The organism is Streptomyces sp. NPDC026500 (assembly GCF_055567635.1).
Map to the genome: position 1 here is coordinate 285,429 of NZ_JBVHQB010000001.1, position 56,453 is coordinate 341,881.

The 56,453-nt window shown below is 70.3% G+C and carries 49 protein-coding genes and 1 tRNA gene (1 of these 50 only partly in view); 29 read left to right on the top strand and 21 right to left on the bottom strand.

All coding sequences use genetic code 11. The annotated features are described in order from the left end of the window. The first annotated feature begins 67 nt into the window (after positions 1-67). The 6 genes from ACZ4N5_RS01290 (at position 68) to ACZ4N5_RS01315 (ending at position 4,830) form a co-directional block, all read left to right on the top strand. Positions 68-847, top strand: a complete 780-nt coding sequence (locus ACZ4N5_RS01290) for a DUF881 domain-containing protein (protein WP_467755084.1) — start codon at positions 68-70, stop codon at positions 845-847. Between the two features lie 68 nt (positions 848-915). Beyond that, entirely contained in the window at positions 916-1,686 is a 771-nt protein-coding gene (locus tag ACZ4N5_RS01295) for a class E sortase (RefSeq protein ID WP_467755085.1), read from the top strand. 31 nt (positions 1,687-1,717) lie between these two features. Then, positions 1,718-1,879 (top strand): hypothetical protein, encoded by a 162-nt coding sequence (locus tag ACZ4N5_RS01300; protein WP_467755086.1) that lies wholly within the window; start codon positions 1,718-1,720, stop codon positions 1,877-1,879. Then, positions 1,876-2,514, top strand: coding sequence for an aminodeoxychorismate/anthranilate synthase component II (locus ACZ4N5_RS01305; protein WP_467755087.1), 639 nt, complete (start codon positions 1,876-1,878; stop codon positions 2,512-2,514). The genes ACZ4N5_RS01300 and ACZ4N5_RS01305 overlap by 4 nt, the downstream gene beginning before the upstream one ends. A 440-nt stretch (positions 2,515-2,954) precedes the next feature. Beyond that, positions 2,955-3,977, top strand: coding sequence for a class E sortase (locus ACZ4N5_RS01310; RefSeq protein ID WP_467755382.1), 1,023 nt, complete (start codon positions 2,955-2,957; stop codon positions 3,975-3,977). A 91-nt stretch (positions 3,978-4,068) separates the two neighbouring features. After that, on the top strand, positions 4,069-4,830 hold the full coding sequence (locus tag ACZ4N5_RS01315) for a class E sortase (protein ID WP_467755088.1): 762 nt from the start codon (positions 4,069-4,071) through the stop codon (positions 4,828-4,830). Between the two features lie 121 nt (positions 4,831-4,951). On the opposite strand, the gene ACZ4N5_RS01320 is transcribed toward ACZ4N5_RS01315, so the two are convergent. From ACZ4N5_RS01320 to ACZ4N5_RS01350, 7 genes are all read right to left on the bottom strand, one after another. Beyond that, complete coding sequence (locus tag ACZ4N5_RS01320; protein ID WP_467755089.1) at positions 4,952-5,629, bottom strand: restriction endonuclease; 678 nt, start codon at positions 5,627-5,629, stop codon at positions 4,952-4,954. A gap of 660 nt (positions 5,630-6,289) precedes the next feature. Then, complete coding sequence (pknB, locus tag ACZ4N5_RS01325) at positions 6,290-8,275, bottom strand: Stk1 family PASTA domain-containing Ser/Thr kinase (RefSeq protein WP_467755090.1); 1,986 nt, start codon at positions 8,273-8,275, stop codon at positions 6,290-6,292. Positions 8,276-8,445: 170 nt separating this feature from the next. Continuing rightward, complete coding sequence (locus tag ACZ4N5_RS01330) at positions 8,446-9,927, bottom strand: peptidoglycan D,D-transpeptidase FtsI family protein (protein ID WP_467755091.1); 1,482 nt, start codon at positions 9,925-9,927, stop codon at positions 8,446-8,448. Further along, complete coding sequence (locus ACZ4N5_RS01335) at positions 9,924-11,360, bottom strand: FtsW/RodA/SpoVE family cell cycle protein (protein WP_355851612.1); 1,437 nt, start codon at positions 11,358-11,360, stop codon at positions 9,924-9,926. Before ACZ4N5_RS01335 ends, ACZ4N5_RS01330 begins: the two co-directional genes overlap by 4 nt. Positions 11,361-11,386: 26 nt before the next feature. Next, positions 11,387-12,925 (bottom strand): Stp1/IreP family PP2C-type Ser/Thr phosphatase, encoded by a 1,539-nt coding sequence (locus tag ACZ4N5_RS01340; RefSeq protein ID WP_467755092.1) that lies wholly within the window; start codon positions 12,923-12,925, stop codon positions 11,387-11,389. A gap of 120 nt (positions 12,926-13,045) precedes the next feature. Further along, the gene (locus ACZ4N5_RS01345; protein WP_261703701.1) at positions 13,046-13,564 is read right to left on the bottom strand and encodes an FHA domain-containing protein FhaB/FipA; all 519 of its coding nucleotides are present in this window, start codon (positions 13,562-13,564) and stop codon (positions 13,046-13,048) included. Positions 13,565-13,574: 10 nt separating this feature from the next. Next, positions 13,575-14,417 (bottom strand): FhaA domain-containing protein, encoded by an 843-nt coding sequence (locus tag ACZ4N5_RS01350; protein ID WP_261703700.1) that lies wholly within the window; start codon positions 14,415-14,417, stop codon positions 13,575-13,577. 579 nt (positions 14,418-14,996) lie between these two features. On the opposite strand from ACZ4N5_RS01350, the gene ACZ4N5_RS01355 reads away from it, so the two are divergent. Beyond that, positions 14,997-15,083 (top strand) — tRNA-Leu (locus tag ACZ4N5_RS01355). Positions 15,084-15,522: 439 nt separating this feature from the next. Here ACZ4N5_RS01355 and ACZ4N5_RS01360 read toward each other — a convergent pair. Beyond that, on the bottom strand, positions 15,523-16,176 hold the full coding sequence (locus ACZ4N5_RS01360) for an FMN-dependent NADH-azoreductase (RefSeq protein WP_467755093.1): 654 nt from the start codon (positions 16,174-16,176) through the stop codon (positions 15,523-15,525). A gap of 308 nt (positions 16,177-16,484) precedes the next feature. On the opposite strand from ACZ4N5_RS01360, the gene ACZ4N5_RS01365 reads away from it, so the two are divergent. The 4 genes from ACZ4N5_RS01365 (at position 16,485) to ACZ4N5_RS01380 (ending at position 20,219) form a co-directional block, all read left to right on the top strand. Next, complete coding sequence (locus ACZ4N5_RS01365) at positions 16,485-16,853, top strand: winged helix-turn-helix transcriptional regulator (protein ID WP_467755094.1); 369 nt, start codon at positions 16,485-16,487, stop codon at positions 16,851-16,853. A gap of 197 nt (positions 16,854-17,050) precedes the next feature. Continuing rightward, a complete protein-coding gene (locus ACZ4N5_RS01370) occupies positions 17,051-18,616 on the top strand; it encodes a DUF2252 domain-containing protein (RefSeq protein WP_467755095.1) in 1,566 nt (521 codons plus the stop codon). Positions 18,617-18,812: 196 nt separating this feature from the next. Next, entirely contained in the window at positions 18,813-19,835 is a 1,023-nt protein-coding gene (locus ACZ4N5_RS01375; RefSeq protein WP_467755096.1) for a hypothetical protein, read from the top strand. 36 nt (positions 19,836-19,871) lie between these two features. Next, on the top strand, positions 19,872-20,219 hold the full coding sequence (locus ACZ4N5_RS01380; RefSeq protein ID WP_467755097.1) for a rhodanese-like domain-containing protein: 348 nt from the start codon (positions 19,872-19,874) through the stop codon (positions 20,217-20,219). A 14-nt stretch (positions 20,220-20,233) separates the two neighbouring features. Here the strand turns inward: ACZ4N5_RS01380 and ACZ4N5_RS01385 are convergent, their stop codons facing one another. The 6 genes from ACZ4N5_RS01385 to paaA all read right to left on the bottom strand — a co-directional run bounded on the left by ACZ4N5_RS01385 (position 20,234) and on the right by paaA (position 25,207). Continuing rightward, positions 20,234-21,367 carry an acyl-CoA dehydrogenase family protein gene (locus ACZ4N5_RS01385; RefSeq protein WP_467755098.1) on the bottom strand — a complete coding sequence of 378 codons (1,134 nt, stop codon included), beginning with the start codon at positions 21,365-21,367 and terminating at the stop codon, positions 20,234-20,236. Positions 21,368-21,575: 208 nt separating this feature from the next. Further along, positions 21,576-22,640 (bottom strand): 2Fe-2S iron-sulfur cluster-binding protein, encoded by a 1,065-nt coding sequence (locus ACZ4N5_RS01390; protein WP_467755099.1) that lies wholly within the window; start codon positions 22,638-22,640, stop codon positions 21,576-21,578. Beyond that, entirely contained in the window at positions 22,640-23,173 is a 534-nt protein-coding gene (gene paaD, locus ACZ4N5_RS01395; protein ID WP_467755100.1) for a 1,2-phenylacetyl-CoA epoxidase subunit PaaD, read from the bottom strand. Before paaD ends, ACZ4N5_RS01390 begins: the two co-directional genes overlap by 1 nt. Further along, entirely contained in the window at positions 23,167-23,886 is a 720-nt protein-coding gene (gene paaC / locus ACZ4N5_RS01400; protein WP_467755101.1) for a 1,2-phenylacetyl-CoA epoxidase subunit PaaC, read from the bottom strand. The genes paaD and paaC overlap by 7 nt, the downstream gene beginning before the upstream one ends. Then, positions 23,883-24,170: a 1,2-phenylacetyl-CoA epoxidase subunit PaaB gene (gene paaB / locus ACZ4N5_RS01405; RefSeq protein ID WP_164372737.1), complete on the bottom strand. Its 288-nt coding sequence runs from the start codon at positions 24,168-24,170 to the stop codon at positions 23,883-23,885. The genes paaC and paaB overlap by 4 nt, the downstream gene beginning before the upstream one ends. Continuing rightward, positions 24,167-25,207 (bottom strand): 1,2-phenylacetyl-CoA epoxidase subunit PaaA, encoded by a 1,041-nt coding sequence (paaA, locus tag ACZ4N5_RS01410; protein WP_467755102.1) that lies wholly within the window; start codon positions 25,205-25,207, stop codon positions 24,167-24,169. Before paaA ends, paaB begins: the two co-directional genes overlap by 4 nt. A gap of 700 nt (positions 25,208-25,907) precedes the next feature. Here paaA and ACZ4N5_RS01415 point away from each other — a divergent pair. Genes ACZ4N5_RS01415 through ACZ4N5_RS01425 form a run of 3 tightly spaced genes read left to right on the top strand, consistent with a single transcriptional unit; the run spans position 25,908 to position 28,542 of the window. Continuing rightward, the gene (locus tag ACZ4N5_RS01415; RefSeq protein WP_467755103.1) at positions 25,908-26,567 is read left to right on the top strand and encodes a DUF5819 family protein; all 660 of its coding nucleotides are present in this window, start codon (positions 25,908-25,910) and stop codon (positions 26,565-26,567) included. Then, on the top strand, positions 26,564-27,796 hold the full coding sequence (locus tag ACZ4N5_RS01420) for an HTTM domain-containing protein (RefSeq protein ID WP_467755104.1): 1,233 nt from the start codon (positions 26,564-26,566) through the stop codon (positions 27,794-27,796). Before ACZ4N5_RS01415 ends, ACZ4N5_RS01420 begins: the two co-directional genes overlap by 4 nt. After that, positions 27,793-28,542 (top strand): TrmH family RNA methyltransferase, encoded by a 750-nt coding sequence (locus tag ACZ4N5_RS01425; RefSeq protein WP_467755105.1) that lies wholly within the window; start codon positions 27,793-27,795, stop codon positions 28,540-28,542. Before ACZ4N5_RS01420 ends, ACZ4N5_RS01425 begins: the two co-directional genes overlap by 4 nt. A gap of 168 nt (positions 28,543-28,710) precedes the next feature. Here ACZ4N5_RS01425 and paaN read toward each other — a convergent pair whose 3' ends face one another. Continuing rightward, the gene (paaN, locus tag ACZ4N5_RS01430; RefSeq protein ID WP_467755106.1) at positions 28,711-30,426 is read right to left on the bottom strand and encodes a phenylacetic acid degradation protein PaaN; all 1,716 of its coding nucleotides are present in this window, start codon (positions 30,424-30,426) and stop codon (positions 28,711-28,713) included. Positions 30,427-30,574: 148 nt separating this feature from the next. Between paaN and ACZ4N5_RS01435 the strand changes: the two genes are divergently transcribed. Further along, positions 30,575-32,089 carry a 3-hydroxyacyl-CoA dehydrogenase gene (locus ACZ4N5_RS01435; protein WP_467755107.1) on the top strand — a complete coding sequence of 505 codons (1,515 nt, stop codon included), beginning with the start codon at positions 30,575-30,577 and terminating at the stop codon, positions 32,087-32,089. Continuing rightward, on the top strand, positions 32,086-32,676 hold the full coding sequence (locus ACZ4N5_RS01440; RefSeq protein ID WP_467755108.1) for a TetR/AcrR family transcriptional regulator: 591 nt from the start codon (positions 32,086-32,088) through the stop codon (positions 32,674-32,676). Before ACZ4N5_RS01435 ends, ACZ4N5_RS01440 begins: the two co-directional genes overlap by 4 nt. Positions 32,677-32,783: 107 nt before the next feature. Here the strand turns inward: ACZ4N5_RS01440 and ACZ4N5_RS01445 are convergent, their stop codons facing one another. Further along, on the bottom strand, positions 32,784-33,284 hold the full coding sequence (locus ACZ4N5_RS01445; protein WP_261703685.1) for an Lrp/AsnC family transcriptional regulator: 501 nt from the start codon (positions 33,282-33,284) through the stop codon (positions 32,784-32,786). A gap of 174 nt (positions 33,285-33,458) precedes the next feature. Between ACZ4N5_RS01445 and pdhA (ACZ4N5_RS01450) the strand changes: the two genes are divergently transcribed. The 6 genes from pdhA (ACZ4N5_RS01450) (at position 33,459) to ACZ4N5_RS01475 (ending at position 41,521) form a co-directional block, all read left to right on the top strand. After that, positions 33,459-34,628: a pyruvate dehydrogenase (acetyl-transferring) E1 component subunit alpha gene (gene pdhA / locus ACZ4N5_RS01450; protein WP_467755109.1), complete on the top strand. Its 1,170-nt coding sequence runs from the start codon at positions 33,459-33,461 to the stop codon at positions 34,626-34,628. Beyond that, complete coding sequence (locus ACZ4N5_RS01455) at positions 34,625-35,629, top strand: alpha-ketoacid dehydrogenase subunit beta (RefSeq protein WP_355851691.1); 1,005 nt, start codon at positions 34,625-34,627, stop codon at positions 35,627-35,629. Before pdhA (ACZ4N5_RS01450) ends, ACZ4N5_RS01455 begins: the two co-directional genes overlap by 4 nt. Next, the gene (locus tag ACZ4N5_RS01460) at positions 35,629-37,224 is read left to right on the top strand and encodes a dihydrolipoamide acetyltransferase family protein (RefSeq protein ID WP_467755383.1); all 1,596 of its coding nucleotides are present in this window, start codon (positions 35,629-35,631) and stop codon (positions 37,222-37,224) included. The genes ACZ4N5_RS01455 and ACZ4N5_RS01460 overlap by 1 nt, the downstream gene beginning before the upstream one ends. A gap of 79 nt (positions 37,225-37,303) precedes the next feature. Then, positions 37,304-38,413 (top strand): DUF6457 domain-containing protein, encoded by a 1,110-nt coding sequence (locus ACZ4N5_RS01465; RefSeq protein WP_467755110.1) that lies wholly within the window; start codon positions 37,304-37,306, stop codon positions 38,411-38,413. Continuing rightward, the gene (locus ACZ4N5_RS01470; protein WP_467755111.1) at positions 38,410-39,867 is read left to right on the top strand and encodes a molybdopterin molybdotransferase MoeA; all 1,458 of its coding nucleotides are present in this window, start codon (positions 38,410-38,412) and stop codon (positions 39,865-39,867) included. Before ACZ4N5_RS01465 ends, ACZ4N5_RS01470 begins: the two co-directional genes overlap by 4 nt. A 673-nt stretch (positions 39,868-40,540) precedes the next feature. Then, a complete protein-coding gene (locus ACZ4N5_RS01475) occupies positions 40,541-41,521 on the top strand; it encodes an NAD(P)H-quinone oxidoreductase (protein ID WP_467755112.1) in 981 nt (326 codons plus the stop codon). Positions 41,522-41,763: 242 nt separating this feature from the next. Here ACZ4N5_RS01475 and ACZ4N5_RS01480 read toward each other — a convergent pair whose 3' ends face one another. Continuing rightward, entirely contained in the window at positions 41,764-42,483 is a 720-nt protein-coding gene (locus tag ACZ4N5_RS01480) for a hypothetical protein (RefSeq protein WP_467755113.1), read from the bottom strand. A gap of 228 nt (positions 42,484-42,711) precedes the next feature. On the opposite strand from ACZ4N5_RS01480, the gene ACZ4N5_RS01485 reads away from it, so the two are divergent. Beyond that, positions 42,712-43,254: a bacterial proteasome activator family protein gene (locus tag ACZ4N5_RS01485; protein WP_467755384.1), complete on the top strand. Its 543-nt coding sequence runs from the start codon at positions 42,712-42,714 to the stop codon at positions 43,252-43,254. Positions 43,255-43,457: 203 nt separating this feature from the next. Here the strand turns inward: ACZ4N5_RS01485 and ACZ4N5_RS01490 are convergent, their stop codons facing one another. After that, positions 43,458-45,071: a protein kinase domain-containing protein gene (locus ACZ4N5_RS01490; protein WP_467755114.1), complete on the bottom strand. Its 1,614-nt coding sequence runs from the start codon at positions 45,069-45,071 to the stop codon at positions 43,458-43,460. Between the two features lie 305 nt (positions 45,072-45,376). Here ACZ4N5_RS01490 and ACZ4N5_RS01495 point away from each other — a divergent pair, with 305 nt between their 5' ends. Further along, positions 45,377-46,939 carry a protein kinase domain-containing protein gene (locus ACZ4N5_RS01495; RefSeq protein ID WP_467755115.1) on the top strand — a complete coding sequence of 521 codons (1,563 nt, stop codon included), beginning with the start codon at positions 45,377-45,379 and terminating at the stop codon, positions 46,937-46,939. A 211-nt stretch (positions 46,940-47,150) separates the two neighbouring features. Here ACZ4N5_RS01495 and ACZ4N5_RS01500 read toward each other — a convergent pair whose 3' ends face one another. Continuing rightward, positions 47,151-47,813: a response regulator gene (locus ACZ4N5_RS01500; RefSeq protein ID WP_467755116.1), complete on the bottom strand. Its 663-nt coding sequence runs from the start codon at positions 47,811-47,813 to the stop codon at positions 47,151-47,153. 414 nt (positions 47,814-48,227) lie between these two features. On the opposite strand from ACZ4N5_RS01500, the gene pdhA (ACZ4N5_RS01505) reads away from it, so the two are divergent. Genes pdhA (ACZ4N5_RS01505) through ACZ4N5_RS01515 form a run of 3 tightly spaced genes read left to right on the top strand, consistent with a single transcriptional unit; the run spans position 48,228 to position 51,923 of the window. Next, complete coding sequence (pdhA, locus tag ACZ4N5_RS01505; protein ID WP_467755117.1) at positions 48,228-49,457, top strand: pyruvate dehydrogenase (acetyl-transferring) E1 component subunit alpha; 1,230 nt, start codon at positions 48,228-48,230, stop codon at positions 49,455-49,457. 2 nt (positions 49,458-49,459) lie between these two features. Beyond that, positions 49,460-50,440: an alpha-ketoacid dehydrogenase subunit beta gene (locus tag ACZ4N5_RS01510; RefSeq protein ID WP_355846760.1), complete on the top strand. Its 981-nt coding sequence runs from the start codon at positions 49,460-49,462 to the stop codon at positions 50,438-50,440. Between the two features lie 10 nt (positions 50,441-50,450). After that, the gene (locus ACZ4N5_RS01515; RefSeq protein ID WP_467755118.1) at positions 50,451-51,923 is read left to right on the top strand and encodes a dihydrolipoamide acetyltransferase family protein; all 1,473 of its coding nucleotides are present in this window, start codon (positions 50,451-50,453) and stop codon (positions 51,921-51,923) included. A gap of 202 nt (positions 51,924-52,125) precedes the next feature. Here ACZ4N5_RS01515 and ACZ4N5_RS01520 read toward each other — a convergent pair whose 3' ends face one another. Then, positions 52,126-53,022 (bottom strand): D-alanyl-D-alanine carboxypeptidase family protein, encoded by an 897-nt coding sequence (locus ACZ4N5_RS01520; protein ID WP_467755119.1) that lies wholly within the window; start codon positions 53,020-53,022, stop codon positions 52,126-52,128. 202 nt (positions 53,023-53,224) lie between these two features. Between ACZ4N5_RS01520 and ACZ4N5_RS01525 the strand changes: the two genes are divergently transcribed. Together ACZ4N5_RS01525 and ACZ4N5_RS01530 are read left to right on the top strand one after the other, a co-directional pair. Continuing rightward, positions 53,225-53,899, top strand: a complete 675-nt coding sequence (locus ACZ4N5_RS01525) for a GntR family transcriptional regulator (protein WP_467755120.1) — start codon at positions 53,225-53,227, stop codon at positions 53,897-53,899. Beyond that, positions 53,896-55,194: an MFS transporter gene (locus ACZ4N5_RS01530; protein WP_467755121.1), complete on the top strand. Its 1,299-nt coding sequence runs from the start codon at positions 53,896-53,898 to the stop codon at positions 55,192-55,194. The genes ACZ4N5_RS01525 and ACZ4N5_RS01530 overlap by 4 nt, the downstream gene beginning before the upstream one ends. Before the next feature lie 504 nt (positions 55,195-55,698). Here ACZ4N5_RS01530 and ACZ4N5_RS01535 read toward each other — a convergent pair. Beyond that, positions 55,699-56,453 carry the 3' portion of a maleylpyruvate isomerase family mycothiol-dependent enzyme gene (locus ACZ4N5_RS01535; protein WP_467755122.1) on the bottom strand. It continues 70 nt past the right edge of the window, so 755 of the gene's 825 nt are visible here — the last part of the coding sequence; its start codon lies beyond the right edge, outside the window — the gene reads right to left on this strand; it ends in the stop codon at positions 55,699-55,701.

Genomic DNA, 56,453 nt, shown 5'->3' on the forward strand with positions numbered 1-56,453 from the left:
CACTGAGCGCTCCCCCGGGCGTCCGTTAGCGTAGTGCTTCCGCGGCGCCGAAGGAGATAAGGGTACGTTGAGCAATTCTGCCGACTCCCCCGGGACGGATTCCAGTCCTGGCGGTACGCACCGTTTCCGGCCTGTACGTGTCCTCACGGTGGCCGTCTTCGCCCTCGCGGGCCTCATCTTCTTCACGAGCTTCGATACGGCCAAGGGTACGAACATTCGTACGGACGCGTCCATGCTGAAGCTCTCCGACCTGATTCAGGAGCGCAGTCACAAGAACGCGACGCTGGACGAGTCCAACGGCTCCCTGCGTCGCGACGTGGACACCCTCGCCGGCCGTGAGGACGGCAGCAGCGAGGCCGGGGACGCCAAGCTCGCCGCGCTGGAGAAGAACGCGGGCACCCAGAAGCTCAAGGGCGAGGCCGTCACGGTCACGCTCAACGACGCCCCGCCCAACGCGACGGCGAAGCTTCCCGGCTACCCCGAGCCGCAGCCCGACTACCTCGTCATCCACCAGCAGGACCTTCAGGCGGTGGTGAACGCCCTGTGGCAGGGCGGAGCCCGGGGCATCAAGGTGATGGACCAGCGGCTGATCTCCACCAGCGCCGTGCGCTGCGTCGGCAACACCCTGATTCTCCAGGGCCGCGTCTACTCGCCCCCGTACAGGATCACCGCCATCGGCGACCCGCAGAAGCTCCAGAAGTCGCTCGCCGCCTCTCCGGCGATCCAGAACTACATGGTGTACGTCAACGTGTACGGGCTCGGCTGGAAAGTCGAGGAGGCCGGGACGGTGACTCTTCCCGGCTACTCGGGCACAGTGGATCTCCACTACGCGAAGCCCGTGGAGTAGGTGCCGGACCTCGCGGAGCAGTGGGCGCATCCTGTGGAGCGAGCTGCCGCCGGGGGGACCTTGTGTCGGTGCGAGTGGTCGTCAGGACGATCAGTGAGCTGTGCCTCACCGCCGGCACCCTGATCGTGCTCTTCGTGGTCTACGTGTTGTTCTGGACGGGAATCCAGGCCGACAGCGCGATGAACCACCAGATCGATGTACTCCAGAAACAGTGGTCGAAGGGAGCGGTGACCCAGGCACCGCGGACCCCCTCGGACTCTTCGGGTCCGTCCGGCTCCTCGGGCTCCTCCGGTTCCGCGGGCCCTTCGGGTGCCACCGGTGGCGCCGGCGGTACGGCCACCGAGAGCCCGAAGCCGCCCGGCCCCTACAAGTACGGCGGCCCGTTCGCGGTCATGTACATCCCGCGGCTCGGTTTCACGTGGAACAAGCCCGTGCTCGAAGGCACCGCCACGCAGGTCCTGAAGAAGGGGCTCGGCCACTACCGGGGCACGGCCCAGCTCGGCCAGGAGGGCAACTTCTCCGTCGCAGGTCACCGGCGTACGTACGGGGACCCCTTCAAGGACTTTCCCGAGCTGCGCCGGGGCGACGCGGTGGTGCTGACGGACGGGACGACCTGGTTCACGTATCGGATCGACAAAGGCCCCTACAAAACCGTGCCCTCCGACATTGAGGTGATCGACCCTGTGCCACGTAAGTCCGGGTATACGCGTCCGGGGCGCTATCTCACGCTGACCACGTGTGATCCGGAGTGGGGGCACAGTCACCGGTTGATCGTCTGGGCACACCTTGATTCCACACAGCCTGTGGAGGCAGGGAAACCGGTGGCTCTGCGCCGTTAGTCTGTTGGCGTACGGCGACGGAAGGGACGGCATGTACGGCTGGATCTGGCGGCATCTGCCGGGGAGCGTATGGGTGAAGGCGCTGCTCTCACTCGTGCTCGTCCTGGCAGTGGTCTACGTGCTCTTCCAGTACATCTTCCCCTGGGCCGAACCGCTGCTGCCCTTCAATGATGTGACGGTGGACAACCAGTGACTACGCGCATCCTCGTTGTGGACAACTACGACAGCTTCGTCTTCAACCTGGTCCAGTACCTGTACCAGTTGGGCGCGGAGTGCGAGGTGCTGCGCAACGACGAGGTGTCGACCGCGCACGCCCAGGACGGCTTCGACGGTGTGCTCCTGTCCCCGGGGCCCGGCGCTCCCGAGCAGGCCGGTGTCTGTATCGACATGGTCCGGCACTGTGCCGCGACCGGGGTGCCCGTCTTCGGTGTCTGCCTCGGGATGCAGTCGATGCAGGTGGCGTACGGAGGTGTCGTCGACCGCGCGCCCGAGCTGCTGCACGGGAAGACCTCGCTCGTGGAGCACCAGGGCAAGGGCGTCTTCGCCGGTCTGCCGTCGCCCTTCACCGCGACCCGCTACCACTCGCTGGCGGCCGAGCCGGAGACGGTCCCGGCCGAGCTGGAGGTCACGGCCCGTACCCACGACGGGATCATCATGGGTCTCAGACATCGCGAACTGCCGGTCGAGGGTGTGCAGTTCCACCCGGAGTCGGTGCTGACCGAGCACGGCCACCGGATGCTCGCCAACTGGCTGCTCGAGTGCGGCGACAAGGTGGCCGTGGCGAGGTCGGCGGGGCTCGCCCCGGTGGTGGGCAGGGCCACGGCGTGACCGCGCTGCGCCCCGAGCGCGACAGCTCCCCCTACGGCGGCGAGGCCGCGTACGGGGGCGCCGGTGCGTTCGAGGCGGCGGTCGGAGGGCTCGCGGACCCGCTGACGGATCCGCTGCCTGGTCAGAGCCAGGGACAGGGACAGGGACAGGGACAGGGACAGGGACAGGGCGTACAGCAGCAGGGGTACGGCCCCGGCGCGTACGGACCCGACTGGTACGCCGCACAGCAGCAGCAGACGCAGGCCGCGCAGTTGCAGGCCGCTCAACTGCAGGCCGCTCAGTTGCAGGCCGCGCAAGCTGCTCAGCTGCAGGCCGCTCAGGCGCGGGCGGCCCAGGTTCAGGCCGCCCAGGTTCAGGCCGCCCAGGTTCAGACGGCTCGGACACAGGCCGCGACGCAGGCCATGCCTTCAGCGCCGGCGTCGGCACCGTCGTACGCCGATATGTATGAGCGGACGTACTCCCCGCCGTACCAGGAACCCGTGGCCGCCCAGTACCGCGGACCGGTCGCCGCTCCCCGGGCGGAGCCGGTCGCGCCGCGTCTGCCGTTGGACGACGAGACGGTCGCGTTGCGTCTTCCCGACTCGCCCGGAAGGGCGGAGGGAGGCGCGCGTGCGGCCGGCAGCGGGGCGGTCCCCGCCTCCGGGGGCCGTGCGGCCCGCCGTAAGGCCGCCAGGCGCCACGGAAGGTACGGAGAGGCGCAGGAGTCCCACGAGCCCCAGGAGGCGGCTCAGGAGGCCGCTGGGGCCCCTCGGAGCCGGATGGACGCCCGGCGCGCGGCGCGGGCGTCGAAACCCAGCGCGGGCGTCCTCGTGAGCCGGATGGTCGGCGAGGTGTTCATCTCCACCGGCGTGCTGATGCTGCTCTTCGTGACCTACCAGCTGTGGTGGTCGAACGTGCGGGCGCACGAGCAGGCGGGCAGTGCCGCGCAGCACCTGCAGCAGGACTGGGCGAACGGCAAGCGGAATCCGGGGACGTTCTCGCCCGGCCAGGGCTTCGCCATCCTGCACATTCCGAAGCTGGACGTGGTCGCGCCGATCGCGGAGGGCACCAGCAAGACGAACGTGCTCGACCGCGGAATGGTCGGCCACTACGGCGAGGCACCCCTCAAGACGGCGATGCCCGACGCCAAGACGGGCAACTTCGCGCTCGCCGGGCACCGCAACACCCACGGCGAGCCGTTCCGCTACATCAACCGGCTCAAGCCGGGCGACGACATCGTGGTCGAGACGCAGGACGACTTCTACGTCTACAAGATGACGTCGATCCTGCCGGTGACGAGTCCGGGCAACACGAGCGTGCTCGACCCGATCCCCAAGGGTTCGACCTTCACCGGGCCGGGCCGCTACATCACACTGACCACCTGCACACCGGAGTTCACCAGTAAGTACCGGATGATCGTCTGGGGCAAGATGGTCGAGGACCGGCCGCGCAGCAAGGGCAAGCCCGACGCGCTGGTCGGCTGAGGACAGACGCCGAGGCACGCGCGAACGGACGCGTGCGGGTGTCACGTGCACGTGAGACAAGCCGAGACAGACCAGACGGGGCAGATGAACTGTGGCAGCGAGGACCGACCACGCCGGGCGCGCCGGCTCGGAAGCCGGATACGCAGCCGCCGGTGACGCGCCTGGGGGGCGCCGGCGCATCGGATGGTTCGCGATGACGGTCAGCGTCTTCGGTGAACTCCTCATCACCGTGGGGCTGGTGCTCGGCCTGTTCGTCGTCTATTCGCTGTGGTGGACGAACGTCGTGGCCGACCGTCAGGCACACCAGCAGGGCGACAAGGTCCGCGACCACTGGGCGCAGGCCCCGAGCGGTCCGGGCGCCCTGGACACCAAGGACGGCATCGGCTTCCTGCACGTCCCGGCGATGAAGAACGGCGAGGTGCTCGTCGAGAAGGGCACGGCGACGAAGGTCCTCAACGACGGCGTCGCCGGCTATTACACGGACCCCGTCAAGGCGTCCCTGCCGATGACCGGCAAGAACGGCAACTTCACGCTGGCCGCTCACCGCGACGGCCACGGTGCCAAGTTCCACAACATCGACAAGATCGCCAAGGGTGACGCGATCGTCTTCGAGACCAGGGACAAGTGGTACGTCTACAAGGTCTTCGACATCCTTCCGGAGACCTCGAAGTACAACGTCAAGGTGCTCCAGACGGTCCCGAAGGAGTCCGGCAAGGTGAAGCCCGGCCACTACATCACGCTGACGACCTGCACACCGGTGTACACCTCCCGCTACCGCTATGTGGTGTGGGGCGAACTGGAGCGCGTGGACAAGGTCGACAGCGCCCGTACGCCGCCGAAGGAACTGCTCTGACGCGACTGCACCGGTCCAGGCGCGTCCGGGGGAAAATCGCCTGACACGGCGCTAGCATGGCGAAGGCCCGAAGCCGCAACCACTCTTTGCGGCTTCGGGCCTTTTCGCGTTTGTGGTGCGGTTACTCCAGAACCGCCAGTGCCGCTCCTGCGCTCCACTCCTCCAGCAGACCTCGGTGTACGGCCGTGATGCCGCCGTCGGTGGCGATGTTCAGGGCGTCGCGAGTGAAGGGGCACGTCGCTACGAAGAGGGCCACCTCCGAGCTGTGTAGAACCTTTGCCGCGCCGACGAACTTCTGGACGTCGGGGCTGGTGACGGAGAGGTAGGGCGCGAATCTCTTGCACTGGACGACGAGGGTTCGTCCGTCGGCCGTGCGACCGGTGATGTCGACTCCCCGGTCCCCGTTGCGGCCTCGTACGACGACGGCGGAGCAGCCGTCGCGGCGCAGCAGTTCGGCGACGTACTCCTCGAACTCGCGGCCGTTCATGGCGTCGATGGCCGCCATGACTCCGGCAAGAGGTCGGTCTTCCCGAAGACTTTCCAGCCGCTGCAGCCGGGCGTGATGTTGGCGGAGCTTCCGCTCGACGGTCTGGACTCCTGCCCGCAGGGCGATCAGCTCCCTGCGGTGTTCGCCTGATGTCTCGATCAGCGCGTTGAACATCGGGACGACGGTCCCGCAGAGGATGTGGGTGATGCGCTGGTCGATGCGGTCGTCGAGTGAGCGGCTATCCCTGTGGAGAGGGTTGTCCACAGACTGCGTGCGTGCGAGGTACTCCATGTCGAGGAGGTACGTACGCACTTGACGTGCAACTTCGCTGTCGCGGAGCAGCATGGCGACGTTGAGGACGGCCCGGCGCGACCAGAGTGCGAGGCTGGAACGGGGCGTGGACGACTTTCCGGATAGAGAGACAACGTGTCTCCCTTAAACCGAGCCAGCTCTTCGCCACGCAGGATCCGCAAGCCGTTCACTGTCAGCTCGGCCCGGTGGCGTTGTGCCATCCGGTTGATGGCACGCTCCGCGACTTCGAAGTACGTCGCGACCATCGCAGTCGTCACGCTCATCCCGTCCGGCAGCAGCGATAGCGCTTTGACTTTGTCGAGTACCTCAGTGCGTTCCATCACGCTGTCTCGTAGAGCTTTCGATTCCAGCAGAGCCGATTCGTTGATCACGTACTGCCCCCTTTGTTCGTTGCGGAGGCCTTGCGGCCGGGGCAGAGCTTCGATTCCGCCCCATCCCGTCAACGAGTCGGGAAGTATGAAGAAACGGTCGAATTTCGCACACCAGGTCGCCAGGGGGCGACTTGATCGTCTTTGACTCCAGGGATAAGTGGTGCGTCCACAGGGTCTTCCAGGGGGTCGGCGCAGCCCCAGTGGGGCCCCAGGTCAACGAGAAGGGCCCCGGCACTCAAGAGTGCCGGGGCCCTTCCCGTCGGTTGCCCGAGTGCGGTCCTTGGTGGGCTCAGTTGCCGCCGAAGAGGCCCCCACCGCCGTTGTTGTTGCCACCGTTGTTGTTGCCGATGTTCACGGTCGTGAGGGTGACGGTCGTGTTGTCCGGGCTGTCGACCGGGCTGTTGGCGTTCGGGTTCTGTCCGATCACCGTGGCGTTGTCGCTTCCGTCGCTGCCCGGGGCGAACTGGATGTTGTTGAAGCCCTGCTGCTGCAGAATCTGCCTCGCCTCGGCCACGGTCTTGCCGACGACGCTCGGCACGGTCGACTGCTGCTTGGCCTTGCCGATCTGGATCGTCACGTGGGAGCCGGGGTCCGCCGGGCTGTTGATTGCCGGGCTCGTCTGGATGACCTTGCCGACCAGGTTCGGGTCGTCGGTGTCCGTGTCGACGCAGTCGCCGACGAGGTTGTTGGCCTGCATCTGTGCCCTGGCCTGGTCGCAGTTCTTGCCGGCGACGTCCGGGACGATGGACTGCTTCTTCTCCGCGGCGACGGTCAGGGTGATTATCGCGCCCTTTGCCGCTTCCTTGTCGCCCTTGGGGTTCTGGGAGATGACGATGCCCGGGGCCTGGTCGGACTCCTGAGTCTTCTGGTCGACCTTGAATCCCTTGCCCTCGAGCTGGGCCTTCGCCTTGTCGAAGGTGAGGCCCCTCACGTCCGGCACGGCCACCTTCGGCGCTCCGGTGGACACGACCACATTGATCGTGTCGCCCTTCTTCACCTTCGAGCCGATGCCCGGCTCCTGCGAGCAGATGTTGCCCTTGGGCTCCTTCTCGCAGGGCTTGTTCGTGGGGGAGAGCTTCAGCTCGCGGTTGTCCGCCATCTTTCTGGCGTCCGGCAGCGTCTGACTCACGAAGTTGGGCACCTCGAACGAGTCGTTGCCCGCTCCCTTGCCCGAGAACGCGTACTTCCCGATCAGGATGGCGCCGATCAGCACCAGGATGCCCGCGACGACCAGGAGGATCGTCGAGGTGTTGCTGTTGTTCTTCTTCTGGCGGCGGCGGTCCGGGCGGTCGTCGTAGCCGTAGCCGCCGTCGTCCGGGTTCATCGGCGGCAGCATCGACGTGGCCTGCGCGTCCGAGGAGCGCAGGGCCGTGGTCGGCTGGTCGTCGCCGTAGCCGTAGCCGACCGAGCCCATGGCGGCGCTGGCCGCGACGGGCTGGCCGTCGAGGCAGGCCTCGATGTCGGCGCGCATCTCGTCGGCGGACTGGTACCGGTAGTCCGGGTCCTTGACGAGGGCCCTGAGCACGATCGCGTCCATCTCGTGCGTGATCTCGGGGTCGAAGACCGACGGGGGCTGGGGCTCCTCGCGCACGTGCTGGTACGCGACGGCCACCGGGGAGTCGCCCACGAAGGGCGGGCGCACCGTGAGCAGCTCGTACAGCAGGCAGCCGGTGGAGTAGAGGTCCGAGCGGGCGTCGACCTGCTCGCCCTTCGCCTGCTCCGGCGAGAGGTACTGCGCCGTGCCGATGACCGCGGCTGTCTGCGTCATCGTCATGCCGGAGTCGCCCATGGCCCGGGCGATGCCGAAGTCCATGACCTTGACCTGGCCGTTGCGCGTCAGCATGACGTTGGCCGGCTTGATGTCGCGGTGGACGATGCCTGCGCGGTGCGAGTACTCCAGGGCCTGGAGGATGCCGATGGTCATCTCCATGGACCGCTCAGGGAGCAGCCTGCGGCCCGAGTGCAGCAATTCGCGCAGCGTGGACCCGTCGACGTACTCCATCACGATGTACGGGATGGAGGTGTTGTCGATGTAGTCCTCACCCGTGTCGTATACGGCGACGATCGCGGGATGGTTGAGCGAGGCGGCCGACTGGGCCTCCCGGCGGAACCGGGCCTGGAACGACGGGTCACGTGCGAGGTCGGCCCGCAGCGTCTTCACCGCCACGGTACGGCCGAGCCGGGTGTCATGCGCGAGGTAGACCTCCGCCATGCCACCACGGCCGAGCACGTGGCCCAGCTCGTACCGGCCGCCGAGGCGACGCGGCTCTTCCATAGCTACCTACCAGCCCTCTCCGTCGGTCCCGACCGCACCTTTGTGTGGTCCGGCGGTGTGCCGTCCGGGCATACCGTACCCGGATCGCCTTCTGTGACCTGGCCAAGACCGTCACCCGTGACAGGACCGGTATCGCAACGTGCACCGATGTGATGGGGACGTGAGCGGGGTCACTTCTTACTGTCGATGACTGCCTTCATCACGTCCCTCGCGATGGGGGCGGCGAGACCACCACCCGTGATGTCTCCGCGGTTGGCGCTGCCGTCCTCGACCACCACGGCCACGGCGACGGGAGAGCTGCCGTCGGGGAGCTTGGCGTACGAGATGAACCACGCGTACGGCTTCTCGCTGTTGGCGACACCGTGCTGGGCGGTACCGGTCTTGCCGCCCACCGTGACACCGGAGATCTGCGCCTTCGTACCCGTGCCCTCCTTGACGACCGTCTCCATCATGTCCTGCAGGATCTGGGCGTTGGCCTCGGAGAGCGGCTGGCTGAGCTTCTCGGGCTCGGTCTGCGAGACGACGTCCAGGCTCGGTGCCTGCAGCTTGTCGACCATGTAGGGCTTCATGAGCGTGCCGTTGTTGGCGACGGCGGAGGCCACCATGGCCATCTGCAGCGGGGTCGCGGCGGTCTCGAACTGGCCGATGGAGCTGAGAGCGGTCTGCGCCTGGTCCATCGCCTTGGGGAAGACGGAGGCGTTGGAGCGCACCGGCGTGAGCTGCTCGGAGTTGAAGCCGAACTTCTCGGCCTCCGTCAGCATCTTCTCCTTGCCGAGGTCGGCGCCGATCTTGCCGAAGACGGTGTTGCACGAGACGCGGAGCGCGACCCGCATCGTCGCGTTCTTGCAGGGGATGTTCCCCTCGTTCTTCAGCTCGGTCGTGGTCTTCGGCAGGATGTACGGCAGCGGAGAGTCGGTGTGCTGGTCCGCGGACGTGTACATGCCGTTCTCCAGTGCCGCGGCCGCGGTGACCACCTTGAAGGTGGAGCCCGGCGGGTAGGTCTCGCGCAGCGCCCGGTTGAGCATCGGGTCGTCGGGGTTGTTCTTCTTCTGGAGCTTGTTCCAGGCCTTCGCGTCGTTGTCGGAGGTTCCGGCGAAGGACGAGGGGTCGTACGACGGGGTCGACGCCAGCGCCAGGATCGCGCCGGTCTGCGGGTTGATCGCGGCGACGGCGCCCTTGCCGCGGCTCAGCAGGCCCTGGTAGGCGGCCTTCTGCGCGGCTGCGTTGAGGGTGGTGACGACGTTGCCGCCCTGCTGCTTCTTGCCCGTGACCATGGCGAGGGTGTTGCGGAAGAAGAGCCGGTCGTCGTTGCCGGTGAGGATGCCGTCGTCCAGCTTCTCCAGCTGGGAGGCGTCGAAGGCCTGCGAGGCGTACCCGGTGACGGGCGCCCACATGGGGCCGTCCTTGTAGGTGCGCTTGTACTCGAAGTCGTTGATGCCGTTCTTCTTCGACTTGGTGGCCCCGGTGATGGGGTCGCCGTCGACGACGATGTCGCCGCGCGGGGTGGCGTACCGCTCGATGGCGACGCGGCGGTTGTTCGAGTCGGTTCGCAGGCTGTCCGCCTGGACGTACTGGACGTAGTTGTCGCGGAGGAGCAGGGCGAGGACGAGGAGCCCGCAGAAGATCGCGATCCGTCGCAGGGGCTTGTTCACGGGCGGACCACCTGGGTCATCTCGGCGTCGGGGCTGGGGGCGGGTGCGGGCGCCGGGCGGCGGGCGGTGTCGCTGATCCTGATCAGGATGCCCATCAGTGCCCAGTTGGCGATGACGGAGGAGCCTCCGTAGGCCACGAACGGCATCGTCATACCGGTCAGCGGGATGAGGCCCATGACGCCGCCGGCGACGACGAAGACCTGGAGTGCGAAGCCGCCGGAGAGGCCCACGGCGAGGAGCTTGCCGAACGGGTCGCGGGCCGCGAGGGCCGTTCGGATGCCGCGCTCGACGATCAGGCCGTAGAGCACCAGGATCGCCATGATGCCGGCCAGGCCCAGTTCCTCGCCGAAGGTGGCGAGGATGAAGTCGGAGTTGGCGGCGAACCGGATGAGTTCGGAGTGGCCCTGGCCGAGGCCGGTGCCGAGGGTGCCGCCGGAGCCGAAGGCCCAGAGGGCCTGCATGGACTGCTCGGTGTGACCGGGGACGCCCTGTCGGCTCTGCATGAACTCGTGCATGGGGTCGAGCCAGGCCTGGACACGCTGCTGGACGTGCGTCTCGAAGGTCGCCACACCGACCGCGCCGGCCGCGGACATCAGCAGACCGAAGACGATCCAGCTGGTGCGCTCGGTGGCGACGTACAGCATGATGATGAACATTCCGAAGAACAGCAGCGACGTACCGAGGTCGGTCTCGAAGACCAGGATCAGGATCGAGATGAACCAGACCACGAGGATCGGGCCGAGGTCGCGGCCGCGGGGCAGGTACAGCCCCATGAAGCGGCGGCTGGCGAGGGCCAGCGCGTCCCGCTTGACCATCAGGTAACCGGCGAAGAAGATCGCCAGGACGATCTTGGCGAACTCACCGGGCTGGATGGAGAAGCTGCCGACGTGGATCCAGATCTTGGCGCCGTAGATGTTGGCACCGAGGCCGGGGACCAGCGGCAGGAGCAGCAGCACCAGTGCGCCGACCATGGAGATGTAGGTGTAGCGCTGCAGGACGCGGTGGTCCTTCAGGAAGATCAGCACGACGACGAACAGGGCGATGCCCAGTGCGGTGTACATCAGCTGGCGGGGCGCGGCGGTGCCGGCCTGCTTGATCGACTGCAGCAGTTTGGACTGGTCGAGTCGCCAGATGATGACCAGCCCGAGGCCGTTCAGCAGTGTCGCCAGCGGCAGCAGCAGCGGGTCCGCGTACGGGGCGAACTTACGTACGACGAGGTGGGCGACGCCGGCCAGCAGGCCGAGGCCCAGGCCGTAACTCAGGAGGCCGGCGGGCACCTTGTCGTCGATGGCGAGGCCCACGTTGGCGTAGGCGAACACCGGGATGACAACGGCGAACACCAGCAACGCCAGTTCGGTATTGCGTCGGCTGGGTGCGCCGATGGATCCGATCGTGGACGTGTGGTGCGTCGGCGTGTTCGAACTACTGCTCATCGTGTGACAGGGCCCCTCACGGCTTCTTACTGCTTACCGCACAGCGAGACCAGCTTCTGCTCCTCGACGGAGAGGCTGGGGCCTGGTGTGGGAGTGGGTGCGGTCGTGGACTTGGAGGACGAAGGTGCCGAGCTCGACGGGGTCGGGCTCGGGGTGGACGTGGCCTTGGACGTCAGAGAGGTCTTTGTGGTTCCCGTGGTCCCACCGGCCTTGCCCTCACCGGTCTTCGCGTTGTTCTGGCTCTCGGCGGCGCGGCGCTGCGCGTCCTTCCGGCAAGCGGAGGCCTGCACGGCGAGCTCGTCGATCTTCGACTTCGCGTCGGCGAGGCCGCCTTCGGCGATGGTCGCCTTGACCTGCTTCTGCTGATACGGCGGCAGGTACTTGAGTTCGATCTCGGGGTGGTCCTTCTCCACCTTCGAGAGCGAGACCCAGGCCAGGTCCTGGCTGATGCCGCGGTACAGCGCGACGTGGTCGTCCTGGGTGCCGACGTAGTACTGCGTCTGCGTCCAGCGGTAGCCGCCGTAGAGGCCGCCGCCGAGGACGGCGAGCGTCAGGACGATGTAGAAGGATCTCTTCAGCCACTTGCGTCCGGTGCGCGGCTTGACGAAGTCCTCGTCCGTGTAGTCGCCGAAGCCGCCGGTGGACACGTAACCGGTGGTGTCGCCGCTGCCGGGCGGGCCGAACTCGCCGCCGCCCTGGCCGGGGACGGGCCGGCCGAGGCTGGAGGCGCGACCGGCGGGGGTCTGCATGGCTCCGTTGTCGTGCAGCTGGTGCTGGTTCTCGGCGACCGCGCCGACCACGACGGGAGTGTCGGAGAGCTGCGCGGCGAGGGTGTCCCCGGAGTCGATGTCGAGGACGTCGGCCACGATGACGGTGATGTTGTCCGGGCCGCCTCCGCGCAGCGCGAGCTGGATGAGCTCCTGCACGGTCTCCTGCGGGCCCTGGTAGCTGGCGAGGGTGTCTTCCATCGTCTGGTGGGAGACGACGCCGCTGAGGCCGTCGGAGCAGATCAAGTAGCGGTCGCCGGCCCGGACTTCGCGGATGGAGAGGTCGGGCTCGACGTGGTCGCCGCTGCCCAGCGCGCGCATCAGCAGGGAGCGCTGCGGGTGGGTGGTGGCTTCCTCCTCGGTGATGCGCCCCTCGTCGACGAGGCGCTGCACCCAGGTGTGGTCCTGCGTGATCTGCGTCAGCACGCCGTCCCGCAGCAGATAGGCGCGGGAGTCGCCGACGTGGACGAGGCCGAGGCGCTGGCCGGTCCACAGCAGGGCGGTGAGCGTGGTGCCCATGCCCTCCAGCTGCGGGTCCTCCTCGACCATCAGCCGGAGCTGGTCGTTGGCGCGCTGCACGGCGGTGCCGAGCGAGGTGAGGATGTCGGATCCGGGTACGTCGTCGTCGAGCGCGACGATGGTGGAGATCACCTCGGAGCTGGCGACCTCACCGGCGGCCTGGCCGCCCATCCCGTCGGCGATCGCGAGCAGGCGAGGACCGGCGTAGCCCGAGTCCTCGTTGCCCTCGCGGATCATGCCTTTGTGCGATCCGGCGGCGAAGCGCAGTGACAGACTCATGCGCACCTCGCCCGTCGGCTCCGGGTACATCCGCACGGTGCCCACCCTCCGGTCGGGAGCGCGCCGGGGTCCGTCGTGTGGACCGCCGCTGCGTGCTCGCTCCGCTCGCTCATTGTCGTACTACTTCCGCAGCTCGATGACGGTCTTGCCGATGCGGATCGGCGCGCCCAGCGGAATGGGCGTCGGAGTCGTCAGTCGGCTCCGGTCGAGATACGTGCCATTGGTGGAGCCGAGGTCCTCGACGATCCACTGGCCGTCCCGGTCCGGGTAGATCCTGGCATGCCGGCTCGACGCGTAGTCGTCGTCCAGCACGATGGTGCTGTCGTGTGCGCGGCCCAGGGTGATGGTCTGTCCCTGGAGCGCGACGGTCGTGCCCGTGAGGGTGCCCTCCGAGACGACCAGTTTGGATGGTGCTCCGCGGCGCTGGCGGCCGCCGCTGGGCGGCTGCTGCTGGCGCTGCTGTGGAGGCGCGGCAGGCCGCGCGGCCTGCTGAGGCCTTGCGGCCTCCCTGCGGGAGCCGCGCTGTGTGACGCGCGTTCCGAACAGGTCGCTGCGGATGACCTGCACGGCCACGATCACGAACAGCCACAGTACGGCCAGGAAACCCAGCCGCATGACCGTGAGGGTCAGCTCTGACATTGCCCCCGCTTCACCCTTCGGCTTGCCGGTAAATGATGGTGGTGCTGCCCACGACGATCCGCGAGCCGTCGCGGAGCGTAGCGCGGGTTGTGTGCTGCCCGTCCACCACGATGCCGTTGGTGGACCCTAGATCCTGGATCGTCGAGGGCGTTCCGGTCCGGATCTCACAGTGCCGGCGGGATACGCCGGGGTCGTCGATCCGCACGTCGGCTTCGGTGCTGCGGCCCAGCACCAGAGTCGGGCGGGAGATCTGATGGCGTGCGCCATTGATCTCGACCCAGTGCCGCATACGGCCACCCGCCGCCGGGCCGGCCGGGGGTCGGGCACCGATGGGTGCCGCGCCCGGACGGCCGCCGGGCGGCGGCGCGGACGGCATGGGGGGAGCGGCCGCGGGCGGGTAGCCGTAGCCACCCTGGGCTCCGCGGGGAGCCGCCGGGGCGGGGCCCGCGGGGGCACGCTCGGGGGACTGTTGATTGGCGGAGGAGGCGAGCGTACGGCTGCGGACCCGGTACAGGCCGGTGTCGAGGTCGTCCGCCTTCTCCAGGTGGACCTTGATGGGGCCCATGAAGGTGTAGCGCTGCTGCTTGGCGTAGTCGCGGACCATGCCTGCGAGCTCGTCGCCGAGCTGGCCGGAGTAGGGGCTGAGCCGCTCGAAGTCCGGCGTGCTCAGCTCGACGATGAAGTCGTTGGGGACGACGGTCCGGTCGCGGTTCCAGATCGTGGCGTTGTTGTCGCACTCGCGCTGGAGCGCTCCGGCGATCTCCACGGGCTGGACCTCGGACTTGAACACCTTGGCGAAGGTGCCGTTGACCAGACCTTCGAGTCGCTGCTCGAACTTCTTCAGGACTCCCATGGGGCACCTCCTCCTTCGTTGCCGTCCTGGTACAGCTTGCTGTCGTCTTCCTGATCCTGCTGGCCTTGCTGGTACTGCTTACTGATCGTATCCACGCGTCGGGAAATCGGCTGGTTCCCCCTGTCGGCCCGGTCGACGGGTTGTCGACGCCTTCCGAAGTCCCCTCCCGGAGTTCCCTGAGAGGCCCCTCTTCGAACTCTTCCCGGCACTGCTTCTGCCATGGATCGTAGAGGCGCCCCACGACCAGTGTCCCGCACCTGGCTGTGCAGCCCGTCCGACTCCTGGGGAGATGCGCTGGACCGGTACGAGGTTGATACGTGAACCGGTTCTGTCTGAAACGTGTGACGCACGCCGGGTTGCCGGTGAGGGAGGCGGCCGGCGCGGGATCCGGAGCCGCTCGGGCCACCGGGCCGGGCGGGACAAGGGCACCGGGCCTGCGGATGCCGGGCGCGGGGGCGGGGTATGCCGGGGGCTAGGGGCGGGGGAAAGGGATGTGATTCCACCCCTGACAGCGTGCTAATCTTCTCGATGTCGGCAGGCGCTCGCACCACTCGGTGGGAGACGGACGACACACCCAATGCGCGGGTGGCGGAATAGGCAGACGCGCTGGATTCAGGTTCCAGTGCCCGAAAGGGCGTGGGGGTTCAACTCCCCCCTCGCGCACCAGCTGAAAGCCCCTCAGGTCTTCGACCTGAGGGGCTTTCACGTTGTCCGGGTGCTTCCGGTGCTGCTCCCGAGTTCTCGTGCGAGGCCCGCGACGGGGAGTGCCGCGCGACGCGGACGGCTCGGAGCCGCTGTGAAGTGTGACGATGCTCTCACGCGGGTGCCGGGGAGTTGTCCGGGCGGCGGCTGGTGAACCGGCGTTCGTGGGCCCGGCGGATCTTCGGCGCGACGGGCTCGACAGGCGTGACGGGCGCAACAGTCGGGGCGGGGCCGACAGTCGGAGTGGTGCGAGGGTCTCGGTGCCGGGAAGGGCCGGCGGAGCGGGTAAAGCGGAGCCGGCAAAGGGGAGAGCCCCGCAGGGTGAGGTGTCCGGCCCTGCGGGGCTCTGTGCTGCTGTGCCGTCTCCGGTGGGCGGAACGGCGGCCGTCGTCGCGTGCCGTGCTTAGGCGGCGATGCGCTCCGCGACCTTCTTGGCCTGAGCGGCCGCGTCGTCGAGAGCCTTGCTCCGGGACGCCTCGAAGAGCGGGGTCAGCTCGGCCATCGCCGGGTTGTGCGGGGCGCTGGTGAGCTCCGGGACGATGAAGTCGACCTCGAGGGCGAGCATGTCGCGCAGCACCGCCTCGAGGTAGTTCTGCACGTACTCGAAGCCCTCGCGCGGAGTGCCCGGCGCGTACGAGCCGCCGCGGCTGGCGACGACGGTGACCGCGGTGCCCTTGATCTTCGAGTCCTCGGCCATGGCGGTGCGCCCCATGAGGACCACGTTGTCCAGCCATGCCTTGAGGGTCGAGGGGATGGAGAAGTTGTACATGGGGGCGCCGATCAGGATCGCGTCCGCGTTCTCCAGCTCCTCGATGAGCTTCAGGCGTGCGGCGAAGGCCTCGGCCTGCCCGGCGGTGTGCGCGTCCGGGGCGGCGAAACCGGCGGTGTGGGCGTCGGCCGTGATGTGCGGCACAGGATGCGCTGCGAGGTCGCGGTAGACGACCGTGCCGTCGGGGTGCTGCTCCTCCCAGGCCGCGCGGAAGGCGTCCGTCACGGCACGCGAGGTGGAGGCGCCGCCCGGGAAGACGGACGAGTCGATGTGGAGGAGGGTGGCCATGGGGATCTCCAGACAAACGGGATGTATTGGGGCGGTGGGCCGGGACCGGGACTGCGGTCGGGGCCGAGATGGGGACCGGGTCGGGACCGGGGAGGGCCGCGGGCGGGGTCGTACGGACTCTTGGGGTGGAGTCCGTCCTTGCGGGCCCCTGGGGCGGGCCCGGGGGCGCGGTCGCTGAACCGGATCCAGGGCAGGGCTGTCGAAGGGAGTCGAGTCACCCCGAAGGGCTTCTCTTTCGTTCCTAACTAGAGATAACACAGGTACTTACTTTTTTTCATCCCCTTGTGGAGACGCAGTACCCTGGGCCCATGGCAGAACCGGGAAGCCACGACGCGGGGCCGTGTCAGAAGGTCGACGAGGGCATGACCCGTGTCTTCACGCTGCTCGGAAAGCGCTGGACGGGTCTCGTCGTCTCGGTTCTGATGCAGCACCCCGTCCACTTCGCCGATCTGCGCCGAGCGATCCCCGGGATCAGTGAGCGGATGCTTTCGGACCGGCTCACCGAACTCGGCGCGGCCGGCCTGGTCGTGCGCGAGGTCACTGAGGGTCCCCCGCTGCGGGTTTCGTACCGTCTGACGGAGGCGGGCGCGGCTCTGGAACCGGCCCTCAAGGAGCTGGGGTCCTGGGCGGAGAGGTATCTGCCGGAGAGCGGATCCTGTCCGGGGCGGCTGCGGTAGCGGCCCGGGGCGTGAGCCGACTCGCTCGAGCCGTTCGCGGGGTTGCCGCACCGGCGCCCGGTCGGGCCGCGTGAGCGGGTGTGTTCTCGGCTTCTTCCCCGTGGGTCCGTGGAGTTGTCCACAGGGTCTGACGCGTTTTCCCGGCCGGCTGTACGGTCAGCACGAGTTGATGTTCGTGTGCGGGGGAGGCGGTCGTGATGGCCGAGGTCGGTACAACGGGTACGGAGCGACAGACGGCGCCGACGGGGCAGGCCGGGCTGATCGAACAGACCGGTCCGGAGCGGCAGGACCGCGGTGACCGGCGGCCCGGGGCGGGGTCCGCGTCGGACTCCGAGAGGCGGCCTTCGTCCGAGGGCGGGCCGGCGGCCGAGGCGTTCGGGACCCGGGGGTTCACCGTTCCGGGGTTCGCCGCCTGGCCGGTGAAGGGCTCGCCCAAGGAGGAGGGGAAGGCCCTGCGCGGGCGGGTGCCGCGCGCGGAGCACGCCGAGTTCCTGGTGGACGCCGACCGGCCGGACGCCGTGACCGCGGTCGAGGAGTCCAACCGGGGCCGGCTCTCCGAGCTCACGCCGATACGGGTCGGCAGGATGGCGGCCACGCCCTTCGCGTTCCTGCGCGGTTCCGCGGGCCTCATGGCGTACGACCTCGCCCGCACCCCGATGACCGGCATCAGTGCCCAGATCTGCGGTGACGCGCACGCGGCGAACTTCGGTCTGTACGGGGACGCGCGCGGCGGCCTGGTCATCGATCTGAACGACTTCGACGAGACGGTCCACGGCCCCTGGGAGTGGGACCTCAAGCGGCTCGTCACCTCGCTCGTGCTCGCGGGCCGGGAAGCCGGAGCGGACGAGGACACCTGTCGGGCCGCCGCCCGCGACACCGTGGGCGCGTACCGGCGCACCATGCGCCTGCTGGCGAAGCTGCCGGTGCTGGACGCGTGGAACGCCATCGCCGACGAGGAACTCGTCTCGCACACGGACGCCCATGACCTGCTCGGCACTCTGGAGCGGGTCTCCGAGAAGGCGCGGGCCAACACCAGCGGGCGGTTCGCCGCCAAGTCGACGGAGGCCGTGGAGGGCGGTGGCCGCCGGTTCGTGGACGCGGCGCCCGTGCTGCGCCGCGTCCCCGACGAGGAGGCGGCAGCGGTCGCGGCGTCCCTGGACCACTATCTGACGACGCTCTCCGAGGACCGCCTCCCCCTGCTCGCCCGCTACGCGGTCCACGACGTCGCCTTCCGGGTCGTCGGCACCGGCAGCGTCGGCACCCGCTCGTACGTCGTACTGCTCCTGGACCATCGCGGCGAAGCCCTCGTCCTCCAGGTCAAGGAGGCCCGCGCCTCGGTGTTGCTCCCGCACCTCGCGACCGCCGGCCACCCGATGCCCGAGGTGGCTCACGAGGGCCGCCGTGTCGTCCTCGGCCAGAAGCGCATGCAGGTCGTCAGCGACATCCTTCTCGGCTGGACCTCGGTCGACGGTCTCCCCTACCAGGTGCGCCAGTTCCGCAACCGCAAGGGCAGCGTCGACCCCGCCGCCCTGGCCGCCGACCACATCGACGACTACGGCCGCATGACCGGCGCCCTGCTGGCCCGCGCCCACAGCCACAGCGCCGACCCGCGCCTCATCGCCGGGTACTGCGGCAAGAACGAGGAGCTGGACGAGGCCATCGCCTCCTTCGCCGTCGCCTACGCGGACCGCACGGAGGCGGACCACGCGGCCCTGGTGGCGGCGGTCCGGAGCGGACGGATCGCTTCCGAAGCGGGGGTGTGACCGGGGGGTGATGGGGGTGTCCGGTCCGCCCCTCCGGACGGGGCGGTCCACCCGCGCCGATGCCGCTGGCGGCGCCGGTTCCGGTGGTCGGGATGATCGGGGTGGTTGGGGTCATTGGGGTCGTTGTGGCCGGTCAGGTGGCTGTAGAGGCGGTGAAGGCAGTGAGTCGCGGGGGAGTGTGGCCTACGCTGGTCGGGTGACGACCCCGGAAGCCGATCAGAGCCAGTCCGAGCCCGCCTTCGAGGGGGGCCGGGAACCCTCCGGTGCCCCGGAGGGCGAGACGCCCCAAGCCTCCCCCGGCGACGACGGCCGCATCGCGGACGCGGAGGGCGCAGACGCCCGCTCCGGCGCCCAGGATGCAGCCGGGAACGAGGTCCGCACCGAGGCTCCGAGTGAGGCCGACGGCGAGGGCCAGAGCCCGGCTCAGGGTGAGGATGCCCGGCCCGAGGCGCGGCTCGAGCGGGCCGTACGAGCGGCCGAGCAGGCGTTGATCGAGTTCGAGATCGCCGTGGAGACCTTCCGCGTCGAGGTCGACAACTTCTCGCGGCTGCATCACCAGAAGCTCGGTCCGATGTACTCGCGCCTCGACGAGCTGGAGGCCGATATCGCCGAGGCGCGTGCCGCGCGCTCCGGCGACCCGGAGGACATATTCAAGGCGCACGAGGCACGGGCGCGGGTCATGCCCATGCCCGGTGTCGAGGAGCTGTTCCACGGCTGGATGGACTCGGAGGGCCTGTTCCCCGAGGCTGTGGCAATGCTCACGGACCAGCCCGTGCGGCCCCCGCAGCGTGTGCGCCCCAGCGAGGAGGCCCGCAAGCTGTTCCGTGAGCTGGTCCGCAAGGCGCACCCCGACCTGGCGCAGGACGAGGACGAGCGCAAGCGGCGTGACGAGTTCATCGCCCGTGTGAACACCGCGTACGCCAGGGGTGACGAGGCGTTGCTGCGGGAGCTGGCCCAGGAGTGGGCCGCCGGCCCCGCGCCCGAGGAGTGGAAGCCGAGCCGCAGCGAGGAGCTCTACGCCCGTCTCGAATGGCTCTCGCAGCGCAAGGAGATGCTCACCTTCGTCGCCCGCGAACTGGAGGAGAGCGCCATCGGCGCGATGCTCAAGATGGCTCCGGAAGACCCGGACCGTCTTCTGGAGGAGATCGCCGAACAACTGCTGACGCAGGTCGGCGAGCGCGAGCACGAGCTGGCGGAACTGATCGCCCAGACTCCCTGAGCTTCCCCGTCGGCGCGGTCGGGTAGCGTCGGAGGCATGAGTTTCGGAGCTGGTGTGCCCACGGTCGGGATCGACAATCTCGCGGTCGACGACTTCCTGCTGGACGTCCGTGAGGACGACGAGTGGGAGGCAGGTCATGCCCAGGGGGCGCTGCACATCCCCATGAGCGACTTCGTCGCCCGGTACGGCGAGCTGACCGAGGCGGCCCCGCAGGACGGCCGGGTCAACGTGATCTGCCGCTCCGGTGGCCGTTCGGCCCAGGTCACGATGTACCTGGTCCAGCAGGGCATCGACGCCGCGAATGTCGAAGGCGGCATGCAGACCTGGGAGGCCGCGGGCCGCCCGGTCGTGAACGACAAGGGCGAGCCCGGCTTCGTGCTGTAGCCGCCGGCCCCCCTTCACCCCAGGGAGTGCGCCGCCAGCAGATCGCCCAGGGCTTCTTCGTGTGCCGCCGCCGGGCCGAGTGACAGTTCCAGGTGTTTGGCCCAGGCGTGGTACCGGTGCAGCGCGTACTCGGTGTCGGCGCCTAACCCTCCGTGCAGATGCTGGGCGGTCTGCACGACCCGGCGCACTCCGTCGGACGCCCAGATCTTGGCGACGGCCACGTCACCGCAGGCCGGGAGCGCACCCCCGGCGCCCGTGCCGATCCGCCATGCGGCCTGCCAGAGCGTCGCCTCCATGGCACGCAGGTCGATATAGCGGTCGGCGGCCTGCACGGCGACCGCCTGGAACGTGGCGACCGGGAACCCGAACTGCTCACGCTTGCTCGTGTACGCGCTCGTCATCCGGAGCACTTCCTCCCCGAGCCCGAGCGCCAGCGCACATGTGCCGGTGGCCAGCAGGTCGCGCAGCCACTCCCACGCCCCCTGCGCGTCGATGACATCCCGTGAGGCGATCCGGGCGGACTCCAGCCGCAGTTCACCGAGCCGCTCACCGGTCGTGGAGATCTGCTCGGCGAGTACGGCCCCTTCGTGGCCGCGGGAAACCAGAGCGAGGACGGTCCGGTCGGCGTCCGTGTGCGCGGGTACGACGATGAAGTCGGCGTTGCAGGCCCAGGGGACGGCCGTCTGGACTCCGTCCAGCACCCACCCCGTAACGTCCTGCCGTGCGGTCACGGCGAGTTCGGCCGGGTCGTGACCGGTCCTGCCGTTGGCGGCGACGGTCAGCACGAGCTCACCCCGGCCGGCCGGGGCCGGCAGCTCCGCCCTCAACTCCTCGCCGCCGTAGCGCTGTACGGCAGCCGCCGCCGCGCTGTTCTCCAACAACGGCACCCGCGCCAGCACCTTCGCCGACTCCCGCAGTACGAGACACAGCGCGACCGCGTCGAGGCCCGCCCCGCCGGACTCCTCGTCGAGCAGCAGGCTCAGCAGGTCCGCGTCGGCGAGCCTCGCCCACAGGGCCCGGTCGAAGTCCTCGGCGACGGCACCCGCGGTGAGCGCGGGACTGGGCACCGCGTCCGGGGCGACCCCGGCGAACACCGCCTTCGCCGCCTCGACCGCCGCCTGCTGCTCCTCGGTGAAGGTGAAGTCCACGATCCCGTCCTCCCGCACACGCGCCGGACCAACGACCAGACAGAACGCCTGATCTGACGGTGCGTCAAGATAGAACAGGTTCTATGAGAAGGGAACGGCCAACGGTCGGTCGCCTGTCGACCGGGCTCGACGGTCGATGTCCTGCCGACAGGGTTCGGCTGTCGGAGTGTGCCCGCCGGGCTCGGTGGTCGAAGCGTGTCCGCAGGGCTCAGCGGTCGAAGTCCAGCTCCACCTTTTCCGTGGCCGGATGGGACTGGCAGGCCAGTACGTACCCGGCCTCCGTCTCCTCCGGCTCCAGCGCGAAGTTGCGGTCCATCCGCACCTCGCCCGAGACGAGGAACGCCCGGCAGGTGCCGCACACGCCGCCCTTGCAGGCGTAGGGCGCGTCCGGACGGTTGCGCAGCACCGCGTCCAGCAGCGACTCCCCGTCCTGGACGGGCCAGGTGCCGCCGCGTCCGTCGAGCCGTGCGGTCACCGTGCTGTGCGCGGGGGCCGGTACGGCGGAAACGGTCGTGGTGCCGGCGTCCACGTGGAAGATCTCCTCGTGGATCCGGGTCCGGGACACCCCGAGCCCGCGCAGCGCCCGCTCGGCCCCCTGTACGAGCCCCATGGGCCCGCACAGGAACCATCCAGCCACCCGGTCCACGGGCAGCAGCGCCGGAAGCAGCCCGGTCAGCCGCTCCTGGTCGAGCCGCCCGGACGGCAGTCCGGCCTGCTGCTCCTCCCGGGAGAGGACCGTCACCAGCTGGAACCGCTGCGGATAGCGGTCCTTGAGGTCGGCGACCTCCTCCAGGAACATCGTCGAGGCCGACGTACGGTCGCTGCGTATCAGGCAGAACCGCGCGTCCGGCTCCCGCGCCAGCAGCGTCGAGACGATCGACAGCACCGGGGTGATCCCGCTGCCGCCCACCACCGCCGCGTACAGGCCGACCGACGGCGCCAGGGTGAAGCGTCCTGCCGGAAGCATCACCTCCACCTCGTCGCCGACCGCGATCTCCTTGAGCGCGTACGTCGAGAACGCGCCGCCGTCGACCAGGCGCACTCCGACCCGCAGCGTGCGCGGCCCCTCGCCGTCGGGGGCGGGTGCCGGTGAGCAGATGGAGTACGTACGGCGTATCTCGGTGCCGTCGGCCGTGCGGCGAAGTGCCAGATGCTGGCCGGCGGCGTGCCGGTAGTCCTCGCGCAGCTCCGCGGGTACCGCGAAGGTCAGGGCCACGGAGTCGTCGGTGATCCGGTCGACCGCGGCCACCGGGAGCGGGTGGAAGCGGGCCATCACAACTCCTTGAAGTGGTCGAACGGTTCGCGGCAGGACAGGCAGCGGCGCAGCGCCTTGCACGCGGTGGAGGAGAAGCGGCTGAGCAGCTCGGTGTCGGCCGATCCGCAGGACGGGCAGCGGACGGGCTCCAGTTCCGGTTCGGCGGTGGCCGTCCGGGTCGGCCCCAGGTCGAGTGTCACCGGGCCCGTGGGACGGCCGCCGCGTGGCGGCGCTATCCCGAACTCCCGCAGTTTGCGGCGGCCTTCGTCCGAGATGTCGTCCGTCGACCAGGCGGGACTGAGCACCGTGCGCACGGACACATCGCGTATGCCGTGCTCGTGCAGTACCCGCTCGATGTCCATGGACATGGCCTCGACGGCCGGACAGCCGGTGTAGGTCGGGGTCAACTCGACCTCGACGGAGTCCGCGCCGCGAACATGGACGGCGCGCAGCACGCCGAGCTCGTCCAGGGTGAGGACGGGCAGCTCGGGGTCGAGCACGGAGCCGGCCAGTCTGCGCAGCTCCTCCTCGAGGGCGGTCGTTGTCACCATGACGCCCCCGGGTGGCTGCGGTGCAGATGCTGCATCTCGGCGAGCATCCGTCCGAAGGACTCGGTGTGCAGACCCTGGCGTCCGGCGCCCGCCGCCCATGCCCCGGACTGCGGGCCCTCGGGGACCGACAGCGTGGCACGGCGCAGGGTGGCTCCCACGGACTCCAGCCAGGCGGCCCGCATCCCTTCCCGGTCGATGTCGACGCCCTCGACCGGCTGGAACATCTCACCGGTGAAGCGCCACAGCGCCTCGCACGCCCGGCTCATCCGCTCATGGCTGGCGTCCGTGCCGTCGCCGAGGCGCAGCGTCCACTGCTCGGCGTGGTCCTGGTGGTAGGCGACTTCCTTGACGGCTTTCGCGGCGAGGGGAGCGAACTCGCTCTCTCCGGCCGCCAGTTGCGAGTACAGAAGCCGCTGGTAGGTGGAGAAGTAGAGCTGGCGGGCGATGGTGTGCGCGAAGTCGCCGTTCGGCTGCTCGACGAGCTGGAGGTTGCGGAAGGCGCGCTCCTCGCGGAGATACGCCAGCTCGTCCTCGTCACCGGCCATGGACAGCAGGACCCGGGCCTGGCCGAGCAGGTCCAGCGCGATGTTGGCCAGGGCGACTTCCTCTTCGAGGACGGGCCCGTGGCCGGCCCACTCCCCCAGGCGGTGCGAGAGCACCAGGGCGTCGTCGCCGAGGGCCAGGGCCGCCGCGGTGTTCACGGTGAGAGTCACAGGTGCTTCACCCCTTCCGGGATCTCGTAGAACGTCGGGTGCCGGTACGGCTTGTCGGCGGACGGCTCGAAGAACGGGTCCTTCTCATCGGGCGAGGAGGCCGTGACGGCGGCGGACGGGACGACCCAGATCGAGACGCCCTCGCCGCGGCGCGTGTACAGGTCGCGGGCGTTGCGCAGCGCCAGCTCGGCGTCCGGCGCGTGCAGGCTGCCGGCGTGGGTGTGCGAGAGCCCGCGGCGCGAGCGCACGAAGACCTCCCACAGCGGCCAGTCGGTGTTCGTCATGCTCGGGTCGCTCCTGTCTCACCGGTCGTGCTCGCGGAGCCGCCGGTCCCGCTCGTGTGCTTGTCCGCGTACGCCGCGGCCGCCTCCCGTACCCACGCGCCCTCCTCGTGGGCGCGCCGGCGCTGGGTGATCCGCTGTTCGTTGCACGGTCCGTTGCCCTTGAGGACCTCCCAGAACTCCGTCCAGTCGATGGCGCCGAAGTCGTGGTGTCCCCGCTCCTCGTTCCACACCAGGTCGGGGTCGGGCAGGGTCAGACCGAGGGATTCGGCCTGGGGTACGGCTATGTCGACGAAGCGCTGGCGCAGCTCGTCGTTCGAGTGGCGCTTGATCTTCCACTCCATCGACTGGGCGGAGTGCGAGGACTCGTCGTCGGGCGGGCCGAACATCATCAGGGAGGGCCACCACCAGCGGTCCACCGCGTCCTGCGCCATCGCGTGCTGCTCGGCGGTGCCCTGGCTCAGGGCCAGCAGCAGTTCGTACCCCTGGCGCTGGTGGAAGGACTCCTCCTTGCACACGCGGACCATCGCGCGCGCGTACGGACCGTACGAGCAGCGGCACAGGGGGACCTGGTTGGTGATCGCGGCGCCGTCGACGAGCCAGCCGATGGCGCCGACGTCCGCCCACGTCAGCGTCGGGTAGTTGAAGATCGACGAGTACTTCTGGCGGCCTGAGTGCAGCTTGTCCAGCAGTTCGTCGCGGCCGACGCCGAGGGTCTCGGCCGCGCTGTACAGATACAGCCCGTGGCCGGCCTCGTCCTGGACCTTGGCCATCAGGATCGCCTTGCGGCGCAGCGAGGGCGCGCGCGTGATCCAGTTGGCCTCCGGCTGCATGCCGATGATCTCGGAGTGGGCGTGCTGCGCGATCTGGCGGACCAGGGTGGAACGGTAGGCGTCGGGCATCCAGTCACGGGGCTCGATGCGTTCGTCGGCCGCCACAGCGGCGTCGAAGACGGCTTCGTATGCCGCTGTGCGCGCCGCTTCGTCGGCGGCTTCGTCCGCCTGTGTGCGGGCCGTGTGGTGCGCTGATGCTGTCGCCATGCGGTCCCCCTCGACCTCTCACTCCCGACCGACCGATCGTTCGGTCCGCTCGCATCAATGGTCGGTCGAGCGCCGGATGGTGTCAACCGCTGTGGATAACCTCGTGCGCGCGGGCGTGGCCGTTGTGACCCATGGGGCTGTGCCGGACGGTCGGGTCTGAGTACGGTTCGCTTGCGAACGTCGTGGTGTGGTGCGACGCGGCGGTACGGTGCCCGCAGTCCGGCGGCCGACAGTCGGATTCGGGATCGTGAATCGGGGCGGGATGGACGCGAACGACGAGGGCCCTGAGCCGGAGCCGGGTCCGGGCGCGCCCGAGGGGGCCACGCCCGGCGGTGGCGCGTCCGCGAGTGCCGCGCCTGACCGGCCCGCCACCAGTACGTCCCCCGATGGGCCGGCCTCCGATGATCTGACGATCGACGATCCGCGGTCCGAGGCGGTTGCTCCCCCTGCGTCGGAGACGACCGAACCTGAGGCGGTCACTCCTGCGGAGCCGGAGCCCGAGCCGGGGCCAGAGCCGGAGCGGGTGCCGGAGGAGACGGGGCCCGAGGGGACGGGGACGGGGCCCGAGTCGGTCGCTCCTGCGGAGTCCGAGGGGAACGAGCCCCCGGCGGTCGTTCCCGCGGAGCCTGAGGGGAGCGAGCCCCTGGCGGTCGCTTCCGCGGAGTCCGAGGCGGGGCCCTGGCCGGGGTCCGAGGCACCCGTGGGCCTGGCCGCCCTCTCTCTTCGCCATCAGATCGCGGCCGCCCTCGCCCTGGCTGTCGTGGCCGTCGTCTCCTGTGTCCACCTCGGCATGGTGTTCCTGCATGTCGCGCCCTCGAACACGGTGACCAGGCAGCACGGCCGGGCGATCGACGAGTGGATCTATCCCGAGTTCGAGCAGAACTGGAAGCTCTTCGCCCCCAACCCGTTGCAGCAGAACATCGCGGTCGAGGTCCGTGCTCTGGTCCGCACCCCGGACGGCACCAGTCGCGAGACCGGCTGGTACGACCTGTCGGCGCTCGACGGGCTCGCCATCGACGGGAATCCGCTGCCGAGCCACACTCAGCAGAACGAACTGCGCCGCGCCTGGGACTTCTACACCGGCACGCACGACGGCGAGAACCGTCCCGCGGGCCTGCGCGGCGACCTCTCGGAGCGCTATCTGCGACGCGTCGGCGTGCTGCGTCTCGACCGCGAGCACGCGGGCGGCAAGGGTGCCGTCATCGAGCGCGTCCAGTTCCGATCCCTCACCACCGACGTGCGGCCTCCTGGGTGGAGCGACGAGAAGGTGTCCGACCAGCCCGTCGTCCGTGAGCTGCCCTGGTGGGCCGTTCCCGAGAGCGACCGCGTGGACGGGCTGACGGACGCGAGCGCCCGATGAACCGATTCGCTCCGACGATCGCGCGCGGCATCGCCCGGGTCACCGAGTCCGCCCTCGGCCCGTACCAGAGCGCCGTGATCCGTATCGGCTTCGCCGCCACCTGGCTGCTGTTCCTGCTGCGCGAGTACCCCCACCGTCAAGAGTTGTACGGGCCCGACGCGCCGTGGAGCTGGGACCTCGCCCAGCAGCTCGTCGCGAGCAACCACGCCTTCACGGTCCTGATGTGGTCCGACAGCCAGGTGTGGTTCGAGATCGTCTACGCCCTCGCCGTCCTCTCCAGCGTCCTGCTGCTGGTGGGCTGGCGGACCCGCGCGATGTCGGTGCTCTTCATGATCGGCGTGCTGTCCCTGCAGAACCGCAGTGTGTTCGTAGGGGACGGCGGGGACAACGTCCTCCACCTGATGGCGATCTACCTCGTGTTCACCCGCTGCGGCCGGGTGTGGTCCCTCGATGTGCGGCGGGAGCGCCTCGCCCGTGAGGCACGCGCGCGTGGCGAGCGGACCGGGCGCGACCGAGGGGGTCCCGCGATGTGGGCGGGGCTCGGGGTCGTACTGGCGGTGGCGACCGGCGCGGGACGGATCGACGGAGGCGTCCTGGGCGGCTGGCTCACGGTGCTGTGGGGGCTGTGGGCGGTGCAGGCCCTGTGGTGGACGGTCGGCCGGGTCGCCCGCACCGCGGAGCCGCGCATCCTGCTGGACGTCGTCGCCAACCTCGTGCACAACGCGGCCCTGATGATCATCATGGCCGAGGCCTGCCTGATCTACGCGACCGCCGGCTGGTACAAGATCCAGGGCTCGCGCTGGCAGGACGGCACCGCCGTCTACTACCCGCTCCACCTCGAGTCCTTCTCGCCGTGGCCGGCCCTGTCCGACCTGCTGTCCGCGCACGGCACGATCGTGATGCTGGTGACGTACGGGACGGTCGCCGTGCAGGTCGCCTTCCCGTTCACCCTGTTCAACCGGCGGGTCAAGAACGTCCTGCTGGCGGCCATGATGACCGAGCACGCCGTGATCGCCGTGGTTCTCGGGCTGCCGTTCTTCTCGCTCGCGATGATCGCCGCGGACGCCGTGTTCCTGCCGACGTCCTTCCTGCGGCGCCTGGGCGGACGAGTGGCACGCGCGCGTGGCGGGCTGTTTCCCGGCGGCGGCCGTACGGTGCCGGGGCCCCGGGAGCCCGAGCCGGGCGTTCCGGGGGAGCCCGAGCACACGCACGTAGGCTTCACCGCATGAACGACCCGGTTCGTGCCTGGCGCAAGCTCTCCGACGACTCCGTCCTGCTCGACGGCTTCCACGCCCTCAAGCACGCCGTGCGCTTCGGGGCGCGTGTCCCGGTCGCCGTCACGACCGACCGGCGGGCGGTCCTCGAACTGGCCGACGAACTCGCTCCCGACGTACGCGCCGTCCTCGGCGAGCTCCTGACCGAGGTCCCGGAGGCGACGTTCACGGCCCTCGTGTCGCGTCCCCACCCCACCTCGGTGGTCGCTCTCGCCGTACGTCCCTCCCGCGCCGCCAACCTGGAGACACTGGCCCGCACACCCCGCACCGCGCCGGTCGTCGTTCTCGACAATCCACGCAACCTGGGCAACGCGGGCGCCGTGATCCGTCTCGCCGCGGGCTTCGGCGCGACCGGAGTGGTCACGACGGGCACGCTCGACCCCTGGCATCCCACGGTCGTCCGCGGTGGGGCCGGCCTGCACTTCGCGACCGCCGTGGAGCGCCTGACGGTTGACGAACTGCCGCCGGGCCCGGTGTTCGCGCTCGACCCGGAGGGCGAGGACATCCGTGGGTCGAAGCTCCCCGACGACGCGCTGCTCGCCTTCGGCTCGGAACGCAGTGGTCTGTCCGTCGAACTACGGGCTCGGGCCGACCACTTGGTGTCTCTGCCGATGCGCCCCCAGGTCTCCAGCTACAACCTCGCGACCAGTGTGGCCATGACGCTGTTCCACTGGAGCGCCACGGGGGGCGCACCGGCTTAGGGCCTGTCCGACAGTTCCCGCCGGGCCCGCGACGCCTGGCACCGCACCTCGCCGCCTTGTCGGGCACGCCCTCGTACGCCCAGTAGGGGGGCGACCCTCAGCCCTGCGATGTACGGCACCGGACGCCGCGGCCTGTCCGACGTGAAGTGCCGGACAGGCCCTAGGGGCTCACGCCTCCCGGCGCACCTCGACCACCCGGAAGCGGTTCGCCACGAACGCCCCGTCGCACAGCGCCGCGTTGGCCGCGGCGTTGCCGCCCGAGCCGTGGAAGTCCGAGAAGGCGGCGGTCTGGTTGACGTAGACCCCGCCCGTGAGGTTCAGGGAGAGCTGGGCGCACTCCTCCAGACAGGCCTCCTGCACCTCGCTCTCGAACGCCTCGTCGGTGGTGTACGCGCCGACGGTCATCGCGCCCTTGTCCCTGATGGTGCGCCGCAGCAGCTCCACCGCGTCCGCCGCCGAGTCGACCGCGACAGCGAAGGAGACCGGCCCGAAGCACTCGCTCATGTAGGCGGCCTCGTCGGCGGCGTCGTCAGCGGTTTCCCAGTACTTGCGCGCGCCGTCGAGCTTCACGATGACGGGCGAGCGCACGACGGCGCCCGGGAACTCCGGGTTGTCGATCTGCCGTGAGGGCAGGGCCACTTCGCCGAGTCCGGCGGCTGCCTCCACACGGGCCTTCACGTCCGGGTTCACGATGGCGCCGAGCAGCGCGTTCGCGCGGGCGTCGTCGCCGAGGAGTCCGCCGACCGACTTCGCGAGGTCGGCGACCACCTCGTCGTAGGACTTGTCGCCCTCGTCCGTGGAGATGCCGTCGCGGGGGATCAGCAGGTTCTGCGGGGTGGTGCACATCTGGCCGCTGTAGAGCGACAGGGAGAACGCGAGGTTGGACAGCATCCCCTTGTAGTCACCGGTCGATTCCACGATCACCGTGTTGACGCCGGCCTTCTCCGTGTAGACGTGCGCCTGGCGGGCGTTCGTCTCCAGCCAGTCGCCGAAGGCGGTGGAGCCGGTGTAGTCGATGATCCGGATCTCGGGGCGGGTGGCCAGCATCTTCGCGATGCCCTCGCCGGGACGCTCGGCGGCCAGCGCCACCAGGTTCGGGTCGAAGCCCGCCTCGGCGAGCACCTCGCGCGCGACCTGCACGGTCAGCGCGAGCGGCAGTACCGCGCGCGGGTGGGGCTTCACCAGGACCGCGTTGCCGGTGGCCAGGGAGGCGAACAGGCCCGGATAGCCGTTCCACGTCGGGAAGGTGTTGCAGCCGATCATCAGCGCGATGCCGCGCGGGACGGGCGTGAACTGCTTGGTCAGCGCGAGCGGGTCGCGCTTGCCCTGGGGCTTGCTCCACTCCGCGGTGTCGGGGGTGCGGACCTGCTCCACGTACGCGTACGCCACCGCTTCCAGGCCGCGGTCCTGCGCGTGCGGGCCGCCCGCCTGGAACGCCATCATGAAGGCCTGGCCGCTGGTGTGCATGACCGCGTGCGCGAACTCGTGGGTGCGGTCGCTGATCCGCTTGAGGATCTCCAGACAGACCACGGCGCGGATCTCCGCTCCCGCGTCGCGCCAGGCGCGCATCCCCGCGCGCATGGCGGGCAGCAGGGCGTCGATGTCCGCGTGCGGGTATGTGACGCCCAGCTCGATTCCGTACGGCGACACCTCGCCGCCGACCCAGTCGTCCGTGCCGGGCTGGCCCAGGTCGAGGCGAGTGCCCAGGAGGGCGTCGAAGGCGGCTTTGCCCTCGGCCATGCCCAGGCTGCCGTTCTCGCCGTAGGCCTTGGGATGCTCGGGATGCGGGGACCAGTACGCGCGCGTGCGGATCACTTCCAGCGCCTGATCCAGGGTGGGCCGGTGCTGGGCGATCAGCTGGTGCGCGGTGAGTTCGGCGGCCATCAAGGACCAACTCCTCGTCTCAAGAGCTCCTCGTCGAGCTCGCGAGCTGGGCAGGAATGGACAGTCAGAGTTAGAGTAACCGAACGATCGGTCGGGACAAGGGGGTCCGCCGCATCTGTGGAAAACGGCGTGCGGGAGGATCGCGCACATGACAGCACTCGACCTCAGCAGCCCCGTGGCAGTCGTCGGCACCGGCACCATGGGCCAGGGCATCGCCCAGGTCGCGCTGGTTGCGGGCCACCCCGTGCGGCTCTACGACGCGGCTCCCGGGCGTGCCGCGGCGGCGGCCGAAGCGATCGGCGCCCGTCTGGACCGGCTCGTCGCGAAGGACCGGCTCACCGGCGCCGACCGGGATGCCGCGCGCGCCCGGCTCCGGCCGGCCGAGAGCCTCACCGACCTCGCGGACTGTGCGCTCGTCGTCGAGGCGGTACTCGAACAACTCGACGTCAAGCAGCGGCTGTTCAGCGATCTCGAAGACACCGTCGGGGACGACTGCCTGCTCGCCACCAACACCTCCTCGCTGTCCGTCACGGCCATCGGTGGCGCCCTGCGCAACCCGGGCCGGCTCGTCGGGCTGCACTTCTTCAACCCGGCGCCGCTGCTGCCGCTCGTGGAGGTCGTCTCCGGGTTCGCGACCGACGTCACCTCGGCCACGCGCGCGTACGAGACGGCCCGGGCCTGGGGCAAGACGCCCGTCGCCTGCGCGGACACGCCCGGCTTCATCGTCAACCGCATCGCGCGGCCCTTCTACGCCGAGGCCTTCGCGGTCCACGAGTCCCAGGCCGCCGACCCGGCCACCATCGACGCGGTCCTGCGCGAGTCCGGCGGTTTCCGGATGGGCGCCTTCGAGCTCACGGACCTGATCGGCCAGGACGTCAACGAGTCCGTCACGCACTCCGTGTGGCAGTCCTTCTTCCAGGACGTGCGCTTCACGCCCTCGCTCGCCCAGCGACGGCTCGTCGAGTCGGGCCGGCTCGGACGCAAGGCGGGGCACGGCTGGTACGACTACGGGGACGGCGCCGAGCGGTCCGAGCCGCACACCGCGGAGAAGGCGCAGCCGCCCGCCTACGTCGTCGTCGAGGGTGACCTCGGCCCCGCCGCCGATGTCCTCGGCCTGATCCGCGAGGCGGGCATCCAGCTCCGGGAGGACGAGGAAGACCACGGCACGCGCCTGGTGCTGCCGAGCGGCGGCCAGTTGGTCCTCGCCGACGGCCAGACCTCGGTCGAGTTCCGCGACGTCGTCTACTTCGACCTCGCGCTCGACTACCGCAAGGCCACCCGGATCGCCCTGTCGGCGTCCCAGGACACCGCTCCCCAGACGCTCTCCGAGGCCATCGGCCTCTTCCAGGCCCTGGGCAAGGACGTCAGCGTGATCGGGGACTGCCCCGGCATGATCGTCGCCCGCACGGTGGCCCGGATCGTCGACCTCGCCCACGACGCGGTCGCCAAGGGCGTGGCCACCGAGGAGGACATCGACACCGCGATGCGGCTCGGCGTCAACTACCCTCTCGGCCCCTTCGAGTGGAGCCGCAGGCTCGGCACGGACTGGTCCTACGACGTCCTGGACGAACTCCACACGCGCGACCCTTCCGGGCGCTACGCGCCGTCGCTGGCGCTCTACCGCCACGCGTACGCCACGGAGAAGCGGGAGGGCACCTCGTGACCACCGCCAAGCGGGACACGTACACCCCCGAGACGCTGCTCTCCGTCGCCGTCCAGGTCTTCAACGAACGCGGCTACGACGGCACCTCCATGGAGCACCTCTCCAAGGCCGCCGGCATCTCCAAGTCGTCGATCTACCACCATGTCGCGGGCAAGGAGGAACTGCTGCGGCGTGCGGTGAGCCGGGCGCTGGACGGCCTCTTCGAGATCCTCGACGAGGACAACGCGCGCGTGGGGCGTGCCGTGGAGCGCCTGGAGTACGTCGTACGGCGCATGGTCGAGGTGCTCACGTCCGAGCTGCCCTACGTGACGCTGCTGCTTCGGGTGCGCGGCAACACGGGTACCGAGCGGTGGGCCCTGGAGCGGCGCCGCGACTTCGACCACAGGGTCGCCGAGCTCCTGAAGGCCGCTGCCGCCGACGGGGACGTACGCGGTGACGTGGAGGTCCGGCTCGCGACCCGGCTGGTCTTCGGAATGATCAACTCGCTCGTGGAGTGGTACCGCCCCGACGCGCGGGGCATGGGCGCGCGGGAAGTGGCCGACGCCGTGGTGGTGCTGGTCTTCGGAGGGCTCCGGCGGGAGTCGTGAGGCCCGGGAGTCCGGTGGTGCCGGCTCCGGGGCGGGAGTCGTGAGGTCCCCCGAGTCCGGCGGTGCCGGGCTCGGGCAGGAGCCATGCGGCCCGGGTCACGGCTCCATCAGCCCTCCGGTTCCAGGTCCTCCTCCTCGAAGACCAGCAGCGTCCGGCTGCTGAGCACCTCCGGGATGGCCTGGAGACGGGTGAGCACGAGTTCGCGCAGTGCCCGGTTGTCCGGCGTGTGCACCAGAAGAAGTACGTCGAAATCGCCGCCCACCAGAGCGATGTGCGAGGCCCCGGGGAGCACCCTCAGCCGCTCCCGCACCGTGCGCCAGGAGTTCTGCACGATCTTGAGGGTGATGTACGCCGATGTGCCCTGCCCGGCGCGTTCGTGGTCGACCCGTGCCCCGAAGCCGCGGATCACGCCGTCCTCGATGAGGCGGTTGATCCGCGCGTAGGCGTTGGCCCGCGACACATGGACCCGTTCGGCCACGGAGCGTATGGAGGCACGGCCGTCCGCCTGCAGCATGTGCAGGATGTCCTGGTCGATCGCGTCGAGCGGACGGGCGGGCGGCGCGACGGGGCCGGCCTCCGGCGGCTCGGCCATTTGTTCAGGTGCCATGTCCCCCCGCCTCCCTACCATGGACGTACTGCGTCCATCTCAGGCTGTGCAGAACCGTTTGTCCACAGCCTGGCGGTGCCTGTAGCCAAAATGTGCCGACGACCGAACAATCGGTAGGTGAGGCGCATCACACCCGTGACGCGTCTGAAGCCGCTCCCACGAGGAGGTGCCGTCATGACGGTCATGGAGCAGCGAGGGGCCTACCGGCCCACGCCGCCGCCCGCCTGGCAGCCCCGCACCGACCCCGCGCCGCTGCTGCCCGACGCGCTGCCCCACCGCGTCCTCGGCACCGACGCGGCCGCGCAGGTCGATCCGGCCCTGCTGCGCCGTCTGCACGCCGAGCTGGTGCGTGGCCGCCGCTACAACGTTCAGGCCACCGCCCTCACCAAGCAGGGCCGTCTCGCCGTGTACCCCTCCAGCACCGGACAGGAGGCCTGCGAGGTCGCCGCCGCGCTCGTGCTGGAGGAGCGCGACTGGCTCTTCCCCAGCTACCGCGACACGCTCGCCGCCGTCGCCCGCGGCCTCGACCCCGTCCAGGCCCTCACCCTGCTGCGCGGCGACTGGCACACCGGCTACGACCCGCACGAGCACCGCATCGCCCCCCTGTGCACCCCGCTCGCGACCCAGCTCCCGCACGCCGTGGGCCTCGCGCACGCCGCCCGCCTCAAGGGCGACGACGTGGTCGCGCTCGCCCTGGTCGGCGACGGCGGCACCAGCGAGGGCGACTTCCACGAAGCGCTGAACTTCGCCGCCGTGTGGCAGGCGCCGGTCGTCTTCCTCGTGCAGAACAACGGCTTCGCCATCTCCGTCCCGCTCGCCAAGCAGACCGCCGCCCCGTCGCTGGCCCACAAGGCCGTCGGTTACGGGATGCCGGGCCGCCTGGTCGACGGCAACGACGCCGTGGCCGTGCACCAGGTCCTGAGCGAGGCCATCGCCCACGCGCGCGCGGGCGGCGGTCCCACGCTCGTCGAGGCCGTGACGTACCGCATCGACGCCCACACCAACGCCGACGACGCCACCCGCTACCGCGGCGACTCCGAGGTCGAGACCTGGCGCGGGCACGACCCCATCGTGCTGGTGGAGCGGGAACTGACCGAGCGCGGTCTGCTCGACGAGTCCGCCCTGCAGGCGGTGCGCGACGACGCCGAGGCGATGGCCGCGGACCTGCGCGAGCGCATGAACCAGGACCCGGTGCTCGATCCCATGGATCTGTTCGCCCATGTGTATGCCCAACCCACTACTCAACTGCTTGAGCAGGAGAGCCAGCTGAGAGCGGAGCTGGACGCCGAGGCGGACGGCACGCCCGGAGCGGGCCCGCACGGCCCGGAAGGAGCCGGGCGATGACCACGGTTGCCCTCAAACCGGCCACGATGGCGCAGGCGCTCGGGCGCGCCCTGCGGGACGCCATGGCCGCCGACCCGGCCGTCCATGTCATGGGCGAGGACGTCGGCACCCTCGGCGGCGTCTTCCGGGTCACCGACGGGCTCGCCAAGGAGTTCGGCGACGACCGCTGCACGGACACCCCGCTCGCCGAGGCGGGCATCCTCGGCGCGGCGGTCGGCATGGCCATGTACGGCCTGCGGCCCGTCGTGGAGATGCAGTTCGACGCGTTCGCCTACCCGGCGTTCGAGCAGTTGATCTCGCACGTGGCGAAGATGCGCAACCGCACGCGGGGCGCCATGCCCCTGCCCATCACGATCCGCGTCCCCTACGGCGGCGGCATCGGCGGCGTCGAACACCACAGCGACTCCTCCGAGGCGTACTACATGGCGACCCCGGGCCTCCATGTCGTCATGCCCGCGACCGTCTCCGACGCCTACGGACTGCTGCGCGAGGCCATCGCCTCGGACGACCCGGTCGTCTTCCTGGAGCCCAAGAGGCTGTACTGGTCGAAGGATTCCTGGAACCCGGACGAGCCGCCGGCCGTTGAGCCGATAGGCCGCGCGGTGGTGCGGCGCTCGGGCCGGAGCGCCACGCTCATCACCTACGGGCCGTCCGTGCCCGTCTGTCTCGAAGCCGCCGAGGCGGCGCGGGCCGAGGGCTGGGACCTCGAAGTCGTCGACCTGCGCTCCCTGGTGCCGTTCGACGACGAGACGGTCTCCGCGTCGGTGCGGCGGACCGGACGTGCGGTCGTCGTGCACGAGTCGGGCGGGTTCGGCGGACCGGGCGGGGAGATCGCGGCCCGCGTCACGGAGCGCTGCTTCCACCACCTGGAGGCGCCGGTGCTGCGTGTCGCCGGTTTCGACATCCCGTATCCGCCACCGATGCTGGAGCGGCACCACTTGCCCGGCGTCGACCGGATCCTGGACGCCGTGGGGCGTCTGCAATGGGAGGCGCAGAGCTGATGGCACAGGTGCTGGAGTTCAAGCTCCCCGACCTCGGGGAGGGACTCACCGAGGCGGAGATTGTCCGCTGGCTGGTGGAGGTCGGTGATGTCGTCGCCGTCGACCAGCTCGTCGTCGAGGTCGAGACGGCCAAGGCGATGGTGGAGGTCCCCTGTCCTTACGGCGGCGTGGTCACCGCCCGCTTCGGCGAGGAGGGCACAGAGTTGCCCGTGGGAGCACCGCTGCTGACCGTCGCCGTGGGCGCCCCGGCCGGCGGCGAGGACAGTGAGATCGGCAAGGACGACCGGAGCGACGAGGGCTCCGGGAACGTGCTGGTGGGCTACGGCACGGGAGCGCCCCCGGCGCGGCGCCGGAGGGTACGTCCCTCCGGTGGTGCCGCGGCCGGTGGCCGACGGTCGGCCGGCGGGCCGGCGGGTGCACCGGCCCCGGCGGGTGCACCGGCCCAAGCGGGAGCACCGGCCCCGGCGGGCACGGGCGCTTCGCCCGCCCGGCCCGAGCCGGGCCGCCCCGAGCCCGTCGGTGCCGCGCAGCCGGAAGCGGCAGGCCACGCGGGGACCGCGCGGAACGGCGTCGCCGCGACGCGAGGTGACGGTCCCGTGCCGGTCATCTCGCCCCTCGTGCGACGGCTCGCCCGGGAGAACGGCGTGGATCTGCGGGAGCTGGAGGGCTCAGGCCCCGAAGGACTCATCCTGCGGGCCGACGTCGAGTACGCCCTGCGTGCGGCGGCGACCGGCAGGATGCGATCGTCCGACACCATGGAGCCGTACCCCGCTCCGCCGGCCGGAGTCGGCCCCGACGCGTCCGTCGAGGCGCCCTCGTACGACCGCGCGCGGGCTTCGGCCTCGTACGCGGACATCACGTCCGTCGTGCCCGGTGCGGGCGGTGTCTCCCGGGGCGCCACTCCGCAGGGGGTCCGTGTTCCCCTCCGGGGTGTCCGCGGTGCCGTCGCCGACAAGCTCTCGCGCAGCCGGCGCGAGATTCCCGACGCGACCTGCTGGGTGGACGCCGACGCGACGGAGCTCATGCAGGCACGCAGGGCGATGAACGCGGCAGGCGGCCCGAAGATCTCCCTGCTCGCCCTGCTGGCCCGGATCTGCACCGCGGCGCTGGCCCGGTTCCCCGAACTCAACTCGACGGTCGACATGGATGCCCGCGAGATCGTCCGGCTCGACCAGGTGCACCTGGGCTTCGCGGCCCAGACTGAGCGGGGGCTCGTCGTCCCCGTCGTACGGGACGCGCACACACGGGACGCCGAAGGGCTGAGCGCGGAGTTCGGCCGGCTGACCGAGGCGGCCCGGACCGGGACGCTGACGCCCGCGGACCTCACGGGCGGCACCTTCACGCTGAACAACTACGGCGTGTTCGGCGTCGACGGCTCCACGCCGATCATCAACCACCCCGAGGCGGCCATGCTCGGCGTCGGCCGCATCATCCCCAAGCCCTGGGTGCACCAGGGCGAGTTGGCGGTGCGCCAGGTCGTCCAGCTCTCGCTCGCCTTCGACCACCGGGTCTGCGACGGCGGTACGGCGGGCGGTTTCCTGCGGTATGTGGCGGACTGCGTGGAACAGCCGGCGGTGCTGCTGCGGACCCTGTAGCCCCGGGGATCCGGTCACCCCCGTTTCCACGCCGTGCCCCGGGGGTGGCACTGATCCCTCGGGCGCCCATACTCGGGGCATGACCGCGTACGAGCCCGAGGGCGCGACCGGGCGTTCGGGCAGCTCCGGCCCGCAGGGCACCCCCGGTGCCGCTGCCGGGTACGACGCCGTCGTGCTCGCGGGCGGTGCGGCCCGGCGACTCGGCGGCGCGGACAAGCCCGGCGTGCGGGTGGGCGGCCGGGCGCTGCTGGACCGGGTGCTGGCCGCGTGCGCCGGTGCCACCCGCACGGTGGTCGTGGCCGAACCCAGGTCCACCGCGCGCCCCGTGGAGTGGGCCCGCGAGGACCCGCCGGGCGGCGGACCACTTGCCGCGCTGGACGCCGGACTGCGGCCCACCACGGCGCCGTACGTCGTCGTGCTCTCGGCCGACCTGCCGTTCCTGGAGGAAGAGACGGTACGGCGCCTGCTGGACACCCTTCGCGCCGACGGCGTCCACGAGGCCCCGCCCGCTCGCGCGGGTGACACCCACAAGACCCCGCCCGCCACCGAAGAGGGCCACCTCGATCCCGACGGTCCCGGCATCCGCCCCGACGGCGTCGTCCTCACCGACCCCGACGGGCGGGATCAGCCCCTCGTGGCCGTCTACCGCGCGGACGCGCTGCGCCGTGAGCTGGCCGTGCTCGCCGCCGCGCACGGGGGACTCGGCGGGCTGCCGCTACGACGGCTCGTCGCCGCGCTCGACCTCACCCGTATCTCCGACCCCGTCGCGTCCTTCGACTGCGACACCTGGGACGACATCGCCGCCGCCAGAGCACGCATCAGGGAGCATGGGCACGTGCTGGATGAATGGATTTCCGCAGTCAAGGACGAGCTGGGCATCGACCTGGACGTCGACACCGGCGTTCTGCTCGACCTGGCCCGCGACGCCGCCCACGGGGTGGCCAGGCCGGCCGCGCCGCTGACCACGTTCCTCGTCGGATACGCGGCCGCGAGGGCCGGCGGAGGACCGGAGGCGGTCGCCGAGGCCGCCCGCAAGGCCGCCGCGCTCGCGCTCCGCTGGGCCGACGAGGACACCCCCGACGCCAAACCGGACGCCGCCGACCCCCCGTCGCCCGCCACCCCCACCGCGCCCGCCTCGCCCGCCGACGCCACCCCGACAACTCCCGCCACCGAGCCGGACGCCGGATGACCGCCGCCCGTTCCACCCGGGACAGCCAGGGCAGCCAGGACGCCGACGAATTCGACGTCGAGGAGGCGCTCGCCCTGGTCAAGGGGGCCGGCGCCCGCGTGCCCGGCGAGCCCGGTCGAGCCGACAGTTCCGCCCTCGGCCCCCAGGGAACCGACAGGACGGCGGTTCCCGCACCCGACGCGCAGGACAGCGGCAAAGGCACGCACGCCCATCACCGCTCCACCCCGTGGCCGGAGGCCCGAGCCGTCGCAGAGCGGGCCGCCCGCTCGCTGCCCCGCCGCACCCCCGTTTCGGTCCCCCTCGACGCCTCCCTCGGCCTCGTCCTCGCCGCCCCCCTGACCGCGCTCACGGACCTTCCCTCCTTCGACACCTCCGCCATGGACGGCTGGGCGGTCGCCGGGCCCGGGCCCTGGGAGGTGCGCGAGGACGGTGTACTCGCCGGGCACGCGGAGCCGGAGCGGCTCAGCGACGGCGAGGCGGTCCGGATCGCCACCGGGGCACGGGTCCCGCGGGACGCGACCGCCGTCCTGCGCAGCGAGCACGGCCGCCTCGACGACAAGGGGCGGCTGCACGCGAGCGGCGCGCAAGCGCCCGGCTCCACCCGCTCACGGGGAATCCTGGCGATCGCGCACGGTCAGGACATTCGCCCGCGCGGCCAGGAATGCCGCAGCGGCGACCAGTTGCTGCCGCTCGGAGTGCTGGTCACCCCCGCAGTGCTGGGCCTCGCGGCGGCCGCCGGATACGACACGCTCGCCGTCGTCCCCCGCCCGCGCGCCGAAGTCCTCGTCCTCGGCGACGAATTGCTCGCCGAGGGTCTGCCCCGGGAGGGGTTCATCCGGGACGCGCTCGGCCCCATGCTGCCGCCATGGCTGCGGGCGCTGGGCGCCGAGGTGGTCGCGGTACGCCGGCTCGGCGACGACGCCAAGGCGCTGCACAAGGCGATCACGGGCTCCCGGGCCGACCTGATCGTCACCACCGGCGGCACCGCGGGCGGCCCCGTCGACCATGTCCACCCCACGCTGCGCCGGATCGGCGCCGAACTGTTGGTGGACGGCGTCAAGGTGCGGCCGGGGCATCCGATGCTGCTGGCCCGCACCGGGGAGAACCAGCACCTCGTCGGCCTGCCCGGCAACCCGCTCGCCGCCGTCTCCGGACTGCTCACGCTCGCGGAGCCGCTGCTGCGCACGCTGGCTGGACGCGCGGCCCCGGAGCCGTACACGCTGCCGCTCAAGGAAGGCGTGCAGGGGCACTCGTACGACACCCGGATCGTCCCCGTCTCGCTGCGCGGCGACCGCGCCGCGCCCCTGCACTACAACGGCCCGGCGATGCTGCGGGGCATCGCCGCCTCCGATGCGCTCGCGGTCGTACCGCCGGGCGGCGCGCGGGCCGGCCAGGAGCTGGAACTTCTCGATCTGCCGTGGGCCACCGCGGGGATCGACGCGTGCTTCGCCTGAGCCGGTCGAGGTCGGGAGCGCCCTGAATCCGAGCGGGGAGTGTTTCACGTGAAACCGACTGCCTTCCGGCGCACGACGGGTACGACGGGTACGACCGGCACGACCAGATCCGTGCACTCCTAAGGTGACCGACCTGCTTCATCCACCGTTGCTTCATCCACCGGTACTGGTCGCTCCACGAGGTCGATTCCACTCCCGTGGGTCATCGGATTCTCCAGAACGTCTGCTCCATGGGGGCTGACCGTGGACGCATCGAGGAGGCGTCCCGCAGGCCCGGCGGGCAGGGCTTGTCGGGCAGAAGCGGATCAGGAGGGACGTCGACCTGTTCCAGCGCGTGGCGGGCATCGGTGATCCGCCGGTCAGCCGCCGATCGCCGACCGCCACCCGATCGCCGACGGCCACCGACCGCCGCCCGATCGCCGACTGCCGTCGGCCACCCGTCTGCCACCCGATCGCCGACCGCCCCCGGCCGACCGCCTGCCACGGACCGACCTGGTGGTCGGTGTCGTACGAGGGCATCGCGGGTTCGGACACGACGATCAGGACGTCGGCACACTGCAGTCGACGGAGCGGCTGATCACGAGCGCGGGTCACTCGGGACACTCAGAGGACGCCGGGCATTCGGCCCCTGGCGCAGGAATGGGCAAGGCCTCCCAGGAGTAGCGTCCCTCCCATGTACGCGATCACGATTCCTGAACCTGGTGGGCCCGAGGCGCTGGTGTGGGACGAGGTCCCCGATCCGGTGCCGGCCGAGGGCGAAGTACTGGTGGAGGTGGTGGCCAGCGCCGTCAACCGTGCCGATCTGCTGCAGCGGCAGGGCCTGTACAACCCGCCACCCGGAGCGTCCCCCTATCCCGGACTCGAATGCTCGGGGCGCATCGCCGCGGTCGGCCCGGGTGTCCTCGGCTGGGAGGTCGGCGACGAGGTGTGCGCGCTGCTCGCGGGCGGCGGATACGCCCAGAAGGTCGCCGTCCCGGCCGGGCAGCTGCTGCCCGTGCCCGCGGGCTTGGACGTCCAGCAGGCGGCGGCGCTGCCCGAGGTGACGTGCACCGTCTGGTCGAACGTCTTCATGGTCGCCCACCTGCGCCCCGGCGAGACCCTGCTCGTGCACGGCGGTTCCAGCGGCATCGGCACCATGGCGATCCAGCTGGCGAAGGCCGTCGGCGCGAAGGTCGCGGTCACGGCGGGTACCAAGGAGAAGCTCGACTTCTGCGCGGAGCTGGGCGCGGACATCCTGATCAACTACCGCGAGCAGGACTTCGTCCAGGAGATCAAGCGGGCCACCGGCGGGGCGGGTGCCGACGTCATCCTCGACAACATGGGCGCCAAGTACCTCGACCCGAACGTGCGCGCCCTCGCCGTCAACGGACGGCTGGCCATCATCGGCATGCAGGGCGGCATCACGGCGGAGCTGAACATCGCCGCCCTCCTGAACAAGCGCGCGGCCATCAGCGCGACCTCGCTGCGCGCCCGGCCGCTCAGCGAGAAGGCGGCGATCGTGGCGGCGGTACGCGAGCACGTGTGGCCGCTGATCGACTCCGGCCATGTCCGTCCGGTCATCGACCGCGAGCTGCCGATGAGCGACGCGGCGGGGGCGCACCGGGTACTGGAGGAGAGCAGCCACATCGGAAAGGTGCTGCTGGTCGCTCCCTAGCGGCGGCCCCCCGCTACCGGGGTGCGTGGTGGAAGCACCGACCCCGGCTTCCGGGGGAGCGCTGTGGCCGCCCAGAGCCGGGTGCCGTGCCTCGCGTGCAGCGTTGTCGCCGCCCAGAGCCGGATTCCGTGCCTTCGGGTGCCGCGCCCTCGCGTGCTGTGCGGCCGGATGCCGTGCGGCCGGGTGCGTGCGCTCGCGAGAACAGGGCGATGAGGCGCCCCGCCGCTTCCGTGCGGTGCGCCTCAGCCGCGTCGTGCCCGCAGGGCCAGGAAGGCCAGCCCCAGGCCCAGGCCGATGAGGATCAGGCCGCTGCCCAGCGGCAGGATCGCCAGGGCCGGGTCGGGCGTGGAGCCGGGGCCCACGACGCTCTGCTGGACGGGGACCGCGTCGTTGTGCGAGGGCTCGGGGGTCACGCTCGGCTCCGTGAGTCCGGTGTCGGCGGCGGGGGCCGTGTCCTGGAGGTCCGGGGTGTCCGTGCTGTCCTGGCCGTCCGGAGTGTCCGGCTTCGTGCGGCCGGGCCGCTCGCGTCCCTCGCCCGCGAAGCTGCCCGCACGGGAGGGATCCGCCGTAGGAGTGGGCCGTGCGGGATCGGAGGCGCCGGGGCCGGCCGCGTCGGATGCGGTGGTGGATGCGGCGGTTCCTCCGGCGGACGGGGCCGGGGTGGTGGTGGACGTGGCGGTTCCTCCGGCGGACGGGACCGGGGTGGTGGTGGGCGTGGCCGTTTCTCCGGCGGACGGGGCCGGCGCGGTGGTGGATGCGGCGGTTCCTCCGGTGGACGGGACCGGGCCGGCGGCGGACGGGTGGGCCCCGGAGCTTCTGGTGGACGAGAGGGCCCCGGAACCGGCCGCGTACGAGGGGGTCCCGGAGCTTGCGGGGGCGGCGTTCGAGAGGGGGCCGGCGCCGTTCAGCAGGGCGGCCGCCAGCAGTCCGGCCGTGGGCAGGGTGCGGAGCCATGGAGTCACGTCGGTGACCCCCTCCCGGTACGGTTCGCCAAGACGGGTGCCGTGATCGACGAATCAAGCCTCACATGACGTCGTGATCCCGGCATCTCGACAGAAAGTGACCTCATTCGCGCACTTCAGGGGCCGTGGAGCCCCGTCCTTTCGCGAACTGCGCCGTCGTACGTGGTGGATCACCGTGTACGGGGGGCACCACCGTGATGGAGTACGTGGGTGCGAGAGAATGTCGGCATGGAGATGCCGAGGAACGAACGGTCGCCGGAGAACCCTCAGATCCTGGTTGTCGGCCAGGACGGAATGGCTCTCGGCGGCACCGGGGACGAGGACTCCCGAGAGATCCCGGTGACGGAGATGGTGGAACAGCCCGCCAAGGTGATGCGCATCGGCAGCATGATCAAGCAGCTGCTGGAGGAAGTGCGCGCCGCACCTCTGGACGAGGCCAGCCGGGTCCGGCTCAAAGAGATCCACGCGAGTTCCGTCAAGGAGCTGGAGGACGGTCTGGCCCCGGAGCTCGTGGACGAACTGGAGCGGCTCTCCTTGCCCTTCACGGACGAGGGGACCCCCAGCGACGCGGAGCTGCGGATCGCGCAGGCTCAGTTGGTGGGCTGGCTCGAGGGGCTCTTCCACGGGATCCAGACGACCCTGTTCGCCCAGCAGATGGCGGCCAGGGCGCAGCTGGAGCAGATGCGTCGTGCCCTGCCGCCGGGCGTCGGCGGTCTGGAGGGCGACGAGGACCCCCGTACGGGAGGCCGCTCGGGCGGACCGTACCTGTAACCGCAGGTCACCGAGCCACCCCGGCGAACAAGGTCACCCCAGCGATCGAAGGTCACCCCGACCGAAACGGGCCCGGCACCGAAGTGCCGGGCCCGTTCCCGAGTCCGTTCCCGAGTCCGTTCCCGAGTCCATTTCCGAATGGGCTGCCGAAGCGCGCTCGGACCGCTCGGACTGTCCGACAGCTTCGATCGTTCAGGGACGCTTCAGGAGGGGTCGCCCGACGACACCTTGAGCTCGATCTCGGGCATGTTCTTGGGGTCGACGTCGTCGCCGGCGGAGGGGAACTGGTCCATGACCGTGTCCTCGCCGTACGTGTTCTCGTCGACACGCGTGATCTTCATCTGCCAACCGGCGGCCTGGAAGCAGGACTTCACCGAGGTGAGGTTCTTGAAGTGGAAGTCCGGTACCTGGATCTTGTTCGGGTCGTCGTACGACTCCGTCGGATCCGTGCATTTCTCGGTGTCGATCGTCTTCGACGTGTCCGGACCCTTGTGCCCCTCGACCACGGTGGGCGAGTTGCTGGCGGTGTTGCCGCCGCCGCCCTTGTTGTCGTCGCCGCTCCCGCCGTTCACGGCGAGCGCCGTGATCAGGCCGCCGATCGCGATGAGCGCGACCACGACGGCACCGATCACGACCGTCTTGTTGCTCCTGCCGCCGCCCGAGCCGCCGACGGGCTGGGGCGTGAGGTTGTACGGCGGCGGGGTCGAAGTGCCGTGCTGCGGGGAGTACGCGGCGGTCTGCGGGGTCGGGTAGCCGCCCTGCTGCGGGTAGCCGTACGCGGGGGCGGGGGTCGGGGTGCCGTACGGGTTCGGCTGGTAGGGCGTCTGTACGGGGCCGGGTGCAGGGGTGCCCTGGTCGACCGGCGGGAAGACGGCGGAGCCGACGCCCGAGCCGCTCGGCGTCTGGGCGCCCGGCACGATGTTCGGCGCGGCGGCCTGGAACGACTGGGCGACCCGCAGGCACTCGTCCCGCATGATCTCGGCGCTCGGGAAGCGCTCGTTCGGGTTCTTCTTCAGCGCGCGGGCGATCAGCGCGTCCACCGCCGGGGGCAGCGAGCGGTTGACCGAGGAGGGCGCGACCGGCTCCTCCTGGACGTGCGCGTAGGCGATGGCCAGCGGGGAGTCCGCCTCGAACGGCAGCCGCCCGGTGACCAGTTGGAACAGCATGATGCCGACCGAGTACAGGTCGGACCGGGCGTCGACACCCCGGCCGAGGGCCTGCTCGGGAGAGAGGTACTGCGGGGTGCCGACGACCATGCCGGTCTGCGTCATGGAGGTGACGCCGGACTGCATGGCGCGGGCGATGCCGAAGTCCATGACCTTGACGACGTTGCGCTTGGTCATCATCACGTTGCCCGGCTTGATGTCCCGGTGGACCAGGCCCATCTCGTGGCTGATCTCCAGAGCGGCCAGCACATCCGCGGTGATCTTCAGCGCCTTGTCGGCGGGCATCGCGCCGTACTGCTGGATGTCCGCGTCGAGGACCGAGCCGAGCGGCTTGCCCTCGATGTACTCCATGACGATGTACGGCGTCGTCATGCCGTTGAGGTCGTCCTCGCCGGTGTCGAAGACCGAGACGATGTTCGTGTGCGTGAGCTTGGCCACCGACTGGGCCTCGCGGCGGAAGCGCTCGCGGAAGGCCTGCTCGCGGCCGAGTTCGGTGTGCAGCGTCTTGATCGCGACCTGGCGGTCGAGCACCGAGTCGTAGGCGAGATGCACCGAGGCCATACCGCCCTCGCCGAGCAGATCGCGCAGCTGGTAGCGGCCGCCGGCGACCGCGCGCCCCGCGTACCGGCCCTGTGCGCCGTCCTGGCTCATGTTCTGCGTCCCCCGCGGCATCGGTGATCGATTGGCTTATTCCGGGCCAAGTCTGCCCGAGGGCACGGACACGTCAAGCTCGGTGCCCGTTCCGTGACCGTCTGAGAAAGAAGCGTCGCGGAAGCGTTACAGGTGGCGTACGGCCGGTACACGGAATTGGCACACACGGACCTTCGACGGGCCGGACGGCCGGTCCATCTCACGCCCATCTCGGAACGGCGCCATGCGCGGAGCCTGTAGCGTGGCCCGACGGAGACCGTAACAACCACCGCGCAGACCGCGGGCAGAAACGACGGCGAGGACTGATGGCACAGCAGCAGCGCGCTCAGGGCCCGTCCGACCCCGAGGCGACTGGCGGCGGTATGTCAGATGCGCCGGAGATGTGGGGTAACGGCGGACTGGTCGGCGACGGCCGATACCGGCTGACGCACCGGCTCGGCCGGGGCGGTATGGCCGAGGTGTTCGCCGCCGAGGACGTGCGCCTGGGGCGGACCGTGGCGGTCAAGCTGCTCCGTTCCGACCTGGCCGAGGACCCCGTGTCCAAGGCGCGTTTCACACGTGAGGCACAGTCGGTCGCGGGGCTCAACCACCATGCGGTCGTCGCCGTGTACGACTCCGGCGAGGACGTGGTCGGGCACGGTGTCGTCCCGTACATCGTGATGGAGATCGTCGAGGGTCACACGATCCGCGATCTGCTGATCAACGCCGAGGCCCCCGGGCCCGAGCAGGCGCTGATCATCGTCTCCGGTGTGCTGGAGGCGCTCGCCTACTCGCACCAGCACGGCATCGTGCACCGTGACATCAAGCCGGCGAACGTGATCATCACGGAGACCGGCGCGGTCAAGGTGATGGACTTCGGTATCGCGCGCGCTCTGCACGGCGCGCAGTCGACGATGACCCAGACCGGCATGGTCATGGGCACCCCGCAGTACCTCTCCCCGGAGCAGGCGCTCGGCAAGGCCGTCGACCACCGCTCCGACCTGTACGCGACCGGCTGTCTGCTCTACGAACTCCTCGCGCTGCGGCCCCCGTTCACCGGAGAGACGCCACTCTCGGTGGTCTACCAGCACGTCCAGGACATCCCGGTGCCTCCCTCGGAGGTCTCGGGCGGGGTGCCGCCGGAGCTCGACGGGCTTGTCATGCGCGCCCTCGCGAAGGATCCGGACGACCGGTTCCAGACCGCCGAGGAGATGCGCGGCCTCGTCCAGTACGCGCTGCAGATGCTGTACGACCAGGGCAGTCACACCGGCACCTGGAACACCGGCCCGGTCACGATGCACGAGGGTCCGCACGGGCAGGCGTCCGGTTTCGCCGGTACGGCCGCGCTGCCGCACCCCGGTGACTACGGCACCACGCAGATCCCGGCACCGCTCATCCCGCCCTACGGGGGCGGTGACGACGGCGGCTTCGAGGGGCACGGCAACCGGGGAGGCGGCCGCGGCAAGCTGTGGATCCTCGCGGTCTTCGCCATGATCGCCATCGTGGCGGGTGTCGCGCTGGCGCTCAAGAACACCGGCAACGGCGGGGGCGCGGGGACCGGTACCACGCAGTCGCCGACCGTCACGCACTCCAGCACGAGCGACAACTCCACCGAGCAGCCCACCGACGCGGCCACGGACCAGTCCACGGCCGACACCTCGGACGACTCGACCAACACCGGCGACGGCACGGACTACACCCCGTCGTACGAGCCGACCCAGAGCGTCACCAGCCAGCCGCCGACGGACGAGCCGACCGACCAGCCGACGAAGACGAAGCCGACCACGGCCGCCCCGACGGACGAACCGACCACGCCGACGTCGGAGCCGACGTCCAGCGATCCGGCGGGCGGCGGCACCGAGTCCCCCGCCGCGGGAGACGTGGGCTGACCCGATTCGGCAGGGTCCGAACGGATCCGAGAAGAGCACACCGTCCACGCGCGCGGGAGGCCCACAACGGGTTTCCCGCGCGCGCGCCGTTGGACATCCGGCGCGTCACGGGTCGTGCCGGCTCCGCCGATCCGGGCCGTGCGGGAAAGAGGCACCCGCCGGCAGAGTCGGGTTTTCGTTCAGTGGCGCCCGGTGTCAGTGGCGCCCGGTGTCAGTGGTGCTGCTGTTCCGCCTGTATGCGCGCCACATAGGCCGCCGCCTGCGACCGGCGTTGCATTCCCAGTTTGGACAGAAGGCTCGACACGTAATTCTTGATCGTCTTTTCGGCGAGGTGCATTCGCTCTCCGATCAGGCGATTGGTGAGCCCTTCGCCGATCAGGTCGAGGATCTTGCGTTCCTGGTCGGTGAGGCGGGCGAGCCGGTCGTCGCCCCGGGCGCCGCCGTCCCGCAGCCGCTCCAGGACACGCGCGGTGGCCACCGGGTCGAGCAGGGATTTTCCGGCCGCGACGTCCCGTACGGCCGCGAGCAGCTCATTGCCGCGGATGGCCTTCAGCACATAGCCCGACGCGCCCGCCATGATCGCGTCGAAGAGGGCCTCGTCGTCGGCGTACGAGGTCAGCATCAGGCACTTGATGTCCTCGTCCGCGGAGCGGATCTCGCGGCAGACCTCCACGCCGCTGCCGTCCGGGAGGCGTACGTCCAGGACGGCCACGTCCGGGCGGGTGGCCGGGATCCGGACCAGTGCGTCGGCCGCCGTACCGGCCTCCCCGACCACTTCGATGTCGTCCTCGACCGAGAGCAGTTCGTGGACTCCGCGGCGGACCACTTCGTGGTCATCGACCAGGAATACGGTGATTTTCCCGATTTCGCGCACGCTGTCAGTCTCACACACGATCATGGGCATTGCCCCAAGTGAACTCTTCCCGAGTCCGGGGTGGCCGGGATAACGTGCCGGTGTTCCGGCCCCCTGCAAGGCTGTAACCAGTGCTGTGACCAGCGACTGTTCCCGATCTGCTCGATCTAGTAGGAAATCCACGTATCCAAGTACTTGGATTTCCTATCAAAATCGCAGGTCAGGAGAGGTTTCACAGAATTGTGAAGCACTGGGTAACGTGACTGTTGCAGGGCGCTCGCCGGGGCACCTGTCACGCCTGTTCCCGGCCGAGTGGCACCCACCCCGTGCACGGGTGCCGGAACAGGCGAGCCGCTCCCCCGAGCTCAAACCGCGAGCGAGGGGGACCCCCAGCCTTCCGGCAACCCCGGGGGCCGGACCGACGGAGGAGCACACGTGACCGTGGAGAGCACTGCCGCGCGCAAGCCGCGACGCAGCGCCGGTACGAAGAGCGCCGCGAGCGCCAGTACGACCGGTACCAAGAGCGCCGCGAGCAGGAGCGCCGGCGCGGCCGCCAAGAAGTCGCCCGGGGCGACGGGCGGCGAGCCGGAGCTCGTTCAGCTGCTGACCCCGGAAGGCAAGCGGGTCAAGGACGCCACGTACGACCCGTACGTCGCCGACATCACCCCCGAGGAGCTGCGCGGCCTGTACCGGGACATGGTCCTGAGCCGCCGCTTCGACGCGGAGGCCACCTCCCTGCAGCGCCAGGGCGAGCTCGGCCTGTGGGCCTCGATGCTCGGCCAGGAGGCCGCCCAGATCGGCTCGGGCCGGGCCACCCGCGATGACGACTACGTCTTCCCGACCTACCGCGAGCACGGCGTCGCCTGGTGCCGCGGGGTCGACCCGACCAACCTGCTCGGCATGTTCCGGGGTGTGAACAACGGCGGCTGGGACCCGAACAGCAACAACTTCCACCTGTACACGATCGTCATCGGCTCGCAGACGCTGCACGCCACCGGCTACGCCATGGGCGTCGCCAAGGACGGCGCCGACTCGGCCGTGATCGCGTACTTCGGTGACGGCGCATCCAGCCAGGGTGACGTCCTGGAAGCCTTCAACTTCGGGGCGGTCTACAACGCTCCCGTGGTGTTCTTCTGCCAGAACAACCAGTGGGCGATCTCCGAGCCGACCGAGCGCCAGATGCGCGTGCCGCTGTACCAGCGCGCGCAGGGCTTCGGCTTCCCCGGCGTGCGCGTGGACGGCAACGACGTGCTCGCCACCCTCGCGGTGACCCGCTGGGCGCTGGAGCGGGCCCGCAACGGCGAGGGCCCCACCCTGGTGGAGGCGTACACCTACCGCATGGGCGCGCACACCACCTCCGACGACCCGACCAAGTACCGGGCCGACGAGGAGCGCGAGGCGTGGGAGGCGAAGGACCCGATCCTGCGCCTGCGCGCCTACCTGGAGGCCGCGAACCACGCCGACGAGGCGTTCTTCGCGGAACTCGAGACGGAGAGCGAGACGTTGGGCAAGCGAGTGCGCGAAGTCGTACGGGCCATGCCTGACCCGGACAAATTCGCCATCTTCGAGAACGTGTACGCGGACGGGCACGCGCTCGTCGACGAGGAGCGCGCCCAGTTCGCCGCCTACCAGGCGTCGTTCGCGGACGCAGGGGAGGGCAAGTAGCCATGGCGACGGAAAAGATGGCGCTGGCCAAGGCGATCAACGAATCGCTGCGCACGGCCCTCGACGCCGACCCCAAGGTCCTCATCATGGGCGAGGACGTCGGCAAGCTCGGTGGTGTCTTCCGGGTCACCGACGGGCTCCAGAAGGACTTCGGCGAGGAGCGGGTCATCGACACCCCGCTCGCCGAGTCGGGCATCGTCGGCACCGCGATCGGCCTGGCCCTGCGCGGCTACCGCCCGGTCGTGGAGATCCAGTTCGACGGATTCGTCTTCCCGGCGTACGACCAGATCGTCACCCAGCTCGCGAAGATGCACGCGCGGGCGCTGGGCAAGATCAAGCTCCCCGTCGTCATCCGTATCCCGTACGGCGGCGGCATCGGCGCCGTCGAGCACCACTCGGAGTCCCCCGAGGCGCTCTTCGCGCACGTGGCGGGCCTGAAGGTGGTCTCCCCGTCGAATGCCGGCGACGCCTACTGGATGATGCAGCAGGCCATCCAGAGCGACGACCCGGTGATCTTCTTCGAGCCCAAGCGGCGCTACTGGGACAAGGCCGAGGTCAACAAGGACGCCATCCCCGGTCCGCTGCACAAGGCACGGGTGGCGCGCGAGGGCAGCGACCTCACCCTGGTCGCGTACGGCCCGATGGTGAAGGTCTGCCTGGAGGCCGCCGCGGCCGCCCAGGAGGAGGGCAAGTCGATCGAGGTCCTGGACCTGCGCTCGATGTCCCCGATCGACTTCGACTCCATCCAGGCCTCGGTCGAGAAGACCCGCCGCCTGGTCGTGGTGCACGAGGCCCCGGTGTTCCTCGGGACGGGCGCGGAGATCGCCGCCCGTATCACCGAGCGGTGCTTCTACCACCTGGAGGCGCCCGTCCTGCGGGTCGGTGGCTATCACGCCCCGTATCCGCCGGCCCGCCTGGAGGACGAGTACCTTCCGGGCCTGGACCGCGTGCTCGACGCCGTCGACCGCTCGCTGGCGTACTGAGGAGAGAGTCGTGACGACGATGACTGAGAACGCGTCGGGACTCCGCGAGTTCAAGATGCCCGATGTGGGCGAGGGACTCACCGAGGCGGAGATCCTCAAGTGGTACGTCCAGCCCGGTGACACGGTCACCGACGGCCAGGTCGTCTGCGAGGTCGAGACCGCCAAGGCCGCGGTCGAACTGCCGATCCCGTTCAACGGTGTGGTGGCCGCGCTCCACTTCCCCGAGGGCACGACGGTGGACGTCGGCCAGGTGATCATCGCGGTGGACGTGTCCGGTGGGACGGCGCCCGCGCAAGCGGCGGCCCCGGCCGCCGAGCAGGCACCCGTTGCTCCTGCCGTTCCCGCTGCTCCCGCCGCTCCGGTGGCGGAGGCGGCTCCCGCCGAGGAGGCCAAGCCCGAGGGCCGCACGCCGGTCCTCGTCGGGTACGGCGTGGCGGAGTCCTCCACCAAGCGGCGCCCCCGCAAGGGCGCCGAGGTCCCGGCCGAGCAGAGCGAGACGCTCTACGCGGCCACCGCGATCCAGGGCGAGCTCAACGGTCACGGGCCCGCGGCCCAGCAGCGGCCCCTCGCCAAGCCCCCGGTCCGCAAGCTCGCGAAGGACCTCGGGGTCGACCTGGCGACGGTCACCCCGTCGGGCCCGGACGGCATCATCACGCGGGAGGACGTGCACGCGGCGGCAGCCCCGGCGCAGGCACCGGCTCCGGTCGCTGCCCCGGCCCCGGCTCCGCAGGAGGCCCCGGCCCGGGTACAGCCGCAGGCCCCGGTGGCGTCGTACGACGCCACGCGGGAGACCCGGGTCCCGGTCAAGGGTGTCCGCAAGGCGATGGCCACCGCGATGGTGGGCTCGGCGTTCACCGCGCCGCACGTCACCGAGTTCGTGACGGTCGACGTGACGCGCACGATGCGCCTGGTCGAGGAGCTCAAGCAGGACAAGGACATGCAGGGGCTGCGGGTGAATCCGCTGCTGCTCATCGCCAAGGCCCTGCTGGTCGCGGTCAAGCGCAACCCCGCGATCAACGCCTTCTGGGACGAGGCCAACCAGGAGATCGTCCAGAAGCACTATGTGAATCTGGGCATCGCCGCGGCCACACCCCGTGGCCTGATCGTCCCGAACATCAAGGACGCCCACGCCAAGACCCTGCCGCAGCTGGCCGAGTCGCTGGGCGAACTGGTGGCCACGGCCCGCGAGGGCAAGACCTCGCCGGCCGCGATGCAGGGCGGCACGGTGACGATCACCAACGTCGGCGTCTTCGGGGTCGACACGGGCACGCCGATCCTCAACCCCGGCGAGTCCGCGATCCTCGCGGTGGGCGCGATCAAGCTCCAGCCCTGGGTCCACAAGGGCAAGGTCAAGCCCCGTCAGGTCACCACGCTGGCGCTCTCCTTCGACCACCGCCTGGTCGACGGCGAGCTCGGCTCCAGGGTCCTCGCCGACACCGCGGCCGTCCTGGAGCAGCCCAAGCGGCTGATCACCTGGGCGTGAGCCGACCGGCCGGAGGGACGCGAGTCCCGCCGGCCGCCCGGAAGTGATTCCGTATACGCCGAGGGCGCCTCTTCTTCGTACGAGTCCCGTACGAGGAGAGGCGCCCTCGGCGTGGTCGAGCCGGGTTCCCCGGACGGCCCGCGACACGAGAGGGGCCCGCCGCGCGGTGCGCGGCGGGCCCCTCTTTTTTTGTGCGCGTGTCTTACTTGGCGAACGCGTAGTTCATCAGCTTCGTGGCGTCCGACGTGCGCTGGGTGATCGACGTGGAGGCGAGCACCGTGCCGATGACCGTCTTGCCGTTACGCGTCGCGGCGAAGACGAGGCAGTACTTCGCCTCGGGGCCCGAACCGGTCTTGACGCCGATCGTGCCGGTGTAGCCGGTCAGCAGAGGCTTGTTGGTGTTCTCCCACGTGTAGTAGCGGTAGCCGCCACTCGCGGTCGTCACCTTCTGCTTGGTGCTGACGGTCTTGACGACCGTCTTGAACGTGGTGCTCTTCATGGCGCTGCTGGCGATCTTCGTCAGGTCGCGCGGCGTCGAGTAGTTGTTGCCGTTGCCGATGCCGTCGAACGAGTCGAAGTGCGTGTGCGCCAGGTGCAGGCTGGTCGCGGCCGAGTTCATCTTGCCGATGAACGACTTCACGCGGGCGGCGCGGGTCGTGCCCGAGCCGAACTTGTCGGCGAGCGCGTAGGCGGCGTCACAGCCCGACGGCAGCATCAGACCGTAGAGGAGCTGACGGACGGTGACCTTGTCGCCGACGATCAGGTGGGCCGAGGAGGCGGTGTTGGCGACGATGTAGTCGCTGTAGGCCTTCTGGACCGTGACCTTGGCGTCCAGGTTCAGGTTCGGCTGGGACAGCACGACCTTGGCCGTCATGATCTTCGTGGTGGAGCCGGTGGACAGCGGGGTGTCCGCCGCCTTGGTGTAGAGGGTCGTGCCGGTGCCGTTGTTCATGACATAGCCGCCCTTGGCGGCGATCGTGGGCGTGGCGACCGCGCCCGCGGGCGCGGCGCCGAAGGCTCCGGCTGCCAGCACGGCGCCGGTCGTGAGGGTCACAGCGGCGGCCCTGCGGAAACGCGTGCCCTTAATGCCGGTAATCAAAATGAACGCTCCGTATGCGCGAAATGCCCCTGGGAGACAGGCACATGGCAGTGCCGTCCCACGTTCGGACTCGCGGGGCGCGCAAAGGGATGTACGGCGAACGAGCGAAATTCATGTGACCTGGGTTACACCCGGAGGCAGTTGGGGTCCGCATGCTGAAATACCTCCGGGCATGCGTACGTGTTGTATCTATGATGTGCGCATGCCTTCAGCCCCACCCGCGCCGATGCGACCTCCCGTGAAGCAGCCGCCCGCCGCCGACCGCGTCTACGCACACGTCAAACAGGGTGTCCTGGAGCGCCGTTACGAGGGCGGCTCCCTGCTGACCGAGGGCGAACTCGCCGACGCGGTGGGCGTCTCGCGCACCCCGGTCCGCGAGGCGCTGCTCCGGCTGGAAGCCGAAGGACTGATCAGGCTCTACCCGAAGAAGGGCGCGCTCGTCCTGCCGGTCTCCGCCCAGGAGATCGCGGACGTCGTCGAGACCCGCCAGCTCGTCGAGGAGCACGCCGCGCGCAAGGCCGTACCGGCATCGCCGCAGCTCCTGGCCCGCCTCGAGGAACTGCTCGCGCAGCAGAAGGAGCAGGCCGCCGCCGGGGATCTGGCCGCCGCCGCCGTCACCGACCGCTGCTTCCACGCCGAGATCGTCCGCAGCGGCGGCAACGAGATCCTCTCCCGGCTCTACGACCAGCTCCGCGACCGGCAGTTGAGGATGGGAGTCGCCGTGATGCACGCGCACCCCGACCGGATCACCAAGACGCTGGTCGAGCACGAACAGATCCTCCAGGCGCTGCGCTCCGGCGACGCCGACGCGGTCGTCGGCCTCATCCACGGACACGTCAGCTGGTTCTCCAACCTGGCGCGGGGCGAGGTCCGATGAGCTCCTCGGCCACGCTGCCCGGCGATCCGCCCGGCGGCCGGCGCGCGATCGCCGTCTGGGGCATCGGCGTCTCGGTCTACTTCGTCGCGGTCATCTTCCGTACGTCACTGGGGGTGGCCGGGCTCGACGCCGCGGACCGTTTCCATGTGGGCGCCTCCGCCCTGTCCACCTTCTCCATACTCCAGCTCCTCGTGTACGCGGGCATGCAGATACCCGTCGGGCTGCTGGTCGACCGGCTCGGCACCAAGAAGGTGCTGACCATCGGCGTGCTGCTGTTCACGGCGGGGCAGCTGGGCTTCGCGTTCTCCTCGTCGTACGGCATGGCCCTCGCCTCGCGCGCCCTGCTGGGCTGCGGTGACGCGATGACGTTCATCAGCGTGCTGAGGCTCGGCACACGGTGGTTCCCCGCCCGGCGCGGGCCCCTCGTCGCGCAGTTCGCGGGCCTGGTCGGCATGGCGGGCAACCTCGTCTCGACGCTCGTGATCGCCCGGCTGCTGCACGGGATGGGCTGGACGGCCGCGTTCGCCGGCAGCGCCGGTGCCGGTGTGCTCGTCCTCGTCCTCCTGCTGCTGTTCCTGAAGGACCATCCCGAGGGGCATGAGCCGGAGCCGTTCCCCCACCGGGGCGCCGCGTACGTCCGCCGGCAGATCGCCGCGTCGTGGCGTGAACCCGGCACCCGGCTCGGCCTGTGGGTGCACTTCACCACGCAGTTCCCGGCGATGGTGTTCCTGCTGCTGTGGGGGATGCCGTTCCTCGTCGAGGCACAGGGTCTCTCGCGGGCCACGGCCGGTGAACTGCTGACGCTCGTCGTCCTGTCCAACATGGTCGTCGGGCTGGTGTACGGGCAGATCGTCGCCCGGCACCACACCGCGCGGCTGCCGTTGGCGCTGGGCACGGTCGCGGCGACGGCCGTCGTGTGGGCGGGGGTGCTGCTGTATCCCGGCGAGCACGCGCCGATGTGGGTGCTGGTCGTGCTGTGCACCGTGCTCGGGGCCTGCGGGCCGGCCTCGATGCTCGGCTTCGACTTCGCGCGTCCGGCGAATCCGCCGGAGCGTCAGGGGACCGCGTCCGGGATCACCAACATGGGTGGTTTCGTCGCCTCGATGACGACGCTGCTGGCCATCGGTGTCCTGCTCGACGCGACCGACGACAACTACCGCATCGCCTTCGCCGCGGTGTTCGTGCTCCAGGCGGTCGGGCTGAGCCAGATCTTCCGGCTGAGGAAGCAGGCGGCCCGCCGGGAGCGGGAGCGGCTGGTGGCCAGCCGGGTGGAGACGGTGCACGTACCTGCGTGACCGTCGAGGGCATGCCGTCCGCTGCCACCGGTCGGCGTCGGCTGTCCCGACCTGGGCGTTCGCCGTCCAACGGAGCCCGCGCCCCGAACGCCGGAGGGGCGAACCGCCCTGCCGTCCGGGCGCACCGGAAGGCCCTGGTCCGTCCGGCGACTGCCGAGAAACGCGTCGGCGTGACGTAGGAGGTCCCGGGCGGCGGCGCCCCGGATTCGGGACGGCTCCGGATACGAGTGGAGACCCGGATACGGGAGGTGACCGGGTTACGGGAGGTAGCCCGGTTAAGGGAGGTGACCGGGCTGTGCGGGACGGGTCCGCGCACAGGACGGGCCCCGTATACGGAAGGTCCTCGGATACGCATACGGATACGGAAACGGTCCCGGTTTCGGGAAGACCCCCGGATTCGGGAAGGCCCCCGTGCACCGGAACGCTTCCGGACACCGGAAACGTTCCCGGACACGGAACGGCGGAGCGAGGTGGAGGGGCGGGGGACCGCCCCGCCCGGCCCCGTTACGGCGTGACGGTGAAGTTGCGCAGGATGGCCGCCGTCAACTCCGGGTCGCCCTCGGTCTTGATGCGGTCGGCCACGGTGTCGGGGTGGACGCGGCCGCAGGCGAGCCGGACGAAGGTCTCCCAGTCGAGGGCGAGGCTCGCGGCGGGACCGAGGGAGGGCGAACCGTCTATCGATCCGCGCCCGTCGGCGTCGATACGGACGGTACGGAGGAACTCGACCGGACCGTGCACGTCGAAGACGATCGCGGAGTTCGCCGGCGCCCCCGCGTCCTTGGCGACGACCTTCGGCAGCGCGGCCAGCAACTCGTCCCGCACGATCTGCGAACCGGGGGAGTCGAGGTTCCCCGGCCGGCCCAGCGTGTACCGCAGGTCCTGCTCGTGCACCCACACGTCGAACGCGCGGTTGCGCATCGCCAGTTCGAGGGTGACCTCGGTGCCGAGAGGACCGCGCACCTTGGCGTCGGGCTGCCGCGACTCGTTCCGCAGCTGCCGGTTGCGACGGATGATCGTGTACTCCAGCTCGGAGGTCATCTCCGGCGCCGTGTGGTGGCGGCGCACGTCGACCTGCATCTCCATGTACCGCTGGTGTTCGTTCGTCACGTGGTAGAGATCGCGGGGAAGTGTGTGGATCGGCCGGGGATCACCGAGCATCTCGCAGTCCAGCCCGATGACATGCGAGACGATGTCGCGGACCGACCAGCCGGGACACGGAGTCCGCCGGTTCCACTCGCCCTCCACAAGCGGCTGCACCA

Excerpts from the sequence above, each read along its gene's own strand:
- ACZ4N5_RS01530 (WP_467755121.1), top strand. The coding sequence starts at position 53,896 with ATGAGCTCCTCGGCCACGCTGCCCGGCGATCCGCCCGGCGGCCGGCGC.
- ACZ4N5_RS01455 (WP_355851691.1), top strand. The coding sequence starts at position 34,625 with ATGACCACGGTTGCCCTCAAACCGGCCACGATGGCGCAGGCGCTCGGG.
- ACZ4N5_RS01335 (WP_355851612.1), bottom strand. The coding sequence starts at position 11,360 with ATGAGCAGTAGTTCGAACACGCCGACGCACCACACGTCCACGATCGGA.
- ACZ4N5_RS01365 (WP_467755094.1), top strand. The coding sequence starts at position 16,485 with ATGGCAGAACCGGGAAGCCACGACGCGGGGCCGTGTCAGAAGGTCGAC.
- ACZ4N5_RS01360 (WP_467755093.1), bottom strand. The coding sequence starts at position 16,176 with ATGGCCACCCTCCTCCACATCGACTCGTCCGTCTTCCCGGGCGGCGCC.
- ACZ4N5_RS01425 (WP_467755105.1), top strand. The coding sequence starts at position 27,793 with ATGAACGACCCGGTTCGTGCCTGGCGCAAGCTCTCCGACGACTCCGTC.
- paaD (WP_467755100.1), bottom strand. The coding sequence starts at position 23,173 with ATGGTGACAACGACCGCCCTCGAGGAGGAGCTGCGCAGACTGGCCGGC.
- ACZ4N5_RS01380 (WP_467755097.1), top strand. The coding sequence starts at position 19,872 with ATGAGTTTCGGAGCTGGTGTGCCCACGGTCGGGATCGACAATCTCGCG.
- ACZ4N5_RS01445 (WP_261703685.1), bottom strand. The coding sequence starts at position 33,284 with ATGGCACCTGAACAAATGGCCGAGCCGCCGGAGGCCGGCCCCGTCGCG.
- ACZ4N5_RS01525 (WP_467755120.1), top strand. The coding sequence starts at position 53,225 with ATGCCTTCAGCCCCACCCGCGCCGATGCGACCTCCCGTGAAGCAGCCG.
- ACZ4N5_RS01485 (WP_467755384.1), top strand. The coding sequence starts at position 42,712 with ATGGAGATGCCGAGGAACGAACGGTCGCCGGAGAACCCTCAGATCCTG.
- paaB (WP_164372737.1), bottom strand. The coding sequence starts at position 24,170 with ATGACGAACACCGACTGGCCGCTGTGGGAGGTCTTCGTGCGCTCGCGC.
- ACZ4N5_RS01300 (WP_467755086.1), top strand. The coding sequence starts at position 1,718 with ATGTACGGCTGGATCTGGCGGCATCTGCCGGGGAGCGTATGGGTGAAG.
- paaN (WP_467755106.1), bottom strand. The coding sequence starts at position 30,426 with ATGGCCGCCGAACTCACCGCGCACCAGCTGATCGCCCAGCACCGGCCC.
- ACZ4N5_RS01340 (WP_467755092.1), bottom strand. The coding sequence starts at position 12,925 with ATGAGTCTGTCACTGCGCTTCGCCGCCGGATCGCACAAAGGCATGATC.
- ACZ4N5_RS01420 (WP_467755104.1), top strand. The coding sequence starts at position 26,564 with ATGAACCGATTCGCTCCGACGATCGCGCGCGGCATCGCCCGGGTCACC.
- ACZ4N5_RS01345 (WP_261703701.1), bottom strand. The coding sequence starts at position 13,564 with ATGTCAGAGCTGACCCTCACGGTCATGCGGCTGGGTTTCCTGGCCGTA.
- ACZ4N5_RS01310 (WP_467755382.1), top strand. The coding sequence starts at position 2,955 with ATGTATGAGCGGACGTACTCCCCGCCGTACCAGGAACCCGTGGCCGCC.
- ACZ4N5_RS01490 (WP_467755114.1), bottom strand. The coding sequence starts at position 45,071 with ATGAGCCAGGACGGCGCACAGGGCCGGTACGCGGGGCGCGCGGTCGCC.
- ACZ4N5_RS01350 (WP_261703700.1), bottom strand. The coding sequence starts at position 14,417 with ATGGGAGTCCTGAAGAAGTTCGAGCAGCGACTCGAAGGTCTGGTCAAC.
- ACZ4N5_RS01370 (WP_467755095.1), top strand. The coding sequence starts at position 17,051 with ATGGCCGAGGTCGGTACAACGGGTACGGAGCGACAGACGGCGCCGACG.
- ACZ4N5_RS01475 (WP_467755112.1), top strand. The coding sequence starts at position 40,541 with ATGTACGCGATCACGATTCCTGAACCTGGTGGGCCCGAGGCGCTGGTG.
- pdhA (WP_467755109.1), top strand. The coding sequence starts at position 33,459 with ATGACGGTCATGGAGCAGCGAGGGGCCTACCGGCCCACGCCGCCGCCC.
- ACZ4N5_RS01470 (WP_467755111.1), top strand. The coding sequence starts at position 38,410 with ATGACCGCCGCCCGTTCCACCCGGGACAGCCAGGGCAGCCAGGACGCC.
- pknB (WP_467755090.1), bottom strand. The coding sequence starts at position 8,275 with ATGGAAGAGCCGCGTCGCCTCGGCGGCCGGTACGAGCTGGGCCACGTG.
- ACZ4N5_RS01495 (WP_467755115.1), top strand. The coding sequence starts at position 45,377 with ATGGCACAGCAGCAGCGCGCTCAGGGCCCGTCCGACCCCGAGGCGACT.
- ACZ4N5_RS01460 (WP_467755383.1), top strand. The coding sequence starts at position 35,629 with ATGGCACAGGTGCTGGAGTTCAAGCTCCCCGACCTCGGGGAGGGACTC.
- ACZ4N5_RS01390 (WP_467755099.1), bottom strand. The coding sequence starts at position 22,640 with ATGGCCCGCTTCCACCCGCTCCCGGTGGCCGCGGTCGACCGGATCACC.
- paaA (WP_467755102.1), bottom strand. The coding sequence starts at position 25,207 with ATGGCGACAGCATCAGCGCACCACACGGCCCGCACACAGGCGGACGAA.
- ACZ4N5_RS01435 (WP_467755107.1), top strand. The coding sequence starts at position 30,575 with ATGACAGCACTCGACCTCAGCAGCCCCGTGGCAGTCGTCGGCACCGGC.
- ACZ4N5_RS01465 (WP_467755110.1), top strand. The coding sequence starts at position 37,304 with ATGACCGCGTACGAGCCCGAGGGCGCGACCGGGCGTTCGGGCAGCTCC.
- ACZ4N5_RS01510 (WP_355846760.1), top strand. The coding sequence starts at position 49,460 with ATGGCGACGGAAAAGATGGCGCTGGCCAAGGCGATCAACGAATCGCTG.